General features: G+C 61.2%; 46 protein-coding genes and 1 riboswitch (1 of these 47 running past the window's edge). Of the genes, 34 read left to right on the top strand and 12 right to left on the bottom strand.

The genetic code is table 11. The features are described from left to right. The 4 genes from QRN61_RS27460 to aceE all read right to left on the bottom strand — a co-directional run. On the bottom strand, positions 1–1,747 hold the 5' portion of the coding sequence (locus QRN61_RS27460; protein ID WP_285376422.1) for a putative bifunctional diguanylate cyclase/phosphodiesterase. It extends 950 nt beyond the left edge of the window; the window shows 1,747 of its 2,697 coding nt (coding positions 1–1,747); it begins with the start codon at positions 1,745–1,747; its stop codon lies off the left edge, out of view. 252 nt (positions 1,748–1,999) lie between these two features. Further along, positions 2,000–3,397 carry an alkaline phosphatase D family protein gene (locus QRN61_RS27455; RefSeq protein ID WP_285376420.1) on the bottom strand — a complete coding sequence of 466 codons (1,398 nt, stop codon included), beginning with the start codon at positions 3,395–3,397 and terminating at the stop codon, positions 2,000–2,002. Positions 3,398–3,676: 279 nt separating this feature from the next. Then, positions 3,677–5,653: a dihydrolipoyllysine-residue acetyltransferase gene (aceF, locus tag QRN61_RS27450; RefSeq protein WP_027611362.1), complete on the bottom strand. Its 1,977-nt coding sequence runs from the start codon at positions 5,651–5,653 to the stop codon at positions 3,677–3,679. Positions 5,654–5,664: 11 nt separating this feature from the next. Beyond that, a complete protein-coding gene (gene aceE, locus QRN61_RS27445) occupies positions 5,665–8,310 on the bottom strand; it encodes a pyruvate dehydrogenase (acetyl-transferring), homodimeric type (protein ID WP_003220999.1) in 2,646 nt (881 codons plus the stop codon). Positions 8,311–8,572: 262 nt separating this feature from the next. Here aceE and QRN61_RS27440 point away from each other — a divergent pair, with 262 nt between their 5' ends. The 17 genes from QRN61_RS27440 to QRN61_RS27360 all read left to right on the top strand — a co-directional run bounded on the left by QRN61_RS27440 (position 8,573) and on the right by QRN61_RS27360 (position 27,799). After that, positions 8,573–8,698: a hypothetical protein gene (locus QRN61_RS27440; RefSeq protein ID WP_257012623.1), complete on the top strand. Its 126-nt coding sequence runs from the start codon at positions 8,573–8,575 to the stop codon at positions 8,696–8,698. Further along, positions 8,695–11,634 carry a bifunctional [glutamate--ammonia ligase]-adenylyl-L-tyrosine phosphorylase/[glutamate--ammonia-ligase] adenylyltransferase gene (gene glnE, locus QRN61_RS27435; protein WP_285376417.1) on the top strand — a complete coding sequence of 980 codons (2,940 nt, stop codon included), beginning with the start codon at positions 8,695–8,697 and terminating at the stop codon, positions 11,632–11,634. Before QRN61_RS27440 ends, glnE begins: the two co-directional genes overlap by 4 nt. A gap of 308 nt (positions 11,635–11,942) precedes the next feature. Beyond that, complete coding sequence (gene waaF, locus QRN61_RS27430; RefSeq protein ID WP_047290935.1) at positions 11,943–12,977, top strand: lipopolysaccharide heptosyltransferase II; 1,035 nt, start codon at positions 11,943–11,945, stop codon at positions 12,975–12,977. Position 12,978: 1 nt separating this feature from the next. Next, positions 12,979–14,040: a lipopolysaccharide heptosyltransferase I gene (gene waaC / locus QRN61_RS27425; RefSeq protein ID WP_027611365.1), complete on the top strand. Its 1,062-nt coding sequence runs from the start codon at positions 12,979–12,981 to the stop codon at positions 14,038–14,040. Next, positions 14,040–15,161, top strand: a complete 1,122-nt coding sequence (locus QRN61_RS27420) for a glycosyltransferase family 4 protein (protein WP_135294812.1) — start codon at positions 14,040–14,042, stop codon at positions 15,159–15,161. The genes waaC and QRN61_RS27420 overlap by 1 nt, the downstream gene beginning before the upstream one ends. Beyond that, positions 15,162–15,968 (top strand): lipopolysaccharide core heptose(I) kinase RfaP, encoded by an 807-nt coding sequence (gene rfaP / locus QRN61_RS27415; protein WP_285376413.1) that lies wholly within the window; start codon positions 15,162–15,164, stop codon positions 15,966–15,968. Next, positions 15,968–16,702, top strand: coding sequence for a lipopolysaccharide kinase InaA family protein (locus tag QRN61_RS27410; RefSeq protein WP_097087069.1), 735 nt, complete (start codon positions 15,968–15,970; stop codon positions 16,700–16,702). Before rfaP ends, QRN61_RS27410 begins: the two co-directional genes overlap by 1 nt. Then, complete coding sequence (locus QRN61_RS27405) at positions 16,699–17,451, top strand: lipopolysaccharide kinase InaA family protein (RefSeq protein ID WP_285376411.1); 753 nt, start codon at positions 16,699–16,701, stop codon at positions 17,449–17,451. Before QRN61_RS27410 ends, QRN61_RS27405 begins: the two co-directional genes overlap by 4 nt. Beyond that, entirely contained in the window at positions 17,451–18,902 is a 1,452-nt protein-coding gene (locus tag QRN61_RS27400; RefSeq protein ID WP_285376409.1) for a lipopolysaccharide kinase InaA family protein, read from the top strand. Before QRN61_RS27405 ends, QRN61_RS27400 begins: the two co-directional genes overlap by 1 nt. A gap of 213 nt (positions 18,903–19,115) precedes the next feature. Next, complete coding sequence (locus QRN61_RS27395; RefSeq protein ID WP_096794733.1) at positions 19,116–19,451, top strand: YceK/YidQ family lipoprotein; 336 nt, start codon at positions 19,116–19,118, stop codon at positions 19,449–19,451. A gap of 5 nt (positions 19,452–19,456) precedes the next feature. After that, a complete protein-coding gene (locus QRN61_RS27390; protein ID WP_096794734.1) occupies positions 19,457–20,311 on the top strand; it encodes a DUF3800 domain-containing protein in 855 nt (284 codons plus the stop codon). A 225-nt stretch (positions 20,312–20,536) separates the two neighbouring features. Further along, positions 20,537–22,294: a carbamoyltransferase family protein gene (locus QRN61_RS27385; protein WP_007967355.1), complete on the top strand. Its 1,758-nt coding sequence runs from the start codon at positions 20,537–20,539 to the stop codon at positions 22,292–22,294. Next, entirely contained in the window at positions 22,278–23,408 is a 1,131-nt protein-coding gene (locus tag QRN61_RS27380; protein WP_027611372.1) for a glycosyltransferase, read from the top strand. The genes QRN61_RS27385 and QRN61_RS27380 overlap by 17 nt, the downstream gene beginning before the upstream one ends. Beyond that, entirely contained in the window at positions 23,408–24,304 is an 897-nt protein-coding gene (locus tag QRN61_RS27375; protein ID WP_027611373.1) for an antimicrobial resistance protein Mig-14, read from the top strand. The genes QRN61_RS27380 and QRN61_RS27375 overlap by 1 nt, the downstream gene beginning before the upstream one ends. Before the next feature lie 8 nt (positions 24,305–24,312). Beyond that, the gene (locus tag QRN61_RS27370) at positions 24,313–25,749 is read left to right on the top strand and encodes a PIG-L deacetylase family protein (protein WP_285376405.1); all 1,437 of its coding nucleotides are present in this window, start codon (positions 24,313–24,315) and stop codon (positions 25,747–25,749) included. Continuing rightward, positions 25,746–26,900, top strand: coding sequence for a glycosyltransferase family 4 protein (locus tag QRN61_RS27365; protein ID WP_096794737.1), 1,155 nt, complete (start codon positions 25,746–25,748; stop codon positions 26,898–26,900). The genes QRN61_RS27370 and QRN61_RS27365 overlap by 4 nt, the downstream gene beginning before the upstream one ends. Positions 26,901–26,914: 14 nt before the next feature. Continuing rightward, on the top strand, positions 26,915–27,799 hold the full coding sequence (locus QRN61_RS27360; protein WP_027611376.1) for a glycosyltransferase: 885 nt from the start codon (positions 26,915–26,917) through the stop codon (positions 27,797–27,799). Positions 27,800–27,817: 18 nt separating this feature from the next. On the opposite strand, the gene QRN61_RS27355 is transcribed toward QRN61_RS27360, so the two are convergent. Both QRN61_RS27355 and QRN61_RS27350 read right to left on the bottom strand, forming a co-directional pair. Next, positions 27,818–29,035, bottom strand: coding sequence for an acyltransferase family protein (locus QRN61_RS27355; protein ID WP_096794738.1), 1,218 nt, complete (start codon positions 29,033–29,035; stop codon positions 27,818–27,820). Continuing rightward, on the bottom strand, positions 29,035–30,897 hold the full coding sequence (locus QRN61_RS27350) for a bifunctional O-antigen ligase/aminoglycoside phosphotransferase family protein (RefSeq protein ID WP_115988348.1): 1,863 nt from the start codon (positions 30,895–30,897) through the stop codon (positions 29,035–29,037). Before QRN61_RS27350 ends, QRN61_RS27355 begins: the two co-directional genes overlap by 1 nt. Before the next feature lie 153 nt (positions 30,898–31,050). Between QRN61_RS27350 and msbA the strand changes: the two genes are divergently transcribed. From msbA to hldE, 4 genes are all read left to right on the top strand, one after another. After that, the gene (msbA, locus tag QRN61_RS27345) at positions 31,051–32,853 is read left to right on the top strand and encodes a lipid A export permease/ATP-binding protein MsbA (RefSeq protein ID WP_285376401.1); all 1,803 of its coding nucleotides are present in this window, start codon (positions 31,051–31,053) and stop codon (positions 32,851–32,853) included. 171 nt (positions 32,854–33,024) lie between these two features. Then, positions 33,025–33,729 carry a sulfotransferase family 2 domain-containing protein gene (locus QRN61_RS27340; protein WP_285376400.1) on the top strand — a complete coding sequence of 235 codons (705 nt, stop codon included), beginning with the start codon at positions 33,025–33,027 and terminating at the stop codon, positions 33,727–33,729. After that, the gene (gene cysC / locus QRN61_RS27335) at positions 33,722–34,333 is read left to right on the top strand and encodes an adenylyl-sulfate kinase (RefSeq protein ID WP_096794741.1); all 612 of its coding nucleotides are present in this window, start codon (positions 33,722–33,724) and stop codon (positions 34,331–34,333) included. Before QRN61_RS27340 ends, cysC begins: the two co-directional genes overlap by 8 nt. Before the next feature lie 102 nt (positions 34,334–34,435). After that, positions 34,436–35,857 (top strand): bifunctional D-glycero-beta-D-manno-heptose-7-phosphate kinase/D-glycero-beta-D-manno-heptose 1-phosphate adenylyltransferase HldE, encoded by a 1,422-nt coding sequence (hldE, locus tag QRN61_RS27330; RefSeq protein WP_103368225.1) that lies wholly within the window; start codon positions 34,436–34,438, stop codon positions 35,855–35,857. Between the two features lie 90 nt (positions 35,858–35,947). Here the strand turns inward: hldE and QRN61_RS27325 are convergent, their stop codons facing one another. The 4 genes from QRN61_RS27325 to QRN61_RS27310 form a co-directional block, all read right to left on the bottom strand. Further along, entirely contained in the window at positions 35,948–36,916 is a 969-nt protein-coding gene (locus QRN61_RS27325; RefSeq protein WP_027611383.1) for a hypothetical protein, read from the bottom strand. 31 nt (positions 36,917–36,947) lie between these two features. Next, on the bottom strand, positions 36,948–37,760 hold the full coding sequence (locus tag QRN61_RS27320) for an aldo/keto reductase (RefSeq protein WP_247269722.1): 813 nt from the start codon (positions 37,758–37,760) through the stop codon (positions 36,948–36,950). Next, entirely contained in the window at positions 37,757–38,932 is a 1,176-nt protein-coding gene (locus QRN61_RS27315; protein ID WP_247269723.1) for an NAD(P)/FAD-dependent oxidoreductase, read from the bottom strand. Before QRN61_RS27315 ends, QRN61_RS27320 begins: the two co-directional genes overlap by 4 nt. A gap of 204 nt (positions 38,933–39,136) precedes the next feature. Then, complete coding sequence (locus QRN61_RS27310) at positions 39,137–39,469, bottom strand: DMT family transporter (protein ID WP_003221050.1); 333 nt, start codon at positions 39,467–39,469, stop codon at positions 39,137–39,139. A gap of 102 nt (positions 39,470–39,571) precedes the next feature. Here QRN61_RS27310 and QRN61_RS27305 point away from each other — a divergent pair, with 102 nt between their 5' ends. Beyond that, positions 39,572–40,474 (top strand): LysR family transcriptional regulator, encoded by a 903-nt coding sequence (locus tag QRN61_RS27305; RefSeq protein ID WP_202369967.1) that lies wholly within the window; start codon positions 39,572–39,574, stop codon positions 40,472–40,474. Positions 40,475–40,485: 11 nt separating this feature from the next. Then, positions 40,486–41,760 (top strand): lipid IV(A) 3-deoxy-D-manno-octulosonic acid transferase, encoded by a 1,275-nt coding sequence (waaA, locus tag QRN61_RS27300; protein ID WP_150369520.1) that lies wholly within the window; start codon positions 40,486–40,488, stop codon positions 41,758–41,760. A gap of 168 nt (positions 41,761–41,928) precedes the next feature. Here the strand turns inward: waaA and QRN61_RS27295 are convergent, their stop codons facing one another. Beyond that, entirely contained in the window at positions 41,929–43,362 is a 1,434-nt protein-coding gene (locus tag QRN61_RS27295) for a TolC family outer membrane protein (protein ID WP_097087093.1), read from the bottom strand. 205 nt (positions 43,363–43,567) lie between these two features. After that, positions 43,568–43,673: riboswitch (TPP riboswitch) on the top strand. A gap of 146 nt (positions 43,674–43,819) precedes the next feature. On the opposite strand from QRN61_RS27295, the gene thiC reads away from it, so the two are divergent. Both thiC and cytX read left to right on the top strand, forming a co-directional pair. Continuing rightward, entirely contained in the window at positions 43,820–45,709 is a 1,890-nt protein-coding gene (gene thiC / locus QRN61_RS27290) for a phosphomethylpyrimidine synthase ThiC (protein WP_096794747.1), read from the top strand. Positions 45,710–45,910: 201 nt separating this feature from the next. Continuing rightward, positions 45,911–47,203, top strand: a complete 1,293-nt coding sequence (gene cytX, locus QRN61_RS27285; protein ID WP_285376394.1) for a putative hydroxymethylpyrimidine transporter CytX — start codon at positions 45,911–45,913, stop codon at positions 47,201–47,203. Here the strand turns inward: cytX and QRN61_RS27280 are convergent. Then, entirely contained in the window at positions 47,172–47,918 is a 747-nt protein-coding gene (locus QRN61_RS27280) for an RsiV family protein (RefSeq protein WP_096794749.1), read from the bottom strand. The two genes, cytX and QRN61_RS27280, sit on opposite strands and share 32 nt — an antisense overlap. A 229-nt stretch (positions 47,919–48,147) precedes the next feature. Between QRN61_RS27280 and QRN61_RS27275 the strand changes: the two genes are divergently transcribed. From QRN61_RS27275 to QRN61_RS27235, 9 genes are all read left to right on the top strand, one after another. After that, positions 48,148–48,765: an NUDIX domain-containing protein gene (locus QRN61_RS27275; protein WP_027611392.1), complete on the top strand. Its 618-nt coding sequence runs from the start codon at positions 48,148–48,150 to the stop codon at positions 48,763–48,765. Continuing rightward, positions 48,756–49,208: a DUF1249 domain-containing protein gene (locus QRN61_RS27270; RefSeq protein ID WP_007967395.1), complete on the top strand. Its 453-nt coding sequence runs from the start codon at positions 48,756–48,758 to the stop codon at positions 49,206–49,208. The genes QRN61_RS27275 and QRN61_RS27270 overlap by 10 nt, the downstream gene beginning before the upstream one ends. Before the next feature lie 99 nt (positions 49,209–49,307). Further along, positions 49,308–50,123, top strand: a complete 816-nt coding sequence (gene cpdA, locus QRN61_RS27265; protein ID WP_096794750.1) for a 3',5'-cyclic-AMP phosphodiesterase — start codon at positions 49,308–49,310, stop codon at positions 50,121–50,123. Between the two features lie 169 nt (positions 50,124–50,292). After that, positions 50,293–50,901 carry a YqiA/YcfP family alpha/beta fold hydrolase gene (locus tag QRN61_RS27260; protein WP_096794752.1) on the top strand — a complete coding sequence of 203 codons (609 nt, stop codon included), beginning with the start codon at positions 50,293–50,295 and terminating at the stop codon, positions 50,899–50,901. Positions 50,902–50,943: 42 nt separating this feature from the next. Further along, a complete protein-coding gene (gene parE / locus QRN61_RS27255) occupies positions 50,944–52,851 on the top strand; it encodes a DNA topoisomerase IV subunit B (protein WP_095138100.1) in 1,908 nt (635 codons plus the stop codon). After that, a complete protein-coding gene (locus tag QRN61_RS27250) occupies positions 52,851–53,840 on the top strand; it encodes an esterase-like activity of phytase family protein (protein WP_285376385.1) in 990 nt (329 codons plus the stop codon). Before parE ends, QRN61_RS27250 begins: the two co-directional genes overlap by 1 nt. Beyond that, entirely contained in the window at positions 53,837–54,361 is a 525-nt protein-coding gene (locus QRN61_RS27245; RefSeq protein WP_027611396.1) for a retropepsin-like aspartic protease family protein, read from the top strand. Before QRN61_RS27250 ends, QRN61_RS27245 begins: the two co-directional genes overlap by 4 nt. Positions 54,362–54,368: 7 nt before the next feature. Next, on the top strand, positions 54,369–56,633 hold the full coding sequence (parC, locus tag QRN61_RS27240) for a DNA topoisomerase IV subunit A (protein WP_097087101.1): 2,265 nt from the start codon (positions 54,369–54,371) through the stop codon (positions 56,631–56,633). Positions 56,634–56,819: 186 nt separating this feature from the next. Continuing rightward, the gene (locus QRN61_RS27235) at positions 56,820–57,530 is read left to right on the top strand and encodes a PqiC family protein (RefSeq protein WP_095138104.1); all 711 of its coding nucleotides are present in this window, start codon (positions 56,820–56,822) and stop codon (positions 57,528–57,530) included. Positions 57,531–57,671: the final 141 nt, after the last annotated feature.

The raw sequence follows: 57,671 nt of genomic DNA, 5'->3' as shown, positions 1-57,671 counted from the left end.
ACTGGTTGTCGACGAACATCGGTTTGTCGAGGGTCGCCAGTAATTGGTTGGCGATCTGTTGGCCGGTGACGAGGTCGGTGTCGTCGAGCAGCACGGCGAATTCGTTACTGGCGAAGCGCGCGAGGCTGCCACTCGGGCTGAGGCTGTTGCGCAGGCGTCGGGCGAGGCTGATCAACAACTTGTCACCGGTCTGGTGCCCGAGGCTGTCGTTGATCCGTTTGAAGTTGTCGATGTCCACCAGCAGCAGGCTGATCGGCGTATCGCTGTCGCGGGCGAAGCGTTCGTCCAGATTGCGGATAAACGCCGGGCGGTTGCCGAGGTTGGTCAGGTTGTCGGTGTAGGCCAGACGCTCGATGCGCTGTTGCGCCAGTTTGGTCTGGGTGATGTCTTCGTAGATGCCGATGTAGTGCGTCAGCTCACGGTTGTCGCCATACACCTTGGAGATCGACAACTGGCCCCAGTACGGTTCGAGGTTTTTGCGCCGGCTCTTGAATTCGCCCTGCCAGCTGTTGCTCTTGGCCAGCGCCGAGGGCGCGTCGAACAGCAGCTCGCTGAGGTTCTCCAGCGCCGGCAGTTCCGACAGGCGCTGGCCGTGGACTTCCTCGGTGGAATACTGGGTGATCGCGGTGAAGCTCGGGTTGACGTACTCGACCACGCCGTCGCAATTGACCAGCAGAAAGGCGTTGGCACTTTGCTCGACCGCACGCTGGAACAGGTGCAGGGCGCTGGTGGCGGTGCGGCGGTTGTGGTTGTTGATGACCTGGGCGAACTGGTCGGCCAGCTCACCGGCAAAGGCGATTTCGTCGGACTGCCAGGCGCGGGTGACGCCGGTCTGCTCCAGACAGAGCACGCCGACCACCTGGCCGTCGACGCGGATGCTGGCGTCGAGCATGGCGTTGACGTCACGCGGGCGCAGGGCTTCGGCCATCTCACGGGTGCGCGGGTCGCGCATCGCATTATGCGCGTCGATGGCGCGGCTGCCGTGCAGCGCTTCCATGTAGTCGGGGAAGCCGCTGATGTCGATCACTTCCGGCAGGATGTATTCCTGCGTCGCGCGGTGATACGCGGAAATCGGCACCAGCAGATTGCCTTCGAGGTTCCACAGGCTGGCGCAGTCGATTTCATAGATATCGCAGGCGCAGCGGGTGATCAGTTCGGCGGCTTCCTGCAGCGAGTTGTGGCTGCTGTAGCGCTGGCGGGCGAGCAGCAGAATCAGATCCTGCTGGGCGCGTACGCGATCGAGGTGCTGCAGCTGTTCCTGCTGGGCACGCTGGTTGAGTTCGAGGGCGATCTGCAGGCGCGAGTTCTGGGTTTCGAGGTCAACGGACGGCAGCGTCGGCGCTTCGTCGAACACGTTATCGACTGCCAGCAGATAACCGCGCAGCAAGTGTCGATTGTGCTGTTTATAGGCTTCGCCGAGTTCGAGGATGCTAAGCACGCCCGCAGCGGTGTGCAGGGTGTAGCGCACCAGATAATGCGGGCTGTCGCGCAGTTGCTGCTGGATCGCGTCGTGCAACTGATAGCGCGCTTCAGGCTCCATCAGGCTGGCATACGGTGAACCGACCAGTGCACAGAGCTCAACGGCCGGCTGGCCGAACTGGCGTTCGCAGTTGGGATCGAGAAACAGCATCGCCCAACTGGCTTCATTCAAGCGCTCGAAACGCAGCATGCCGAGCCGCGAGGGCACAGGCAACTGCGTCACTACCTCGGCCGCCATACGGCTGGCGGCATCGGGTTGGCTCTTCATGAAGGAACTCGCTTGGAAATATGCTGAACGCGCCGGGCTCTCGCCCTCTTTACTGTTGCCTGCGGCAAGGTTGCATCATTGCGGCACCGACTGACAAGAGAGATGAAGGCCAAGTGCTATAAGAATGTGTCGGCCGCTCGGGGCATTTCTCCAGTGGGTGGTTGAAAAGAGCAAAAGATCGCAGCCTGCGGCAGCGCCTGCAGGGATATACGATGTCCTTCAGGAGCTGCCGAAGGCTGCGATCTTTTAGATTCAACGTAATTTCAGGCTGAGCGATTGCAGCTTCTTGCCATCTCGATCATGGTAATTGATCAAAATCTGATCAGCCTCGACCACTACATGGGCGAAGTTGTCTTCGCTGACCACAGTGCTGGTCAACTCATGTTGATAGTCACCCGCCGCCGTGCGCGCCAGCGGTTGATCGAGGATGAACGTCGACGCCTTGGCATAGGGCAACAGCTTGCTGTTGCACAGCGGCGAGGAAACGATGGTGTGGACTTCGAAATCCGGGTCTTCGCTGTGGGTCAGGCGCGAGGTCAGCGAGCCGTGCACGTCGCCCGAGACGAATACGACATTCCTGATCTGTCGGGTGCGAATGGTTTCCAGCAGACGCAGGCGCTGCTCCGGGAAGGCTTTCCAGGCATCGTCGCCGTGCAGTTTGCGATCCGGATAGAACATCACGCTGGTGACCACGAATTTGACCCGTGCCTTGCTGTTGCTCAGCCAGGCGACCAAGGCCTGTTCCTGCTCGCTGTCCAGGATGCGTCGATCATCAGCAGCCAGGTTGCGCCGAGTGCGGCTATCAGTGACAAACCATTCAATATCGCCATCGCTGAACTGATACCAGTAATGCGCCAGTTTCGAGTGATCGATCTCGCCATCAACTGTTAGTTCATGTGTTGGACTATGACTGGCTTGATACAACTCATACGCCGCCATTGCATTGCGATATAACTCATGATCGGACTTGCTGGCGTTCGCCGGCCAGTTGTCTTCAATTTCGTGATCGTCGAGGATCATGTAAGTCGAAGTGCCGGACATCAGCCGCTGAATATTCGGTTGCGAGAAGGCCGCGCGGTATTTATCGAGGATGTCCTTGTACTCGCGATCCGGGGCAATCAGGTTGAGGTCGTCGACATAGATCTGGTCTCCGGTCATCAGGGTGGCGCTGATCGGCGGCTCGGCGCCTTCGATCAACTGATTGATCGAGGCGAATATACGGTCGCCAAATTGGGGCAGGGAAGCAATGCCGGCGGTCATGCGCAGGTAGCGACAGGAGCCGATGATGTAAGCGCGTGGCTGCGCGGCGTCGCTGGCACGGGTGCGAAAGCGGTAGATCTCGCGCGGCCATTGCAAAGGCAATTCGGCGATGCTCTCGACGGTATGCACCGGGCTCATGGGGCTGAACCAGCCCACTTGGTATTCATACTCGCAATGGCTCTCCAGGTCATTCAATGAAAAGACCTGGCAAAAATCGCGCAATGCACTTAAACGGGAAAAAAGGCTATTTGACCATTGATTGCTGTCGCGCTTTCGATAACGCAGGCCGGCAAATGTGGTGGCGTTGTTTTGCGAGTCGCCGCGCATGAAGATGCGTGCGTGATTAGTTGTTGTATGGCCAATAATCGGGCCGACAGTTGCTTTTAACATGTTCGAATCCGTTCGAATTGATACTTGAATAACGGTCAGTGTTTAGCAAGTTATTCGTTTAACTTGTGCCGCCAAGGTTAGTTGTCGGCGGATAAAAAATATCGGCGCGAAGTGGACTGGACTCGTGGCTTAAGTAGACCGAAGTTGTAGGAATAAAAGCGTTGTAACTTTTCTTCGGGCAAAAAAAGCCCCGTCAAACTGACGGGGTTGAGGTACGAGCGTGTGGCGCTCGAAAACGTGGAACGCAATCGGCCCTCCGTTGCCGGAGGGCCGAACGCTTTACAGCAGGATGGTGCGGATGTCGCCCAGCAGGCTGCCCAGACGCTGGGTGAAGCGTGCAGCAGCAGCGCCGTTGATCACGCGGTGATCGTAGGACAGCGACAGTGGCAGCATCAGTTTCGGCTGGAAGGCTTTGCCGTCCCAGACTGGCTGAATGGTTGCCTTGGAAACACCGAGGATCGCCACTTCCGGCGCGTTGACGATCGGCGTGAAGCCGGTGCCGCCAATGTGGCCGAGGCTGGAAATGGTGAAGCAGGCGCCTTGCATCTCGTCCGAAGAGAGCTTCTTGGTACGGGCTTTTTCAGCCAGCGAAGCAGCTTCTGCGGCCAGTTGCAGCAGGCTCTTCTGGTCGACGTTCTTGATGACCGGTACCAGCAGGCCATCCGGGGTGTCGACCGCGAAACCGATGTTGACGTACTTCTTGCGAATGATCGCCTTGCCGCTTGGCGCCAGCGAACTGTTGAAGTCCGGCAGCTCCTTGAGCAGGTGCGCGCAGGTCTTGAGCAGCAGCGGCAGGATGGTCAGCTTGACGCCGGCCTTCTCCGCGACGGCTTTTTGCGCAACACGGAAGGCTTCCAGCTCGGTGATATCCGCCGAGTCGAATTGCGTCACGTGCGGCACGTTCAGCCAGCTGCGGTGCAGGTTGGCGGCGCCGACCTGCATCAGACGGGTCATCGGCACTTCTTCGATTTCACCGAAGCGGCTGAAATCCACGACCGGGATCGGCGGGATGCCCGCGCCACCGGTTGCGCCGCCAGCGGCCGGTGCTTCCTTGGCCTTCTGCATCATCGCCTTGACGTAAACCTGCACGTCTTCCTTGAGGATGCGACCGTGCGGACCGCTGGCGCCAACGGCGCTCAGCTCGACGCCGAACTCACGGGCCAGTTGACGTACGGCAGGGCCAGCGTGAACTTTGGCGCCAGGCTTGGCTGGAGCAGCAACCGGAGCGGCAGCAGCAGGTGCAGCGGCAGCCGGAGCAGCAGCGGCTGGCGCCGGAGCGCTAGGAGCAGCGGCGGCAGCTGGAGCCGGGGCAGCAGGGGCAGCAGGGGCCGCGCCTTTGACTTTCAGCTTGAGGATCAGGTCGCCGGTACCGACTTCGTCGTCCAGCTTGATGGAAATGCTTTCCACCACGCCAGCGGCAGGCGATGGGATTTCCATGCTTGCCTTGTCGGATTCCAGAGTGATCAGCGACTGGTCGGCTTCAACGCTGTCGCCAGCCTTGACCAGGACTTCGATGATCTTGGCCTTGCCGGCCGAACCGATGTCCGGAACGTGGATGTCCTGAACGCTGTCAGCCACTGGAGCAGCCGGGGCTGCCGCAGAAGCAGGCGCAGCGGCAGCGGCCGGCGCAGCAGCCTGAGCCGGAGCGGCCGCAGCAGGCGCCGCAGCCCCCGCCACTTCCAGATCCAGAATCAGGTCGCCAGTGCCGACTTCGTCGTTGAGCTTGACGCTGATGGCCTTGACCACGCCCGCGGCAGGCGACGGGATTTCCATGCTCGCCTTGTCGGATTCCAGGGTGATCAACGATTGATCAGCCTCGACGGTGTCGCCGACCTTGACCTGGATCTCGATGATCTGCGCCTTGCCCGACGAGCCGATGTCCGGCACGTGCACTTGCTGTACCGAAGCGGCAGCAGGGGCAGCAGGGGCAGCGGCTGGCGCGGCAGCAGCAGGAGCGGCAGCCGGTTTGGCTTCAGCTTTTGCAGCCGGTGCAGCAGCAGGTGCAGGGGCCGCTTGCGCGGCGCCCTCGACTTCCAGCTCAAGCAGTTCGTCGCCTTCTTTCAGGCGGTCGCCCAGCTTCACTTTCAGGCTCTTGATGACGCCGGCTTTCGGGGCCGGCACTTCCATGCTGGCCTTGTCCGATTCCAGAGTCAGGATGCTCTGGTCGGCTTCGATACGGTCGCCGACCTTCACAAACAGTTCAATTACTTCACCTTCACCGCTGCCGATGTCAGGTACGCGAATGAGTTCGCTCACAAAATGTCTCCTCAGCAGTCCAGTGGGTTGCGTTTTTCCGGGTCGATGCCGAACTTGACGATGGCCTCGGCCACGACTTTAGGTTCGATATCACCACGGTCAGCCAGTGCTTCCAGGGCTGCCAACACCACGAAATGACGGTCGACTTCGAAGAAATGACGCAGTTTCTTGCGGCTGTCGCTGCGGCCGAAACCGTCGGTGCCCAGGACTTTGAATTCCTTGGACGGTACCCACTGACGGATCTGCTCGGCGAACAGTTTCATGTAGTCGGTAGAGGCGATCACCGGACCCTTACGGCCGCTCAGGCACTCTTCAACGTAGCTCTGCTTAGGCTTCTGGCCAGGCTTCAGGCGGTTGCTGCGCTCTACGGCCAGGCCGTCGCGACGCAGTTCGTTGAAGCTGGTAACGCTCCATACGTCAGCGCCGATGTTGAACTCTTCACGCAGAATCTTCGCCGCTTCACGTACTTCACGCAGGATGGTGCCGGAGCCCATCAGTTGTACGTGATGCGCCGCATCGCGGGTGTCTTCTTCGAGCAGGTACATGCCTTTCTTGATGCCTTCTTCGGCACCGGCCGGCATGGCTGGCTGCTGGTACGACTCGTTCATCACGGTGATGTAGTAGAAGATGTCCTGTTGTTCTTCGGTCATCTTCTTCATGCCGTCCTGAATGATCACCGCCAGCTCGTAGCCGTAGGTCGGATCGTAGGTGCGGCAGTTCGGGATGGTCGCGGCCAGCAGGTGGCTGTGACCGTCTTCGTGCTGCAGGCCTTCACCGTTCAGGGTGGTACGGCCGGCGGTGCCGCCGATCAGGAAACCACGGGTACGGCTGTCGCCAGCGGCCCAGGCCAGGTCACCGATACGCTGGAAGCCGAACATCGAGTAGAAGATGTAGAACGGCAGCATCGGCTGGTTGTGGCTGGAGTACGAAGTACCGGCAGCGATGAAGGAGCTCATGGCGCCCGCTTCGTTGATGCCTTCTTCAAGGATCTGACCTTTCTGGTCTTCCTTGTAGAACATCACCTGGTCTTTATCGACTGGCTCGTAGAGCTGGCCGACGGAGGAGTAGATGCCCAACTGACGGAACATGCCTTCCATACCGAAGGTACGGGCTTCGTCCGGGATGATCGGCACGATGCGCGGGCCGATTTCCTTGTCCTTGACCAGTTGCGCGAGGATCCGCACGAAGGCCATGGTGGTGGAAATTTCACGGTCGCCCGAACCATCGAGGATGGCTTTCAGGGTGTCCAGGTCCGGCGTCGGTACGCTGAAGCTCTGCGCGCGGCGCTGCGGTACGAAACCGCCCAGCGCGGCACGGCGCTCGCTCAGGTAGCGGGCTTCGGCGCTGTTTGGCTCTGGCTTGAAGAACGGCAGGTTCTCCAGCTCTTCGTCCTTGACCGGGATGTCGAAACGATCACGGAACAACTTCAGGCTGTCGACGTCGACTTTCTTGGTGTTGTGCGCAGTGTTTTTCGCTTCGCCGGCACCGGTGCCATAACCCTTGATGGTCTTGGCGAGGATGACGGTTGGTTGTTCTTTGTGGTTGACCGCTTCGTGGTACGCCGCATAGACCTTGTACGGGTCGTGGCCGCCACGGTTGAGTTTCCAGATCTCGTCGTCGGACAGATCGGCAACCATCGCCTTGAGTTCAGGCGTGTTGAAGAAGTGCTCGCGAACGAACGCGCCGTCTTTGGCTTTGTAGTTCTGGTACTCGCCGTCGATGACTTCGTCCATGCGACGTTGCAGGATGCCGTCGACGTCTTTGGCCAGCAGTGGGTCCCAGAAACGGCCCCAGATGACTTTGGTCACGTTCCACTGTGCACCGCGGAACACGCCTTCGAGTTCCTGGATGATCTTGCCGTTGCCGCGAACCGGGCCGTCGAGGCGCTGCAGGTTGCAGTTGATGACGAAGATCAGGTTGTCCAGCTTCTCGCGGCCGGCCAGGGAGATCGCGCCCAGGGATTCCGGCTCGTCGCACTCGCCGTCGCCCAGGAAGCACCAGACTTTCTGTTTGCCCGGCTGGATGAAACCGCGGTGTTCCAGGTACTTCATGAAGCGTGCCTGGTAGATCGCCTGGATCGGACCCAGACCCATGGATACGGTCGGGAACTGCCAGAAGTCAGGCATCAGCCAAGGGTGCGGGTAGGACGACAGGCCCTGACCGTCGACTTCCTGGCGGAAGTTGTTCATCTGGTCTTCGGTGATGCGGCCTTCCATGAATGCACGGGCGTAAACGCCTGGCGAGGTGTGGCCCTGGAAGTAGATCAGGTCGCCGCCGTGTTCGTCGGTCGGGGCCTGGAAGAAGTAGTTGAAGCCGATGTCATACAGGGTCGCGCTGGAAGCGAAGCTGGAGATGTGACCACCCAGGTCAGAATCTTTCAGGTTCGTACGCATTACCATGGCCATCGCGTTCCAGCGTACCAGCGAGCGAATGCGGCGTTCCATGAACAGGTCGCCAGGCATGCGTGCTTCGTGGGTTACCGGGATGGTGTTGCGGTAAGGCGTGGTGATGGCGTAAGGGAGCTGCGAACCGCTGCGGGTCGCCAGTTCACCCATACGGGTCATCAGATAGTGAGCACGGTCTTCGCCTTCTTTGTCGAGAACCGATTCCAGGGCGTCCAGCCATTCCTGGGTTTCGACGGGATCGAGGTCTTGCATGGCTTGCTCCAGGGCGGAAAGGCTTCCAGAATCGGTTGCCTGAGTTTGCGACTGGCCTTGTGGGCAGACGATTTAAAATTCTTGGATTGCCGACAGGTTGTTCCGGCGGCGTGTAGTTTTACTACAAATCTTTGAGCATTTCAGCCTTTCGCCTGTATAGACGAGTAGTAAAACTACAGAGGAAAGGCTTGTGGCCTCCGACTGCGTTGTGAGAATAATCGTTAAGGTTGGTCGATTACCATCCGAAAAAGGTGAAAGTTTGATGCTGGATGCCAAAGAAGAAGAAATTTCAGCTATTTCTAACTTTTGTTCGACAGTCCTTCACGTAGCGGGTTTTCATCAAACACTACAAGCGGCCATTTACACGCCGATCAAGGATAGACCATGACCCTGCCCGTGCTTGCCGAACTCCCCGCCATTCTCCTGCCGTTGGTCACTCGATCCGAGCAGTCGTTCCGTACGGCCGTCGCCGCGCTGGAAGACGATCACGGCTTCTCCAACTGGACCCCGGAACGCTGGGCGCAATTCGCCCGCGTCAGTGCCGCCAGCGATTTCGTTATTGAACAGAGCGTTCGTGACCCTTTGATGTTGTTGTCACTGGTGCAGTCCGGCGAACTCGACCGGCCGTTCGCACCGGGTGAATTGTGCGCGCAGATTGCCGCCGCCGTGAACACCGCGCAAAGCGAAGACGAACTCGGGCGCGTCCTGCGCCGCCAGCGCGCTCGGCATCAAGTGCGGATCATCTGGCGTGACCTCAACCGCCAGGCCGATCTGGTGCAGACCTGTCGCGATCTGTCGGACATGGCCGACGCCACCATCGATCAGGCCTACCAATGGCTGTACAGCCGCCATTGCCAGCAGTTCGGTACGCCGACCGGTCGGCGCAGCGGTCTGCCGCAGCAGATGGTCATTCTTGGTATGGGCAAGCTCGGCGCGGTCGAGCTGAACCTGTCGTCGGACATCGACCTGATTTTCGCCTACCCCGAGGGCGGCGAAACCGTCGGCGTGAAACGCGCGCTGGATAATCAGGAATTCTTCATTCGTCTCGGTCAGCGCCTGATCAAGGCCCTCGACCCGATGACCGTCGACGGCTTCGTGTTCCGCGTCGACATGCGCCTGCGCCCGTACGGTTCGTCCGGCGCGCTGGTGCTGAGCTTCAATGCGCTGGAACAGTATTACCAGGATCAGGGCCGCGACTGGGAACGCTACGCGATGATCAAGGCGCGGGTGGTGGCTGGCGATCAAGCGGCTGGCGCGCAGTTGCTCGATATGCTGCGCCCGTTCGTTTACCGCCGTTACCTGGACTTCTCGGCGATCGAAGCGCTGCGCACCATGAAGCAGCTGATCCAGCAGGAAGTGCGGCGCAAAGGCATGGCCGACAACATCAAACTCGGCTCCGGCGGGATCCGCGAAGTCGAGTTCATTGCCCAGGCTTTTCAGTTGATTCACGGCGGGCGCGACCTCAGCCTGCAACAGCGTCCTCTATTAAAGGTGCTGAGCACGCTGGAAGGACAGGGCTACCTGCCGCCGGCGGTGATCAGCGAGCTGCGCGAAGGTTACGAATTCCTGCGTTACACCGAACACGCGATCCAGGCGATTGCCGACCGCCAGACCCAGATGTTGCCGGACGGCGCTCAGGATCAGGCGCGTATCGCGTTCATGCTCGGTTTTGCCGATTGGCAGGCCTTCCACGAAAAGCTGATGTTCTGGCGCGGTCGCGTGGCCTGGCACTTTGCGCAGGTGATCGCCGATCCCGATGAAGAAGAGGGCGCCGACTGCGAAGTGGTGGTGGGCGGTGAGTGGTTGCCGCTGTGGGAAGAGGCGCAGGATGAAGAGGCCGCTTGCCGGCAGCTCGAAGAGGGCGGCTTCGCCGATGCGACCAAGGCCCTGAAAGCGCTGGCGAGCCTGCGTGGCAGTCCGCAATTGCGCGCGATGCAGCGGCTGGGTCGCGAGCGTCTTGATGCGTTTATCCCGCGCCTGCTGGCCCAGGCGGTGGAGCATGACAACCCGGATCTGGTGCTGGAGCGGGTGCTACCGCTGGTCGAAGCGGTCGCCCGACGTTCGGCCTATCTGGTGTTGCTCACGGAAAACCCCGGTGCCCTGCGACGCTTGCTCACCCTGTGCGCGGCCAGTCCGTGGATCGCCGAGCAGATCACCCGTTTCCCGCTGCTACTCGATGAATTGCTCAACGAAGGCCGGCTGTTCAAGCCGCCCCTGGCGCCGGAACTGGCTGCCGAATTGCGCGAACGCCTGACGCGGATTCCCGAAGACGACCTCGAACAGCAGATGGAAGCCCTGCGTCACTTCAAACTGGCGCACCGCTTGCGCGTCGCTGCCTCGGAAATCGCCGGCAGCCTGCCGTTGATGAAAGTCAGCGATTACCTGACCTGGCTGGCCGAAGCGATTCTCGAGCAAGTGCTGGCGTTGGCCTGGCGTCAGACGGTGGCCAAGTACGGCACGCCGCTGCGCACTGATGGCACCCTGTGCGATCCCGGCTTCATCATTGTCGGTTATGGCAAAGTCGGCGGGCTGGAACTGGGGCATGGTTCGGATCTGGATCTGGTGTTCATCCATGACGGCGATCCGCAGGCGGAAACCGACGGGCCGAAGCCCATCGATGGCGCGCAGTTCTTCACCCGGCTGGGGCAGCGGATCATTCACTTGCTGACGGCGCAGACCAACTCCGGCCAGCTGTATGAAGTGGACATGCGTTTGCGCCCGTCCGGCGCGTCGGGGCTGTTGGTCAGCTCGCTCGGTGCTTTCGAGCGCTATCAGGAAAATGAAGCCTGGACCTGGGAACATCAGGCTCTGGTGCGGGCGCGGGTGCTGGTCGGCAGTCAGGATGTCGGTCAGGCGTTCGAGAAAGTCCGTGCGCAGGTTTTGGGCAAGGCGCGGGATCTGGCCAAGCTGCAGCAGGAAGTCAGCGAGATGCGTGCCAAGATGCGCGATAACCTCGGCAGCAAGAGCACGGCGGCCGGTACCGCGGCAAATGCCTTCGAGGCCACGGCGCCGTTCGACCTCAAGCAGGACGCCGGAGGTATCGTCGATATTGAATTTATGGTGCAATACGCGGCCCTGGCGTGGTCGCACAGCCACCCGCCATTGCTGCGCTGGACCGATAACATCCGCATTCTGGAAGAGCTGGAACACGAAGGGCTGATGCCTGCCGAAGATGCCAGCCTGTTGCGTGAGGCCTATAAAGCCTACCGCTCCGCCGCCCACCGACAGGCCTTGCAGAAGGACGCCGGGGTGATTGCAGGCGACCAGTTTGTCGAGGAGCGCCGGCAGGTATTGCGGATCTGGAAAGAGTTGGGGCTAAGCTGAAGCGCGCCAGTGAAGGCAATGAGATTCAAAAGGTGGGAGCGAGCCTGCTCGCGAAGGCGGTCGGTCGGCCAGCATGGATGTTGAATGTGCTGGCCCCTTCGCGAGCAGGCTCGCTCCCACAGTGATCTGCGGTGAGTCGCAGATGTGTGAACAGAGGCAAAACCATGTGGGAGCGAGCCTGCTCGCGATAGCGGAGTGACAGTCGACAGTCATGTTGAAGGTAATGACCCATCGCAAGCAGCGCCGCTCCCTCAGTGATTCTCGAGGCGGGGAGGCATTGGCCTCCCCGGTTCGTTTATGGAAACCACATGAATATTCTGATCGTTGGGCCCAGTTGGGTCGGTGACATGGTGATGGCGCAGACACTGTTTCAGTGTCTCAAGCAGCGCCACCCGCAATGCGAAATCGACGTGCTGGCCCCCGAGTGGAGCCGGCCGATCCTTGAGCGCATGCCTGAAGTGCGCAAGGCCTTGAGCTTCCCGCTCGGCCATGGCGCACTGGAATTGGCCACTCGACGGCGAATCGGCAAGTCCCTGGCCGGCCAGTACGATCAGGCGATCCTGCTGCCGAACTCGCTGAAATCGGCGCTGGTGCCGTTTTTCGCCGGCATCAAGCAGCGTACCGGCTGGCGTGGCGAATTCCGCTACGGCCTGCTCAATGACGTGCGCACGCTGGATAAAGAACGTTATCCGCTGATGATCGAGCGCTTCATGGCGCTGGCTTACGAGCCGAACGCCGAGCTGCCGAAGCCTTATCCGCGTCCGAGCCTGCAAATCGATCCGGTGACCCGCGAAGCGGCGCTGGCCAAGTTCGGCCTGACTCTGGACCGTCCGGTGTTGGCCCTGTGCCCCGGCGCCGAGTTCGGCGAATCCAAGCGCTGGCCGTCCGAGCACTACGCCAAGGTTGCCGAAGCGCGGATTCGCGAAGGCTGGCAGGTGTGGCTGTTCGGCTCGAAAAACGACCACGCGGTAGGCGAAGACATTCGCGCGCGGCTGATTCCCGGCCTGCGTGAGGAATCAGTCAACCTCAGCGGCGGTACCTCGCTGGCCGAGGCCATCGACCTGCTGTCCTGCGCAGACTCGGTGGTGTCCAACGACTCCGGCCTGATGCACGTTGCGGCGGCGCTGAACCGTCCGCTGGTGGCGGTCTACGGCTCTACGTCACCGGGGTTCACCCCGCCGCTGGCCGAGCACGTCGAAATCGTTCGTTTGGGACTCGATTGCAGCCCGTGCTTCGACCGTACCTGCCGGTTCGGCCATTACAACTGCCTGCGCCAGCTGATGCCGGACGCGGTCAACGATGCCTTGCAGAAACTGCAGGGCTCCGTGGTCGAGGTTCATTAAGTTGCGGGTATTGCTGATCAAGACTTCATCGCTGGGCGACGTGATTCACGCGTTGCCGGCGCTGACCGACGCGGCCCGGGCCATCCCCGGGATCAAGTTCGACTGGGTGGTGGAAGAAGGCTTCGCCGAGATCCCGACCTGGCACCCGGCCGTCGGCAAGGTGATTCCCGTGGCGATCCGTCGCTGGCGCAAGAACCTCTGGCAGACCATCAAGAGTGGCGAGTGGAAGCGCTTCAAGCAAAGCGTGCGCGCCAGCCAATACGATCTGGTGATCGACGCTCAGGGCCTGCTGAAAAGCGCCTGGCTGACGCGCTACGTCAAAGCCCCGGTAGCTGGTCTCGACAAAGGCTCGGCGCGTGAGCCGATTGCCGCACGTTTCTACGATCGCAAACTGGCGGTGGCCCGTGGGCAACACGCCGTCGAACGGGTGCGTCAGTTGTTCGCCATCGCCCTTGGTTATGACCTGCCCAAAGGGTTGGGCGACTACGGCCTCAACGTCGAGCGTCTGGTGGAATTGCCGCGCAAGAGCGCGTTCGTGGTGTTCCTGCACGGCACCACGTGGGACACCAAGCACTGGCCGGAAGCCTACTGGCGCGAGCTGACCGAACGCGTCGGCTATCTGGGCGTCGGGGTCAAACTGCCGTGGGGCAACCCGCTGGAGAAGGCCCGTGCCGAACGGATTGCCGCTGGCTTCAAGCACGCCGAAGTGTTGCCGAAGCTGAATCTGGCCGGGGTCGGCAAAGTGCTGGCCGGCGCCCAGGCTTGCGTCGCGGTGGACACCGGCCTCGGCCATCTGGCGGCCGCGCTGGACGTGCCGACGATTTCCCTGTTCGGCCCGACCAACCCGGGCCTGACTGGCGCCTACGGCAAGGTGCAGATTCACATGGCCAGTGATTTCCCCTGCGCCCCTTGCCTGCAAAAGAAATGCACTTACCAACCGACCGCGCAGGATGCCCGTCAGTTTGACCTGAAACGCGAGCAGCCGCTGTGCTTCACGCGTGTGAATCCCGAGCGTGTCGCCAGCCGACTGAGCACGTTGTTAATGGCTGAGGAGCTGCGCTGATGCAATTGGCTTTTGTTCTGTACAAATATTTCCCGTTCGGTGGCTTGCAGCGCGACTTCATGCGCATCGCCCTCGAATGCCAGAAGCGCGGCCATCAGATCCGTGTCTATACGCTGATCTGGGAAGGCGACGTGCCGCCCGGTTTCGAAGTGCTGGTGGCGCCGGTCAAGGCGTTCTTCAATCATCGGCGCAACGAGAAACTCACGGCGTGGATGGAAGCGGATCTGGCCAAGCGTCCGGTGGACCGCTTGATCGGTTTCAACAAGATGCCGGGGCTGGACGTCTACTACGCCGCCGACGGCTGCTTCGAAGACAAGGCGCAGAACCTGCGCCATTCGCTGTACCGCCGCTGGGGCCGCTACCGCCACTTCGCCGAGTACGAGCGCGCGGTGTTCGCCAAAGACGCGAAAACCGAAGTGCTGATGATTTCCGAAGTGCAGCAGCCGCTGTTCATCAAGCACTACGACACGCCATTGGAGCGCTTCCACCTGCTGCCGCCGGGTATCGCCCAGGATCGTCGCCGGCCGGCGGATGCCGACCAGATTCGCGCCGGTTTCCGCGCCGAATTCAGCCTCAAGGACGATGAATTGCTGCTGGTGCAGATCGGCTCCGGGTTCAAGACCAAGGGCGTCGATCGCAGCCTCAAGGCGCTGGCTGCACTGCCCGCCGAGCTGAAGAAGCGCACCCGGCTGTTTGTAATCGGCCAGGATGACCCCAAATTGTTCCAGATGCAGAGTACGACTTTGGGCCTGGGCGACAACGTGACCTTCCTCAAGGGTCGCAGCGATATCCCGCGCTTCCTGCTTGGCGCCGACCTGTTGATCCACCCGGCGTACAACGAAAACACCGGCACAGTATTGCTCGAAGCGCTGGTCGCCGGGTTGCCGGTGCTGGTCAGCGCGGTCTGCGGTTACGCCCATTACATTGCCGAGGCGGACGCCGGGCGAGTGCTGGACGAGCCGTTCGATCAGGCGCAACTGACGCAGTACCTGACTGACATGTTGAATGACGACGCTGCACGCGCGGCCTGGAGCCGCAATGGTCTGGCTTTCGCCGAGACGGCCGACCTCTACAGCATGCCGCAGCACGCGGCCGATGTGATTCTGGCGGAGCACGCTTAAATGAAGTTGATGCTGGCTGAACCGTTCAAGAGCCTTTGGGCCGGGCGCGACCCGTTCGCCGAAGTCGAAGGCTTGCAGGGCGAAGTCTACCGCGAGCTGGAAGCTCGACGGACTCTGCGCACGGAAGTCGACGGCAACGGATTTTTCGTCAAGATCCACCGGGGCATCGGCTGGGGCGAGATCTTCAAGAACCTGCTGACCGCCAAGCTGCCGGTGCTCGGCGCGGGTCAGGAGTGGAAGGCAATCCAGCGTTTGCAGGAAGTCGGGGTGCCGACCATGACCGCCGTGGCTTACGGCGAGAAGGGCAGCAACCCGGCGGATCAGCATTCGTTCATCGTCACCGAAGAGCTGGCGCCGACCATCAGCCTCGAAGACTTCAGCATCGATTGGGTCAAGAACCCGCCGCAGCCGAAACTCAAGCACGCGCTGATCGCTGAAGTGGCGCGCATGACCGGCATGATGCACCGCGCCGGGGTCAACCACCGCGACTGCTACATCTGCCACTTTCTGCTGCACACCGACAAGCCGATCACCCCGGACGATTTCAAGCTCTCGGTGATCGACCTGCACCGCGCCCAGACTCGCCCAAGAATTACTCAACGCTGGCGCAACAAGGACCTGGCCGCGCTGTATTTCTCGGCGCTGGACATCGGTCTGACCCGTCGCGACAAGCTGCGTTTCCTCAAGGGCTACTTCCAGCAACCGCTACGGCAGATCCTGGCGCAAGAAGCGCCGTTGCTGAGCTGGCTCGAAGGCAAGGCCAACAAGCTTTATGCGCGCAAACAGCGTTACGGGGATGCGCTCTGATGGCGGGTTGGACGCTTGAACCGCAATACAGCGAACTGGCCGAAGATTTCGGCAGCCTCGAAGCGGTGTTTGCCCTGCAGGGCGAGCGCCTGACCCGTGACCCTCTGTCCGAAGTCATCCGCGTGCAGCGCAACGGCGTGAATTACTACGTCAAACGCTACGTCGGCGCCGGTAAAGGCTTGCGCCGTTACCTGGGCAAGCCCCGGGTGAAGATGGAGTGGCAGAACCTCAAGCGCTTCGCCAAGTGGGGCATTCCCACCGCCGAAGTGGTGGCCTGGGGCCTGGAGCGACGTGGCGCGGCCTATGCCCGTGGCGCCATGATCACCCGCGAGCTGCCGCGCACCGAAGACCTCTCGGCGCTGGCCGAACGCAACGATCCGAAACTCAAGGATCGCCTGTGGGTTGATGGCATCAGCCGCCAACTGGCCGGCTACACCCGAACCATGCACGATCACCGCTTTACCCATAACGATCTGAAGTGGCGCAATTTGCTGATCGACGATCAGGCGCAGCTGTTTCTGATCGACTGCCCGAATGGCGACTTCTGGCGCGGCTTTTGGCTCAAGTACCGGATCACCAAGGATCTGGCCTGTCTCGACAAGGTGGCCAAGTATCACCTGTCGAACACCCAGCGCCTGCGCTTCTACCTGCAATACCGCGGACGTGATCGGCTGAATGCCGCCGACAAGAAACGGATTCGCCACGTGGTGAGATTTTTCGAGGGACGCGAATGACTGATTTCCTGGCCGCTGAAGACCGGGCGCTGCTTGAGCGTCATGGCCTCGGCACTTTCGACGCGCTCTGGGCCAAACAGCTCGAAGCCGTGGACGAACCGAACACCGATGGCGGTGGCTGGAGCAGCGTGTTTCGCCTGGAGCTGGAAGGGCAGGCCTACTACCTCAAGCGCCAGAGCAACTACCTGACCCGCACCCTGCATGCGCCGTTCGGCGAGCCGAGTTTCGCCCGCGAGTTTCGCAATATCAGCCGCTACAACAAGTTGGGGATCCCGGCGCTGCAAGCGGCGTTCTTCGGTGAGCGCAAGGTCAAGGGCGAAGTCCAGGCGATCCTGCTGACCCGTGCCCTCGACGGCTGGGATGATCTCGACTCGTTGCTGCAACGCTGGTCCGAGCTGAGCACCGCGCAGCAATCGGCCATTCTCCAGGCCTGTGGACAGCTGGCGCGCCGGCTGCACGGCGTGCGTCAGGTGCACGGCTGCTTTTATCCGAAACACATCTTTTTGCAGGCTGATGGCGACGCCTATCGGGCGCAACTGATCGACCTGGAAAAGACCCGGCCCTTGCTGTTCGGCATGCGCGACCGGGTCAAGGATCTGGAGCCGCTGCTGCGTCGCGCACCGGAATGGAGCGAGGCGCAATTGCGCGAGTTGCTCGCGGCCTATCTCGATCAGCCAGTCGACAGTTCATTGGTCGACAGCTGGGTGACGCGCCTGACTGCACGGCGTAGTCGCAAGGAGACCCGTTGATGCGCTTGTCCGAACTGAAAAACGCCGGACGTACGCCGAGTCTGCCGCTGACAATCAGCCTCGCTGATGCGGCCGGTCCTGCGGATCTGCAGTTGCTCAGTCTGCTGCGGGTGTTGCCGGGGCAGCGCTATGTCGGTGCAGGGGTGTGGCGCGGGCGGCCGGTGCTGGCCAAATTACTGGTGGGCAGCAAGGCTGCGCGGCATTTTCAGCGCGAACTGGCGGGCGTCAAGTTGCTCGCCGAACAAGGTCTCACCACGCCGCTGTTGTTGGCTGATGGCCTGAAGGATGGCGAGGGCGGCTGGCTGCTGTTCGAGTTCCTCGAAGGTGCTGAAAGCCTCGGTGAGGCCTGGCAGAAAGTCGAATCACTGCCGGTGCTGGCGGACGAGCAATCGGCGGTACTCGCCGAGGCGCTGGGCGCGATCGGCCAACTGCATGGCAAAGGCCTGTGGCAGGAAGATCTGCACCTCGACAACCTGCTGCGTCAGGGCGGTCAGCTGTACCTGATCGATGGCGCCGGGATCTGCGCCGAGACCGCTGGCCAGCCGCTGTCGCGGCAGAAAGTGCTGGAAAACCTCGGGGTGTTTTTCGCCCAGTTGCCCAAGTCGCTGGAGCCGTTCACCGAAGAATTGCTGGTGTATTACCTGCTGAGCAACAGCGAGCACGCGTTGCCGCTGGAAGCCTTGCAGAAGCAGATCGCCAAGGTCCGCGCCTGGCGCCTGAAGGATTATCTGATCAAGGTGGGCCGCGAGTGCACGTTGTTCAGTGTGCGGCGCGGTGCGTTCGGCTTGCGGGCGATCCGTCGCGAGGAAGAAGCGGCGATGCTGCCGGTGCTGGATCAGGCCGATGCACTGCTCGATCAGGGCCATCTGTACAAGACCGGCGGCGCGGCGAGCGTCGGCAAGGTCGAAGTGGCCGGGCGTACGCTGGTGATCAAGCGCTACAACATCAAAGGCTTTGCGCACTGGCTCAAGCGTTTCTGGCGTCCGAGCCGCGCGTGGCACTCGTGGCGTGAAGGCAATCGTCTGGCATTCCTTGGCATCGCCACGCCGAAACCGCTGGCAGTGCTGGAAAAGCGCTTTTTGTGGTTGCGCAGCCGTGCCTATCTGGTGACCGAGTTCCTGCCGGGGCCGGACATCATCGAGCGCTTTGCGCCGTATGTGGAAAGCGGTGCGGCGCCGGAATCCGAGTTGCAGGCGCTGGATCAACTGTTCGCACGATTGATTGCCGAGCGCATCAGCCATGGCGACTTCAAGGGGCATAACCTGTTCTGGCAGGAAGATCGCTGGGCACTGATCGATCTGGATTCGATGTGTCAGCACAGCTCTGTCGGAAGTTTCGCAGCGGCCTATGCGCGGGATCGGGCACGGTTCATGCGCAACTGGCCCGAGAGCAGCGCGCTGTATCAGGTGATCGATCAGCGGTTGCCCAAGGACATCTCCAGCGCGGCCTGAGCCGCCTTCGCCAGTAGGCTGGCTCCCACATGGGATAGCATTCCCCTGTAGGAGTGAGCCTGCTCGCAACAGGGCTTTAAAGCCCCAAAAAACTCCCGTTGAGCAATAGCGGACAAACTGCACTGACTTGTCCTACAGCTTCTCCAGAAGCCATGAACTGTGCCCGCTCCAGCCCCGATGCTAGCTTGCCCTGACCACTTCGGAGGGCAAGACTTGACCATCAAAAACGCTTTAACACTCAGCACCTGCGCATGGCTTTTATCCGGCTGCGGCACCGCCGCCTCGGTCCTGCAAATGGACGCTGACGTCGCCCGCGACATGCGCAAACAGAAAACCTACTGCCAATCGATTCCACGGATCTACAGCGGTCTGGCGTTCGACTTCTGTGTGCTCCACGCGCCCCCTGACCCCTCCGGCGTCCTGGTGCCATTCGTGTTGCTGGACCTGCCATTGTCCGGGGTGCTGGATACGGTGGTGTTGCCGTATACGATTTATCAACAGGTCGTGGATGGCAATATCGGCATCTATTGGCGAACAGATCGCGGGTAACTTTTTTGCAATTTTCTCTGTTTGAAAACCAGAGCGAGTCGCAAGCGATTGTTGAAGCGGCAGCGCTCTTGTATCCGTCCGGGAGATACAGCGACTACATCGTCTATGTTGATGAAAGCGGTGATCAAGGGATGCAGAAGCTGGATCCCTATTACCCTATATTCGTGCTTGCTTTTTGCGTCTTTCAAAAAAGGCATTACTGCGAAAAGGTCATTCCGGCTGTCCAGAAATTCAAGTTCAACCATATGGGGCACGATCTGATCGTGCTGCATGAGCTGGAGATTCGAAAAGAAAAAGGAGCGTTCTCCAGCCTGTTCACTTCGAGAGTGCACAAGCATGCCTTTCTCGACGAATTGACCTGCATTATCGAGGCCATCAATTTTGTCCTGATCAGTTGCGTTATCGACAAGGCCTTGCTGCGCGAAAAGCAGGCATCTGCGGACAACCCCTACCACTTGGCTCTCGGCTTCTGTCTGGAAACGCTGCATGAGTTTTTGCAGGAAAAGCATCAACATAAAGTGTTAACGCATGTGATTTTCGAGCGGCGAGGCAAGCGGGAGGATAACGAGCTTGAGCTGGAGTTTCGCAGGGTTTGTGGCGGGTCTAACCGATTGGGGGTTCAACTGCCGTTTGACATCGTCTTCGCCACAAAACAAGTCAATTCCACCGGATTGCAGCTGGCTGATCTTGTTGCAAGGCCGATCGGCATGAGTGTTTTGAGGGCGGGTCAGGAAAATCGCGCGTTTGATGTGCTCAGGCGCAAGTTCTATTGCAGCGGTGGGCGGAATAAAGTTGGGAAAGGTTTCGAGAATTGGGGGTTGAAGGTTTTCCCTCCCCCAGAAAGCGAAAAGCCCCGGTGATCTCACCGAGGCATTAGCGCCGACCGGGATCCCCCAGCCCATTTGCACGGAAGTCTATGTTGAGAGGCTCGGGAGTGTCAACGCAAAGGCCGGCCAGTTCCGCTAGAGGCTTGTCGGCGCTTTTACGCTATAATCCCGCCCTTTAGCTGTCTCTCGCCCGGTGCGAGGGCACATCAATTTTCGAGGCGCATCGCGCCTGAATGCAGACTAAAGAGGCTAGACCCTGTGGCATTGACGATTCTTGGCCTGTCCGGCGCCCTTAGCCATGACCCTTCAGCCGCCTTGTACATCGACGGCAAGCTGGTGGCGGCGGCTGAAGAAGAGCGCTTCGTCCGCGATAAGCATGCAAAGAACCGCATGCCCTACGAATCGGCGAAGTTCTGCCTGGAACAGGCCGGTATCAAGCCGTCCGACGTTGACGTGGTGGCGATTCCGTTCGCCCCGATCAGCCTGTTCGGCAAGGCCCGCTGGCACTATGCCAAGCGTTACTGGTACGCACCGGATCGCGCCCTCGATGCGATCCTGATGGGCAACCGTCGCTACAAGCGCTATCGCAACAAGATCGTCTGGTGCCTGGAGCAACTGGGTTTTGATCCGAAGAAGATCAAGATCGAGCCGGTCGAGCACCACCTCGCTCACGCCTCCAGCGCCTACCACTGCTCGGGTTTCAAAGAGAAAACCGCGATCCTCGGCATCGACGGCAAGGGCGAGTACGCCACGACCTTCTTCGGTTATGGCGAAAACGGCAAGATCCACAAGATCAAGGAATTCTTCGATCCGGACTCCCTCGGCGGCCTGTACGGCGCGATCACCGAGTTCCTCGGTTTCGAGATGCTCGACGGCGAGTTCAAGGTCATGGGCATGGCGCCGTACGGCGACGCCAGCAAATATGACTTCTCGCGTCTGGCCTCGTTCGAGAACGGCGAACTGGTGATCAACACCGACTACGCCAACGTGATCGGCCTGCGTCGCTATAAAGAGAAGGGCAAAGGCTTCTACTTCTCGCCGAAGCTGATCGAGTGGCTGGGTCCGAAGCGTGAAGGCGATATCGCCGACGAACCGTACATCCACTACGCCGCCAGCATGCAAGCGCTGTTCGAGAAACTGGCGTTGCAGATGATCGATTACTACCTGGGCGATGTGCTCAAGGAAACCGGCAAGCTGGCCTTCGCCGGTGGCTGCGCGCTGAACGTCAAGCTGAACCAGAAAATCATCGCCCGCGATGACATCAAGGAACTGTTCGTCCAGCCTGCGTCCGGCGATGCCGGCACCGCGGTCGGCGCAGCAGCCTATGTGTCCCACGCCCGTGGCGTGCCGGTCGAGAAGATGGAACACGTCTACCTCGGCCCGTCGTACAGCAACGAAGACGTGATCGCCGCGTGCGCCCGTCACGAGAACAAGCCGACCTGGCGCAAGCTCGACAACATGCCGGAGCAGATCGCCAAAATCATGGTCGATGGCAACCCGGTGGCCTGGTTCCAGGGCCGTATGGAGTTCGGTCCGCGTGCACTGGGCGGTCGTTCGATCATCGGTTGCCCGAGCGTGGCCGGTGTGGCTGACCGGATCAACCACCAGATCAAGTTCCGCGAGCGCTGGAGGCCTTTCTGCCCGTCGATGCTCGACACCGTTGCACCGCAGATGATCAAGATCGATCACCCGGCGCCGTTCATGACCTTCACGTTCGAAGTGGCGGAAGAGTGGAAGACCCGCGTGCCGGAAGTCGTCCACGAAGACGGTACTTCCCGTGCCCAGGTGCTGAAGCGCGAATACAACCCGCGCTACTACGACATGATGAAGGCGCTGGAAAACCTCACCGGCAACGGCGTGTCGCTGAACACCTCGCTGAACCGTCGTGGTGAGCCGATGATCTGCTCGCCGACCGACGCCCTGAACATGTTCTTCGGCTCCGATCTGCAGTACCTGATCATGGAAGACATTCTGGTGGTCAAAGAGGGCGCAAACGCTTATGACTCGCTCGGCTGAACGCCATGTGCTGCAGTTCTGTCACGGCTATGACGGGCCGTTCCTCGACTGCGCACGGCAGTACGCCAGCCTGTTCGCGGGCACCGGTTATCGGGTGACCACGGTCTTTCTGACCGGGGCCGCCGATAGCGAGGTGGCCGCAGCGTGTGCTTCCGATGAAGTGTTGTTCATGGAATACAGCTCCAAGGCCATTCGTGGCCTGAAGCTGGGCGCCATCGGTGATTTGCGCAAGATCGCCGCTTCACGCAATTTCAGTTTCTGCATCGCCCATCGCTTCAAGCCGATCTACATCGCCTTGCTCGGCACGTCGCTGCCGGTGATTGGCGTGCACCACGCGTTTGACGATTACAAACGCGGCACGCGCAAGCTGTTCGCGCACATTTTCCGCAAGCGTCTGAGTCTGCTCGGTGTGTCCGACGCAGTGCGCGACGACATGCGGCGCTGCCTGCCGAAATGGCCGTCGACCCGCATCCAGACCTTGTACAACCGCATCGATGTGCCGGCCTTGCAGGCCAGTCAGGTGTCGGCCCGCGAGGCCCGCGAGACCCTGGGGCTGGCGGCGGATGCGTTCATTGTCGGCAACGTCGGTCGGCTGCACCCGGACAAGGATCAGGCCACCTTGCTGCACGGTTTTGCCGCGGCATTGCCCGGTCTGCCGGGCAACAGTCAACTGGTGATTCTCGGCAAGGGCCGTCTGGAGCAGGATCTCAAGGAGCTGGCCCGGGAGCTGGGCATCGGCGATCGTGTGTTGTTTCTCGGTCAGGTGCCGGACGCGCGCAATTACTTCCGCGCCTTCGATGTGTTTGCCCTGAGCTCCGATCACGAACCGTTCGGCATGGTGCTGCTGGAGGCCATGGCGGCCGGCGTGCCTTTGCTCGCCACTGCCTGTGGCGGGGCCAAGGAAGTGGTCGAAGGTGTAGGGATTCTGTTCCCGCTGGGCGATGCCGAACATCTTGCACAAGGCCTGCAACATTTGGCCGGTATGGATGATCAGCAGCGCCGGCAGTGCGCCGAGCTGATGCTCGATCGCCTGCGTGAGCGTTTCTCCGACCGTGCGGTGCGCGACACCTTCTGGCGTCTGCCGCAAGTTACCGATCTGGCACCGAGGGGCTGATGCTCAACCGATTTCAAGGCTGGCGCGAACGTGGCTGGTCGCCCGTTGACGCCTCCACCTATGCCAGCGCCTGGCAGCGTTTTGGCGGCAGCGTCGCGACGCATCCTTTGGTAGTCGAGCGTCTGGCTGATCTGGCCGGCATCCCGGTGCGCTATCTGGCGTGGGAGCAGGACGGTGAAGTCAAAGCGGCAATCCCGACCTGGGGCCGCGACCTGGCCCTGTCCAAGGACGTGCTTAAGCGCAACGGCAAGAAAGGCCTGTTCGACCTCGGCAATGCCGAGCTGATCCTGCCGGCCGCCGTCGATGCCCAGGCACCGTTGCGCCATCGCGCACGCTATCTGTCGGCTCTCAACGAAAACCGCTTCAGCGGCCTCAAGTTGCAGACCGAACAACTGGCCATGGCCCGCACCCCCGAAGAACTGTCGAAGAAGTTCCGCTACAACCAGCGCCGCGAACTGCGCCTGCTGGAGGAGGCGGGTGGCGTGGTGCGTCCGGTTGCCGAGTTCTCCAGTGCCGAACTGGCGGCGATCTACTGTGATCTGTTCCAGCGCCGCTGGGGCTTCCCGGCCACCGGCGCGGCGCGCATGGCCGAAGTCATCGAGCTGCTGCGCGAACTGCTGATTGGCTCGGTGATCTACCTCAATGATGCGCCGATCGCCATTCAACTGGTGTACCGCGTCGAAGCGCCGGAGTGGATCAGCGTCGAGTACATCAACGGCGGCGTCGATCCCGAAACTCGCGAGTTCAGCCCCGGCAGCGTGTTGAGCTTCCTCAATACGCAAAGCGCCTGGGAACACGCGCGCGCCCTGAACAAGCCGCTGCGGTTTTCCTTCGGTCGCGCCGACCGTGAATACAAGGATCGCTGGTGCAATCCTGTGCCGGTGTTCACCGTATGAGTCAGCCCATGAGCCGCAAACAGCAACTGCTCAAGCGTCATCGTCGCAATAAACGCATTACCTTGCTGATCGCCCTGAGCGTGTTGATCGCGCTCGGTGTGCTGGTCGCGTGGTGGTTGCCGCTGGTGCTCGCGGTGGTTGGCTGGGTCGCCCATGAAGCGTGGTTTGCCGATCACCTGTTCTATTCGCCGAAAGACGATTACCAGTACAGCTTTCCGCCGTTTACACCGCAGCCGAAGGTGCATTTGAGCGGCGAGCAATTGCGCCTGGACGAGGGTGTGATGCTGGTCGACGAAGCGACGTTGATCCTCGCGGTAAAGGTTAAAAGCACCTGGCTGGGACGGTTCTTTGATCCGCGCGTCGAACTGCTCGGCGGGACGCATCCTGATGCACAAACCTTCGAGCGCGGGGTCAATGGCCTGCGTTACCTGAACCTCAGCGGTCAGGCGCAAGCCTTGGCGCAAGGTCAGTTGCGCTTGCGCGGGCGCTTTTGCCGGGTCTTTGGCGAGCCGGTGCTGTGGGCGCTGGAGCAACCAGACTACCGCCGTCAGCGGGTGATGGTGATCGCCCCGCACGCCGACGATGCCGAGCTGGCCGCCTATGGCTTGTACAGCCAGGCCGACGAAGCCTGGATCGTCACCCTGACCGCGGGTGAGATCGAAGCCGAATACTATCAACAGATGGGCATGAACAAGGTCGAGGCGGCACGGCTCAAGGGCCGGTTGCGTGCCTGGGACAGCCTCGCCGTGCCGCGTTGGGCCGGTGTGCCGCAGGAACACTGCGTGCAACTCGGTTACTTTTGCCTGCAACTGGCGGCGATGCAGGCCGCGCCGAATCAGGCGGTGGGCTCGCGTGAAGCCGACCTGAACGACACGCGCCTGTTTCGTCAGTTGAATCCGTTCACTCTGCCGGGCGATGCCGACGGCGCGCCGACTTGGAACAACCTGCTGGCCGACTTGCGTGAAGTGCTGTTGCGCGCGCGTCCTGACGTGATCGTGCTGCCGCATCCGACCCTCGATCCGCACCCTGACCATATCTGCGCCCAGCAAGCGGTTTTGCAGGCGCTCCAAGGCCTCGACTGGCAGCCGACGCTGCTCGGTTACGCCAACCACTTGCACGACAACGACCGCTGGCCGATGGGCAACACCGGGCAGGGCATTGCCTTGCCGCCGTCCTTCGATTCGGCGGTGCCGATGCAGCCGCTGTGCCTGCCGCTGTCCATCGAGTTGCAACGGGACAAGGCCATGGCGCTGGGCATGATGCATGACCTGCAGCCGCCGGCACCGTTCAAGCGTCGCCTGCGCCGGGTTATCCAGCGTGTGCTCGCCGGGCGGGCTGGGTCGGTGTACGGCGAAAACGAATTTTTTCGAAAAGCAGTCAGGCGCCAGGAGTTGTTCTGGCTACTGAAGCACGGTGAGACAGGCGTCCAGCGGGGAGAGTCATGAGTCAACGGTTCAAGGTGTTGCAGCTGCAACCCGACTACAACGTCAAAGCCCATGACTTTGCCGACCTCGCCGAGCAGATCGTCAAGGCGCTGCCGAGCGATCGCTATGAGATCACCGCGGCTTTCCTGCGCGGCAAACCGGGGCCGGGCGAGCCGGTGAGCCGGGCCGACCATTCGGTGTACTTCGAGTTTTCCGACAAGTCGCTCAAGGGCATGCGCCTGCGGGCGATGTGGCAGTTGTACAAGTTCTGCCGCCGGGAAAAGTTCGACGTGGTGATCTGCAACCGCTTCAAACCGGTGAACATGATGCTGGCGCTCAACCGCTGGTTGAAGGTGCCGCTGTGCATTGGCATCTCCCACGGTTTCGGCGAGTACGATCGCTTTTACCGGCGTCGTCAGACTCAGCGTCTGATCGATCGGCACTGGCGCTTCGTCGGCGTGTCGCCGGCGGTCAAACAGTACCTGCTCGATTGCGATTGCGGCTTTACCGACCAGAACACCTACGCCATTACCAATGCCATCGACATCGAGCAGGCCGAGGGCTTGCAGCACAGCCGCGAAAAAGCTCGCGAGTTGTTGGGTCTCGACCCGAATGTGCGTTTGATCGGTGCGTTGGGGCGGCTGGTGTCGGTCAAGGGCCACACCTATCTGCTGCAAGCCTTTGCCGCACTGAAGGACAAATACCCGAACACCCAGTTGGCGATCATCGGTGCCGGGCGCTTGCAGGCACCGCTGGCTGCCGAGATCGAGCAACTGGGCCTGAGCGGTCGCGCGCACCTGCTGGGCTTCAAGGAAAACGCTCTGCAATACGTGCGTGCGTTCGACATCTGGACCATGCCGTCGCTGGCCGAAGGCCTGGGCCTGGCCTTGCTCGAAGGCATGAGCGGCCATTTGCCGGTGATCGCTTCGAACGTGCCGGCAATGTTGCCGCTGATCGAAGGTGCCGGTGGTCTGGCGATCACGCCCAAGGACGTGCCGAGTCTGGTCGCCGCGCTGGATAACTATCTGGCGCTGTCGGACGACGAGCTCAAGGCCAAGGGCGAACAGGCCTACCGTTATCTGCAGGAACAACACGACATCGAGGTGTTCCGTCAGGAATATCTGGACCTGATCGATTCCGGCCTGGAGCAGGCCCGCAAGGAGCAGCCGTGAGCGAAGAACAAGTCATGAGCGAAGCCAACGCCCTCGTCACCGTGATCATCGCCTCGTACAACCACGGCCCGTACATTGAGGAAAGCATCCTCAGTGTCCTCAACCAGAGCTACAAGAACATCGAGTTGCTGGTGGTCGATGACGGTTCGAAGGACGACAGCGTCGAGCGCATCAGCGCGTTGCAGGCGCAGTACGGCTTCGATTTCCGTGTGCAGCAGAATCAGGGCCTGACCAATACCCTCAACGGCGCTATCGCCCGTTCGAAGGGCAGCCTGATTGTGCCGTTCGGCTCCGACGACATCATGTACCCCGAACGTATTGCCACCCAGGTGGCGTACATGGACGGCAAGCCTGAAGTCGGGATCTGTGCCGGCAATATCGAGCTGATGCACGCCGACGGCAGTCTTTACCCGGAGAAACGTCAGCGCCGCGACGTGCCGTTTCGCCGCCTCGATTTCGACGACATGTTTCTTGAACGCAAGCCGTATCCGCCAGCACCGACGTTGATGATCCGTCGTGAGGCGCTGGAGAAGGTGGGAGGGTTCGATCCGACGATTCGTCTTGAAGACCTGTACATCGAACTGAAGGTGACCCGTGCTGGCTACTTCATCGACGGTTTGAACGTGGTGATGGCGCGCTACCGCAAGCACGCCACCAACTCGTACAAGAATCATCGCTTCATGATCGAGAACATCCTGCGCACTTATGCGCTGTTCAGCGATCATCCGCTGTACGACGAAGTGCGCTTCAAGGCGCTGAACTCGATGTTCCTCAAGACCGCCAATCGCAATCGCAAGCTGGCAAGGGAGCTGCTGGCGCAGATCCCGTTCAAGGCCTGGAACAAGAAGACCTGGCGCGGACTGGGGCGTCTGCTCTTTTCCCCGCTGGAAAAGGACTGAGGCAGCGGTCGCTCGCGCTCAGCGGGCGACCTTCTCCGGCAAGCGCTTTTCGCCCTTCTGACGCTGGCGCAGCCAATGCACAACCTTCTTGCCGGCAGCCATGCCCGGCTGCTCGATATAGAGGAACGTCGCGCTGCTGATCAGAATCAGCAAGCAGGTGCAGACGGCCACCAGGGGCAGGTACACCGCCGTTTCCCGCGCATCGATATTCAGCAGCAGCGGCAGCCGTTGCACCATCAGCCACAGCACGAACCCGTGCAGCAGATAGGTGCTGTAGCTGATCTCGCCGAGCCAGCGAATGCTGCGTGGTTTCAGCGCGCCGAACAGATTATTGCCGGACGCGACGATCACGAAAAACAACCCCAGCAGAAACAGCGGTGCAGTCTTGAACGCCCGACTGAACGCGGTGAACGCAATCACCAGCGCGAGCACGGCGATGATGCTCGCCAGGCGTGACTGGCTCCATGCCACGAGCGCCGGTCGGCGAATCCAGTAGGCGGCGGCGATGCCACCGAGGAAGCTCGCCAGAAAGTGTTTCTTCAGCGAATGTTCCCAGCCGATGACCTGGTACAGCGTGTAGATGCCGATCAGGCACAGCACCACCTGCAACCAGCTGCCGCGGTAGATGAACACCAGCCCGGCCAATGGCAGCGCCATGTAGAAAAACACCTCATAGGCCAGCGTCCAGGTGACGTTGGATATCAGCATGCCGGAGTGGCGGTACTGGTTGATGTCCGGGCGGTCGAACGTCAGCCAGGCGAGGATCTGTTTGAACAGCTCCAGGCCAGGCTCCTTCATTTGCCAGTCCTGCAAGTGGAAGATCGAGACGAACACCAGCAGCATCAGCGGCAGATAAAGCGGATACAGGCGAAATACCCGTGACACGCCGAAGGCCAGCCAGTCATGGTTGCGTCCCTGCGCGAGCAGGCGGCTCCAGAACAGAAAACCGGTGATCATGAAGAACAGCGCGACGCTGCCCTGACCGAGCATCGAATAGAAGTTGCTCGGCGGAAAGTCGATCACCCCGGTGCGCAAGAAGATCCAGGTGATGATCGAGTGGTGCACGAACACACCAAACGCCAGATAGCCACGCAGGCCGTCGATGCTGGCATATCGACTTTCGCCGGAATGCTGCAGGTGCCGAGCGATTTTCGGCACCGCGCGCAACAGCAAGGCGGAAGTGACGATGGCCAGCAGATAGGCTGCCAGCGCAATAAGCGGATTGGTTTCGATCATCAATGAACCCGAGCCGGGGTGTTGCCGGCCAGCACTTGCCTGTGCAGATTTTCAACCGCGGATTTAGACGCCGTCATGGCGTACCCCTGGAGCAACGCATCGAGGTGATCCTCGAACAGCCAGCGTTTGTCGACAGTGTAACGTTGCATATGACGCAAATTGCGTTGGCGCAGGGAAAGACTGAGCGGGGTAGGGTAGATGCGCAGGTCGGCCAGATCGATCAAGCCGAACTCGCCGTCTTCCAGTACCAGTACGTTGCCCAGGTGCAGCGAGCGGAAATAAACGCCTTTCTCGTGCAGTTGCGCCATGAATTTGCCAAAGCGCTCCACCAGCGCCTGGCGCACCGCAGGAGCGGTAATGCTCTGCAACACCTGACGCAGCGTGTGCCCCGGCAACGGCGCGTAATGCACAGCGCTGCTGCCATCGTCGAGACGGTACAGATTCAATATTTGCGGGGTCGGGATGCCCATCTGACGCAGTTGTTCGCTGTTGACCGCGAAACGTTCGGAGTAGGGATTGAAGCTGCCGGAGGTGTACCAGCGGCGACGGCGGAACAGCTTGAGGAAACTGCCGTCGGTCAGGCGCAGGACTTTCGGGCCGAGGCCATCTTCTTCAATGATCTGGGCCGTGCTGCTCATGTGCTCCAGGTCAGCGGTCGCAAGCTTTTGCACCGGCTGGGTCAACAGGCGCCGCGCGCGTTGATTGATGCTCAGCGCCGCGATCAGTGCCAGCGGGATCCACAACAGGAACCAGTGTTCCTTGGGCCGCGAAATGATCCCGCCGCCTTCGGTCAGCCCGGCGCCAATACCGAATACCAGCCAGGTCGAGGCAATGATCAGCAGTGGCTGCACACGCTGGCGCCAACTGCTCAGCAGGCCCCACAGCAGGAAGAACAGCCAGGGCAGCAAGCCGATGATGCCGACGTAATACAGCACACCCAGGATAAAGCTGTGCGGCTCCTGAAAGCTGATGCCGTTACCGGGGTCTACGGCAAGGCTGGCGCTGTAGCCATGACCGATCCATGGATGATCGGCAATCATGTGCAGTACCTTCTGCCAGATTTCCAGACGATAGGAGTCGCCACGTTCGGTGATCATCTGCGAAAACTGCGTAATGACTGCTACGCCGCTCATGACCAGCGCGATCAGTAACCCCACCGAGCGCTTGTTCCAGCAGATGAAACACAGCCACAGCGCCGCCATGGTCAGTGCCACCAACGGCGTCCGGGAACCGGTGCCGATCACGGCCATGAACATGATTGCCATCGCCGGCAAGCTGAGCCACATCATCTGGCGACGTTTGCAGGTCATGGTCACGCTCAGCCAGTAGGCGCTGAAGAAGCCGAACAGGTGCGAGCTGAGCAACGGGTTATCGAAGGCACCACCGCCGATCAGGCGCATGCCCGGCTCATAAACCCGGGCGAACATGAACAGGAAAATGGTCGTGGCAATCAGCGCGACCAACGCGGCGCCGAACAGCAAGGGTTGCAGGATGTCGCTGCGGTAGCGCACCAGCAGGTAGCAGCCGGCAAACAGCAGCAAGGTATGCAGTGGCGGCTTGAACATTCCGCCGAGCGGCTCCCCGCCCGGCCCCCAGGCGAGGCTGAGCAACGCCCAGGCGGCGAACAGCAGGGCCGCGATGAAAATCGGCTCGCGCAGCAGCTCCTTGAGTTCGCGCGGGCGCAGGCACAGCGCGATCAGTGTCGGAATGCTGAACAGGCCATAGAACAACTTGTGATGCAGACTTCGACCCGGCAAGAAGAACAGCGCGCACAGGAGCAGGAAATAACCGGTGGGAAGAATCCACAGGCTAATGAAATCGAAAATCCGATTGGACGTACTGCTGAAGCCGCGAAGTTGCATGCTGTGAGATTCATTCCTGAGGTTGATCGACCATTCGAGTGATGGCTATTTGATGCAGAAGAGGTGCATAACAATAACAGCCTTTCGCCGATTGCCAGAACCCTGAAGAAGCTGTGCTAAAGTCAGCGTCCTTTTTATCGACTTTCGCGTGATATGACCGATTCCAGTCCCGCCGCAAGCCCATCGAGCTTGAAAATCTACTTCCGCCTGCTCGGCTATGTCCGGCCGTACATCAGTCTGTTCCTGATCAGCATCGTCGGCTTTCTGATTTTCGCCTCGACGCAACCGATGCTTGGCTACATCCTCAAGTACTTTGTCGATGGCCTGTCCAACCCTGAAGCGGTGCTGTTTCCTTCCGTGCCCTACCTGCGTGACCTGCAGCTGTTGCAGGCCGTGCCGTTGCTGATCATCCTGATCGCCGCGTGGCAGGGGCTGGGCTCCTATCTGGGCAACTATTTCCTGGCCAAGGTTTCTCTCGGGCTGGTGCATGACTTGCGTGTGCAGTTGTTCAACAACCTGTTGGTGCTGCCTAACCGCTATTTCGACAAGCATAACTCCGGTCATCTGATTTCGCGTATCACCTTCAACGTGACGATGGTCACGGGGGCGGCAACAGATGCGATCAAGGTCGTAATCCGTGAAGGCATGACGGTGATCTTCCTGTTTGCCTCGCTGTTGTTCATGAACTGGAAGCTGACCCTGGTGATGGTGGCGATCCTGCCGCTGATCGCCGTAATGGTGCGCACCGCCAGCAAAAAATTCCGCAAGCAGAGCAAGAAGATCCAGCTGGCGATGGGCGATGTCACGCATGTGGCCTCGGAAACCATCCAGGGTTATCGCGTGGTTCGCAGCTTCGGCGGCGAGGCCTATGAAGAAAAGCGCTTCCTCGATGCCAGCCAGGGCAACACCGACAAGCAACTGCGCATGACTCGCACGGGTGCGATCTACACGCCGATGCTGCAACTGGTGATCTACACCGCCATGGCCGTGCTGATGTTCCTGGTGCTGTACCTGCGCGGTGACGCCTCGGCCGGTGACATGGTCGCCTACATCACGCTGGCGGGCCTGTTGCCCAAGCCGATCCGTCAATTGTCCGAAGTCAGCTCGACCATTCAGAAAGGCGTGGCCGGTGCCGAGAGCATTTTCGAGCAACTGGACGTCGAGCCGGAAGTCGATACCGGCACCGTCGAGCGCGATGCGGTGAGTGGCCGTCTGGACGTGCGCAACCTCAGCTTCACCTACCCTGGCACCGAACGCCAGGTGCTGGACGACATCAGTTTCTCGGTCCTGCCAGGGCAGATGGTCGCACTGGTCGGGCGTTCGGGCAGCGGCAAGTCGACGCTGGCCAACCTGATTCCGCGTTTCTATCACCACGACAAGGGCGAAATCCTCATCGACGATGTGGAAGTCGAACAGTACAAACTGCTCAACCTGCGTCGTCACATCGCTCAGGTGACTCAGCACGTCACTCTGTTCAGCGACACCGTGGCCAACAACATCGCTTATGGCGATCTGGCCGGTGCGCCGCGTGAAGACATTGAAAAAGCCGCGCGTGATGCCTACGCGATGGACTTCATTTCGCAGTTGCCGCAAGGCCTGGACACTCAGGTCGGCGAGAACGGCGTCTTGCTTTCCGGTGGCCAGCGCCAGCGTCTGGCGATTGCCCGTGCGTTGCTGAAGAACGCGCCGCTGCTGATTCTCGACGAGGCCACCTCGGCACTCGACACCGAGTCCGAACGGCACATTCAGGCGGCACTGGATCAGGTGATGAAGGGGCGTACCACGCTGGTGATCGCTCACCGTCTGTCGACCATCGAGAAGGCCGACCTGATTCTGGTCATGGATCAGGGGCGCATCGTCGAGCGCGGCACCCACGACCAGTTGTTGGCGCAAAATGGTTACTACGCGCGCCTCAACGCCATGGGCCTCGATGCCCCGGCCGAAGATATCGCCTGATTCCAGGCCCTGTCCTGTGGGAGCGAGCCTGCTCGCTCCCACCGTCGTTTGTATCCAGACCTTTACCCTTCTTGACCAAACCGGAATAAATCCGGGCACCGCGCTTGTTAAGGTTCCTCAACGAACTCTGACTTCCATCGAGGGGGCCATCCCCGTCGCGCGGGTGCTTTCATGCTGCAACGCTATCTCTGGAAACTGCTGCCCAAGCCACAGCGGGCTTTTCTGCTCGGGCGCCTGTCGGTGGTCGATCGGCAGGTGGTGAACAAGTCGATGTCGGCCAACCTGACGTTTCCTCAGGCCTTCCAGCAGCGCTCCTGCCTGTTTATCCATGTTCCGAAATGCGCCGGCAGCAGCGTTTGCACGGCGCTGTTCGACGGCTGGCGACCCGGGCACTTGCCGCTGTATTGGTATGAAGAGCAGTTTCCCGAGCAGTTCGCCAACGCCTTCAAGTTCGCTTTTGTTCGCGACCCGCTGGAACGCGCCTATTCGGCCTACGCCTTTTTGCGTGGCAACGAGTTGAGCGCGCGTGACCATATGGCGCAACGGTTGGTGCGGCAGTACCGGGATTTCGACGCTTTTGTCGCGCGCTGGCTGCATCCGGAAACGATTGCCCGGCAATTGCACTTTGCCGCGCAGACCGACTTTCTGACGGACTCGCTGGGGCATCTGGCGCTGGACTTCATCGGTTATCAGGAACACCTGACGCGGGATTTTCGTCTGGTTTGCGAACAGTTGGGGCTGACTGGCAAGTTGCCTCACGTCAACGGCTCGCGGGAACGGCAATCATTGCCGGCGCGGGAGTTCTGTACGGTGCGCACCCGGCGTCTGGTGCGTCGGGTTTATCAGCGTGATTACGAGTTGCTCGGGTATGAATGAGTCCCTGTCACTGCCGCTACAGACGCTCGCCATTCGGCCTTACGGTCTGGCGCTCTCGCACCAGGCCCGGGCAGCGCTCAAGGCACAACACCCACGCTGCGTGTGGTTGACCGGATTTTCCGGCGCCGGCAAGTCAACCCTGGCCAATGCCCTCGAACTGCACCTGCATGCGTCGGGTCTGCACACGTTTTTGCTCGATGGCGACAATGTGCGCAATGGCCTGTGCCGCGACCTGGGCATGAGCGACCTCTGCCGCCGGGAAAACATCCGGCGTATGGCCGAGGTGGCGCGGTTGATGGTCGACGCCGGGCTGATTGTGATCGTTGCGGCCATTTCGCCGTTCCGCGCCGAACGCGACGCCGCGCGCAGGCTGTTTGCCCAGGATGAGTTCATTGAAGTCCACGTCAGCACTTCGCTCGAAGTCTGCGCCCGTCGCGATCCGAAAGGTTTGTATCAGGCCGTACGGGAAGGGCGGATCACGCACTTTACGGGCGTGGACAGTCCTTACGAAGCGCCATTGGCAGCCGAGTGGCAAATCGACACCGAGGCGCTGGAATTGTCCGAAGCCTGTGGACAACTGGCGGCACTGGTGCTCAAAAAATGAGCAAAGTAACGGACTGTTTCATCCTGTTGCAGGCTGCACGCAAGCCTGCGCCAACCCTGTGTTAATATCGCGCCCCTGTTCATTTTGTATGTGGGTTGCTCCATGAAGTTGTCCATGCCGCGATTCGATCAAGCCCCAGTCTTGGTGGTCGGCGATGTCATGCTCGACCGTTACTGGCATGGTGGAACCTCACGGATTTCCCCTGAGGCACCGGTACCGGTCGTAAAAGTCGAGCAAATCGAAGACCGCCCGGGCGGTGCTGCCAACGTTGCCTTGAACATTGCCGCGCTGGGCGCGCCGGCGTCACTGGTCGGTGTGACCGGCGACGACGAAGCCGCCGACAGCCTGAGCAACAGTCTCAAGGGCGCGGGCGTGCGTGCCCTGTTCCAGCGCATTGCGCATCAGCCGACCATCGTCAAACTGCGGGTCATGAGCCGGCACCAGCAGTTGCTGCGTATCGACTTTGAAGAACCGTTTGCCACCGATGCGCTGGCCCTGGCCTCGCAGGTCGATGATCTGCTCGAAGGCATCAAGGTGCTGGTGCTGTCGGACTACGGCAAAGGCGCGCTGAAAAACCATCAGGCCCTGATTCAGGCGGCCCGTGCCAAAGGCATTCCGGTGCTGGCCGATCCCAAAGGCAAGGATTTTTCGATCTACCGTGGTGCGAGCCTGATCACGCCGAACCTCAGTGAATTCGAAGCCATCGTCGGCGGTTGCGCCGATGAGCACGAACTGGTGAGCAAGGGCGCGGCCCTGATGCACGATCTCGAACTCGGCGCGCTGCTGGTCACCCGTGGTGAACACGGCATGACCCTGCTGCGTCCGGAGCATCCGGCGCTGCATTTGCCGGCCCGTGCCCGTGAAGTGTTCGACGTGACCGGTGCTGGCGACACGGTGATTTCCACCCTGGCGGCGGCGATCGCTGCCGGTGAAGAACTGCCGCACGCGGTGGCGCTGGCCAATCTGGCGGCGGGCATCGTGGTCGGCAAACTCGGTACTGCGGCGATCAGCGCCCCGGAACTGCGCCGCGCGATTCAGCGTGAAGAAGGTTCGGAGCGTGGTGTGCTAGGTCTGGAACAGCTGGTGCTGGCAGTGGCCGATGCCCGTGCGCATAACGAGCGCATCGTCTTCACCAACGGCTGCTTCGACATTCTGCATGCCGGGCACGTGACCTACCTCGAGCAGGCGCGCGCCCAGGGCGACCGTCTGATCGTGGCGATCAATGATGACGCCTCCGTCAGCCGCCTGAAGGGGCCGGGACGTCCGATCAACAGTGTCGACCGACGCATGGCGGTACTCGCCGGCCTCGGTGCGGTGGACTGGGTGATCAGTTTCCCGGAAGGCACCCCGGAAAACCTGCTGCGCGAGGTCAAGCCGGATGTGCTGGTCAAGGGCGGTGATTACGGTATCGATCAGGTCGTCGGCGCCGATATCGTCAAGGCTTATGGCGGCACGGTGAAAGTGCTGGGTCTGGTGGAAAACAGCTCGACCACGGCGATCGTAGAGAAAATCCGCGGTAACTGATTCAAGCTAAAAAGATCGCCGCCTGCGACAGCTCCTACATTGGAATGCGTTTCCCTGTAGGAGCTGCCGCAGGCGGCGATCTTTTGCTTTTCAGGAACTGACTTTCTTGCGTGGCACGATCTTCTTCAGCAATTGCCTGGCCTTGCCGCGCAACCGCGCCAGTCCCGTGGGTTTCTCCGGCGGGGTCAGGCCTTGTTGGCGTAACCAGTCCTTCCAGCGAATCCGCTCGTCACGCACCAGCCAGCCATCCTGTCTGGCAAAGCTTTCGGCCAGATACAGACCGCGCGTGCCCGCCGGAGACAGCTGACCTTTCTTCAAGGTATACAGCTCGGCCAGCGGTTCGCCGTCCTGCAACGGCATCAGATACAAATCCGGGCGCTTGCGGTCCAGTCGCGCCACCAGTTGATCACCTTCCAGGCGTTCATCGACGTGAAACAGACTCAGGGATTTGGCTTCCTTTGGCACGTCCAGGCGCAAGTCATAGATAAGTTGCAGCGATGCTGTCGGCAGATGCACGTAGGCCCGTGGTCGTTCGAGCAATTGCAGATTGGCGCAGCGCACCGGCCGCGCCGAGCCGGACTGCGGCGTCAGGCGAAACGGCAGGGCCTCGCGATAATGCAGGGCGGAGGCGTAGGGCGCCGGTAGCCAGGTGTCGTTGAAGCGTCCGCCGAGCCAGCCTTCCGGGGTTTCCAGCAGGCACTCTTCGGCAATTTCCTGAATCGCCGTGTGCAGCGGGATGTTCAGTTCTTGAGCAGGCACGTAACCGGAAATCAGCTTGAGCACGACGTCCCCGCGATCCTGCCGACGCTGGCGCACCAGCACCCAGTAATCGCGATTCTGCCAGTGGAGGGTCAGGCGCACCGAGACCCCGAGGTTGGCCAGTTCCACCGCAAAGCGCTCGGCATCCGCCACGCTCACCGGTTTGCGCCGCTGCAGGGTCTGGGCGAAATTCAGCGGCATGCCGACGCTCTGATACGTCAGGCCTTCGGGCGTGGCCTCGACGAACAGCGGCAGCGTCTTGAAGTTGCTCGGGTTCTTTCTGATGAGCGTGCGCGGCATGTCGGCTCCTGCTTAAGGCCGCGGGGCGGCGTCAGTGACCACGAAGGACCTGGGCAACGGTCGCAACGTTATGGGCGAGGTGCAGCGGATTGATCGTCCCGACAATAGCACTGGCCACGCCGGGCTGCTGGAACAACAACTCGAAGCTGGCGCGCACCGGATCCACGCCCGGACTCAGGCATACGTGGCCGCTGGCCAGGGCTTTTTTCACCAGAATGGCTTTGCCGTGGGCAGCAGCATAGTCAATGACTGCCTTCTCGTTCTGTTCGTTCAGATTGTAGGTGACCATCGCGCAGTCCCCTTGCTCCAGCGCCTTGAGTCCACCTTCGACGGTTTTGCCGGAGAAGCCGAAACCGCGAATCTTGCCCTCGGCCTTGAGTGCAGCGAGGGTGGCGTAGACCTCCTCGTGTTCGAGGATCGCCAAGTCGTTGCCGTCGGAGTGCACCAGCACCAGGTCAATAAAATCGGTTTCAAGACGTTGCAGGCTGCGCTCCACCGACATCCGCGTGTGCGCCGCACTGAAGTCATGGCGCGACAGGCCGTCGGCAAACTCTTCACCGACCTTGCTGACGATTACCCAGTCCTGCCGCTGGCCGCGCAACAACGGGCCGAGGCGTTCTTCGCTGCGACCGTAGGCCGGGGCGGTGTCGATCAGGTTGATGCCCAATTCGCGTGCCTGCCTGAGCAGCATGCGCGCGGCATCGTCATCGGGAATCTGAAAACCGTTGGGGTATTTCACCCCTTGGTCGCGACCCAGTTTGACCGTGCCCAGGCCCAGCGGCGAGACCGTCAGGCCGGTGCTGCCCAGTGGGCGATGCAGTTCGTGCAGGGTCGCTACGCTCATGGCAACAGTTGCTCCCAGGCCGGTACGCCCATCGGTGGTTTTGGCAGTGTCGGCAATGGCTCGGCAGCTTGCGGCTGGATGCCGTCGCGCTCCAGCGCAGCGATGACCCGGTCAGCGAAGTCCGGTGCCAGTGCGAGTTTCGTCGGCCAGCCGACCAGCAGGCGACCCTCCTCGGCGAGGAAGGCGTTGTCCGGACGGCTCAGGCCGGTTTGCAGCGGCTCGGCGCGGTCGACGCGCAAGGTCGCCCATTGCGTGGTGCTGAGGTCGATCCACGGCAACAGCTGTGCGATCTCCTTTTGCGCCGTGGCGATCTGTTCGGCAGGTTCGCGGGCCACGCCTTCGCTTTCGGCGATGTCACCGCCCATGTACCAGACCCACTGACCGTCGGCGGCCGGGTGCGTGGTCACGGTGATGCGCGGTTTGGTGCCGCCGCCCAGGCAATGGGCGTACAACGGTTTGAGGCCCGGGCCTTTGGCGATGATCATGTGCAGCGGTCGGCGTTGCATCTGCGGATGGGTCAGGCCCAGGTCTTCCAGCAATCGGGCAGTGCCGGCGCCGGCACTGAGGACGATGCGTTGGGCGTGGATTTCGCGACCGTCGACCTTCAGGCCGACCAGCACACCGGCTTCCAGCAGCGGCTCGATGGTTTGCCCGGCGAGCAGGCCGTCACCGGCCAGATCGGCCAGGCGCTGGATCAGGCTCGGCACGTCAACCACCAGTTCGGCGAGGCGATAGACCTTGCCCTTGAAGCGCTTGTCTTGCAGGGCCGGCGGCAGTTGATCGCCCTTGACCTGATCGACCCGGCCACGCACGGCTTTGCTGGCGAAGAAACTGGTGAGGTTGCCGGCGAGGGTGCCGGGCGACCACAGGTAATGCGCTTCGGACAACAGGCGCACGCCGGACAGGTCCAGCTCGCCGTTGCCGGCCAGCGCTTCACGCCAGCGGCGCGGCATGTCGGCGATGGCTTCCGAGGCGCCGGTCAGCGCACCGTGCAACGCATATTTGGCGCCGCCGTGAATGATGCCCTGGGACTTCACACTCTGCCCGCCACCGAGGCTGGCACTTTCCACCAGCACGGTCGAAAAACCCTGACGGCGCAGACGCGCGTTCAGCCAGAGGCCGGCGACACCAGCGCCGACAATCAGAACGTCGGTGGAAATAACGGATGGCATGCAACGACCTCAGTGTTCAAGACGAGGGCGCAGTATACAGACTCGGGAAAGAGCGGGATTTGTCGATGATCAACAGGGCAGATGCAAAACCAAATGTGGGAGCGGGCTTGCTCGCGAATGCGGTGTGTCAGTTAACAGAAATATTGTTGCCACACCGCCTTCGCGAGCAAGCCCGCTCCCACAGGGGATTTGCGTTACTGTAAATCAGTGCCCGGCAGTCTTGGAGAACAGCTGGATGACCACCACGCCGAGCACGATCAGCGCCATCCCGAGCATCGCCGGCACGTCCAGCTTCTGCCCATAAATGAACAGCGCTGCGACGCTGACCATGACGATGCCCATGCCCGCCCACACGGCGTAGGCGACTCCCACCGGCACGGTGCGCACCACCAGCGTCAGCATCCAGAAAGCAATCCCGTAGCCGACGATCACCAGAATCAGCGGCAGCGGGGTGCTCAAGCCTTTGACCGCTTTCATCGAAACGGTGGCGATCACTTCGGCGCAGATGGCGATGGCCAGAAAGGCGTAGGCGTTCATGTGTAGATCCTCATGTAAAACGTTGCTTGCTGAGGCGGCATTCTAGTCGCTCGCCAGATGGGGTAAAGTCATTACCTATCTGTTTTGAAGATGGATTGCAGCATGAATACCCTGTGGAATCTGGAACAACTGCGCGCCTTCGTCAGCGTCGCCGAACAGCGCTCGTTTTCTGCCGTGGCGCGCCAGCAGCGCAAGGCGCAGTCGGCGATCAGCAGTGCGATTGCCATGCTGGAGGACGATTTGGGCGTCAGCCTGTTCGAGCGTAGCAGTGGTCGCCAGCCGCGGCTCACCGAAGCGGGGGAAGCACTGCTCGAAGAGGCGCGGGAGGTGTTGCGCCAATGCGAGCGCCTCAATGGTCGGGCAATGGCGATGATGCGCGGCCAGGAAGCGCAGCTTCGAGTTGCTCAGGATGAGGCGATGCCCTATCAGGCACTGGTGGAAAGCTTCGACGCGCTGGCCGAGCAATTTCCCAGCCTCGAAGTGCAGCTGACCAGCGCCGCCCAAGGTGAAGTCGCACGCAAACTGGTGGAGCGTCGCGCCGATCTCGGCCTGCTGTTCTATCACGATGAAATTCCCGAGGCACTGGAGCGCCGGGTATTGGGCCGGGTGGAAATGGTCACGGTCTGCGGGATCAACCATCCGCTGGCAACGCAGTCCTATGTCACCTGCCAGCAACTGGCACAGCATCGGCAATTGCTGATGTCGACGCAAACCAGCGTCTACCCCGGCAACGAACCGGCCAGTCCGCAGGTGTGGCGCGCTGACAGTTTCTATGTGATGGCCGAATGGCTGGTGCGGGATCTGGGCTGGGCCTGGCTGCCCCGGCATGTGGTGCAGTATTCGGCCTATCAGGGGTTGATGGTCGAACTGGACAGCGAATGGACCCCGCCGGCGTTGGTGGTGGAGCTGGTCTGGCGCCGGGATGAACCCCTCGGCCCGGCTGCGCGCTGGCTGGCCGAACGTTTTGCCGTGCACTTGCGGGCGATTGGCGATAAAAGTCGATAAACTCCGCCGCCATGAATAGAACTCTCTACACCGCGCTGTTTTACCTGGGGCTGCCATTGGTGGCGATTCGGCTGTGGCTGCGCTCGCGCAAGGCCCCGGCGTATGCCAAGCGGATTGGCGAGCGCTTCTCCTACGGGATGCCGCGACTGCAACCCGGCGGGATCTGGGTGCACGCGGTGTCTGTGGGCGAAAGCATTGCCGCCGCGCCGATGATTCGCGCCTTGCTGCAGCGTTATCCACAGCTGCCGATCACCGTGACCTGCATGACGCCGACCGGATCGGAACGGATTCAGGCGTTGTTCGCCGGCGAACCGCGCATCCAGCATTGTTATCTGCCCTACGACTTGCCGTGCGCAGCGGCGCGTTTTCTTGATCACGCCAAACCGAAACTGGCGGTGATCATGGAAACCGAACTCTGGCCCAACCACATCCATCAGTGCGCCAAGCGCGGGATTCCGGTGGCGCTGGCCAACGGCCGGTTGTCCGAACGATCGGCCCGGGGATATGGCCGTTTCACTAAGCTGACCGCGCCGATGCTCGCTGAAATGAGTTTTTTCGCGGTGCAGACCGAGGCTGAAGCCCAGCGCTTCCGCGATCTCGGCGCGCGTCCGCAGGCGGTCGAGGTCACTGGCTCGATCAAGTTCGACCTGACCATCGACCCGCAACTGCTGCAGCGCGCCCATGAGTTGCGCGGCCAATGGCAGGCGCTGGAGCGCCCGGTGTGGATCGCTGCGAGTACCCACGAAGGCGAAGACGAAGTGGTGCTCGACGCCCATCGCCGGCTGTTGGCGAACTACCCGAATGCATTGCTGATCCTGGTGCCGCGCCATCCCGAGCGCTTCAACTCGGTGTTCGAGTTGTGCCAGCGTGAAGGCTTTGCCACGGTGCGCCGTTCCACCGGTGCCAACGTCGAAGCGGACACTTCAGTGCTGCTCGGCGACACCATGGGCGAGCTGCTGTTTCTCTATGCGCTGGCTGACAGTGCTTTCGTCGGCGGCAGCCTGGTGCCCAACGGCGGGCACAATCTGCTGGAGCCGGCGGCCTTGGCCAAACCGGTGCTCAGCGGCCCGCACCTGTTCAACTTCCTCGACATCGCCGCGCAGTTGCGTGAAGCCGGCGCGCTGGCCGAAGTGGATGATGCCGAAGGGCTGGCGGTGGAAGTGCAGCGTCTATTCGAATTGCCGCGCGATGCCCAGCGCATGGCCGAGGCGGGACTGGCGGTGATGCGGCGTAATCAGGGGGCGTTGCAGCGGTTGCTGGATGGGCTGGGCCGATTGATCAAGTAGTCGCCTGGAACATTTATTGTGGTGAGGGGATTCATCCCCGATCGGCTGCGCAGCAGTCGTTAACCCTGCTTGCCATATCTGACTGAATCACCGCGGTGAATGGTTTTGGGGCTGCTACGCACCCCATCGGGGATAAATCCCCTCGCCACAGGGGATTTTCCAGATTGTTTAGGGGCGCGCCTTGAGCTGTGCTTCCGCTGCCTTGGCCAGATCCGGTGGCAAGAAGTCCTTGTCCGGGTTGTAGTCGGCCTTCAGATAGCGCGCCAGGTCCTGCAAGTCACCCGGATTCAACGTTCCTGCCGCCTGCTTCAAGCGCAGGTTGTCGAGGATGTAGTCGTAGCGGGTGTTGTTGTAGTTGCGCACCGAGGTGTACAGCTGACGCTGCGCGTCGAGCACGTCGACGATGTTGCGCGTACCCACCTGATAACCGATTTCCGTGGCTTCCACAGCGCTCTGGTTGGAGATGATCGACTGGCGACGCGCCTGCACCTGCTCGACATCGGTGTTCACCGCGCGGTGCAGGTTGCGGGTGTTTTCCACCACTTGCCGGCGCAGGGATTCGCGCTGTTGCTCGCTCTGATCCAGTTGCGCATAGGACTGGCGCACTTGCGAACTGGTCAGCCCGCCGCTGTAGATTGGAATGTTCAGTTGCAGGCCCAGGGTGCTTTGCTCGACGTTGCCACTGTACGGCGTACCAAAAGCGTTCGGGTTGGCGAAGCCGAGGGCGTCGTTGTCACCCTTTTCGTATTTGGCCACGGCATCGAGGGTCGGCAGGTGACCGGCCTTGCGCTGTTTGAGGGTCTGTTCGGCGGAGCTGACCGCAAAGTTGCTCGCCAGCAGGTTGAGGTTCTGTTTACCCGCGGTGTCGACCCAGGCCTTGGCGTCGTTTGGCGCCGGCGGCAGGATCGGCAGCGTGTGGACGATGCCCTGAATCGAGTTGTACTGACGGTTGGTCAGGGTGATCAGCGCTTCGAACGCATCGTCGACCTGACGCTGCGCAACGATGCGGTTGGCGCGCGCGGTGTCGTAGCTGGCTTGCGATTGCAGGACGTCAGTCTTGTCCGACAGGCCGACATCGAAGCGCTCGTTGGACTGGTCGAGCTGACGCTTGAACGCGGCTTCTTCAGCCTTGGTCGAGGCCAGGTTGTCCTGACTGCGCAGCACGTTGAAGTAGCTTTCAGCCGATTGCAGGATCAGGTTCTGCTCGGTGGCCGACAGCTGCAGCGCGGCTTGTTCGTTGACGTCCTTGGCGGCCTGGTACTGGAACCAGCGGTCGGCGCGGAACAACGGCTGGGCGAGGGTCGCCTGATAGGAATGCGCGCTGCGATTGGCAATGGCTGAAGGCTGGTCGATCGAGGTGCGCACGTCCGCCACTTCGGCGCCGCCGGACAGGTTAGGCAGCAACCCCGCGCGGGCCTGCGGCACCACTTCTTTCTGGGCCCCGTACTGGGCGCGGGCGGCGGCCAGATCGGCGTTGTTGTCGACGGCTTCCTGATAGACGCTGACCAGATCGGTCTTGGTCGACAAGGGCGCTTCTGCTGCCCAGGCCATTGCGTTGGACGCACAAGACACGGCAAGAGCCAGTGAAAGTTTGCGCAGCATGAGGCGATCCCTAGCAAAAATATTACGGAAATAATGTGCGCGCCAAGGCTACGGCGCGGCCCCGGCAGCGTCAAGGCGCGCAGGGCACAGCGAGTGTAGTTGCGCAATCGTGCGGCAACAATCCTGCAAGTCCCGGTAATTGCGCCATTCATCATGGTGTTTGCCGCGGTGTTGGCGTTCTTTGCCGGTTGTGTCTAGACTGGCCGGGTTCTTGTCGGGGTGCCTTGCTATGAGGCTGAGATCGAATAATTTCGGATCCCGTTGAACCTGATCAGGTTAGCGCCTGCGTAGGGAACAAGATTTCTCGTCACCCGGCGAGTCCTCTTGTGCTTCGTCCGGGAAATTGTTCGACAATCGAACGCTCGACGACGATGCACAGCACCAGTCCTGGTGCGTCCGTGCCTTTCAGGTTCTGCTCCGACAATCCATTGCCTGGATGCTGTCTGGAGAGCCCGTGATGACTACAAAAGCAAAAAACGCGATCAACCTGAGTGACTCGGCCAAGGTCGATGAGCAGTCGGTTCAGCCGTTCACCCGTTCGCAAAAAGTCTACGTTCAGGGCTCGCGCCCGGACATCCGCGTGCCGATGCGCGAAATCACCCTCGATGTGACGCCGACCGATTTCGGCGGCGAAATCAACGCGCCGGTCACCGTCTACGACACCTCGGGCCCTTACACCGATCCGAACGTGGTGATAGACGTGCGCAAAGGTCTGGGCGACGTGCGTTCGGCGTGGATCGACGACCGTGGCGACACCGAGCGTCTGCCAGGCCTGAGCTCGAACTTCGGCCAGGAGCGCCTCGCCGACCCTGAACTGACCAAACTGCGTTTTGCTCACGTCAACAACCCGCGCCGGGCCAAGGCCGGGGCCAACGTCAGCCAGATGCACTACGCGCGCAAAGGCATCATCACCGCCGAGATGGAATACGTCGCCATCCGCGAAAACATGAAGCTGCAAGAGGCCCGCGCCGCCGGCCTGTTGACCCAGCAACACGCCGGCCACAGCTTCGGCGCGAGCATCCCGAAAGAAATCACCGCTGAATTCGTCCGCGAAGAAATCGCCCGTGGTCGCGCGATCATCCCGGCCAACATCAACCACGTCGAACTGGAACCGATGATCATCGGCCGTAACTTCCTGGTGAAGATCAACGGCAACATCGGCAACAGCGCCCTGGGTTCGTCCATCGAAGAAGAAGTGGCGAAACTGACCTGGGGCATTCGCTGGGGCTCGGACACTGTAATGGACCTGTCCACCGGCAAACACATTCACGAAACCCGCGAGTGGATCATCCGCAACTCGCCGGTGCCGATCGGTACCGTGCCGATCTATCAGGCGCTGGAGAAGGTCAACGGCGTTGCTGAAGACCTGACCTGGGAGCTGTTCCGCGACACGCTGATCGAACAGGCCGAGCAGGGGGTCGACTACTTCACCATCCACGCCGGCGTGCTGCTGCGCTACGTGCCGCTGACCGCCAAGCGCGTGACCGGCATCGTTTCCCGTGGCGGTTCGATCATGGCCAAGTGGTGCCTGGCGCACCACAAAGAGAACTTCCTCTACACCCACTTCGACGAAATCTGCGAAATCATGAAGGCCTACGACGTCAGCTTCTCGCTGGGCGACGGCCTGCGTCCGGGCTCGATTGCCGACGCCAACGACGAAGCGCAATTCGGCGAACTGGAAACCCTCGGCGAGCTGACCAAGATCGCCTGGAAACACGACGTGCAGTGCATGATCGAAGGCCCGGGCCACGTGCCGATGCAGTTGATCAAAGAGAACATGGACAAGCAGCTGGAGTGCTGTGACGAGGCGCCGTTCTACACCCTCGGCCCGCTGACCACCGACATCGCGCCGGGTTACGACCACATCACCTCGGGTATCGGTGCGGCGATGATCGGCTGGTTCGGTTGCGCCATGCTCTGCTACGTGACGCCGAAGGAACACCTCGGCTTGCCGAACAAGGATGACGTGAAGACCGGGATCATCACCTACAAGATCGCGGCGCATGCGGCGGACTTGGCCAAAGGGCATCCGGGCGCGCAGATTCGTGACAACGCCCTGAGCAAGGCGCGTTTCGAGTTCCGCTGGGAAGACCAGTTCAACCTCGGTCTGGACCCGGACACCGCGCGTTCGTATCACGACGAAACCCTGCCGAAAGACTCGGCCAAGGTCGCGCACTTCTGTTCGATGTGCGGGCCGAAATTCTGCTCGATGAAGATCACTCAGGAAGTCCGTGAATACGCGGCCAACCAGCGGATCGACGCGGTCGACGTGGACGTCGCCCAAGGCCTTGCGGAGCAGGCCGAGCGGTTCAAGAAGGAAGGCAGTCAGCTCTATAAAAAAGTCTGATCCCTGACTGATCTGTTGTGGTGAGGGGATTTATCCCCGATCGACTGCGCAGCAGTCGCAATTTTGAGAACCGGGTCCTTCAGATGTACCGCATTCTCAGGTTTTGGGGCTGCTTCGCAGCCCATCGGGGATGAATCCCCTCGCCACAAGTGGGCCAGCTTGATCACACACAACTACAAATGTCCCTCTGAGATAACACCCTTGAGCATTCAACCCGGCACTTATTCCCCCGACCTCGCCGTACCCGCCGACAAGCGTGTGTTCGGCGGTCGCGATCTGTTTTCCCTGTGGTTCTCCCTAGGCATCGGCCTGATGGTGTTGCAGACCGGTGCCTTGCTCGCGCCCGGTCTGGGCCTTTCCGGTTCGCTGCTGGCGATTTTCCTCGGCACGCTGGTTGGCGTGCTGCTGCTGGCAGCGGTCGGCGTGATCGGCAGCGATACCGGTCTGTCGTCGATGGCCGCACTGAAACTGAGCCTCGGCAGCAAAGGCGCGAGCCTGCCGGCGCTGCTCAACCTGCTGCAACTGATCGGTTGGGGTTCGTTCGAAATCATCGTCATGCGCGACGCCGCCAGTCTGCTCGGCAGCCGTGCGTTCAGCGAAGGTTCGCTGTGGGCCAGCCCGATGCTCTGGACCTTGTGCTTCGGCGCACTGGCGACTTTGCTCGCGGTCAGCGGGCCGCTGACGTTCGTGCGCAAGATCCTGCGTAAATGGGGTATCTGGCTGATCCTCGCCGCGTGCATCTGGCTGACCTGGAATCTGTTCGCCAAGGCTGATCTGGCGGCACTCTGGGCGCGTACCGGAGACGGCTCAATGCCGTTTGCCGTGGGCTTCGACATTGCCATCGCGATGCCGTTGTCGTGGCTGCCGCTGATCGCTGATTACTCGCGCTTCGGTAAGCGTGCGAAGAACGTCTTCGGCGGCACCGCCATCGGTTTCTTCATCGGCAATTTCTGGCTGATGAGCCTAGGCGTGGCCTACACCCTGGCGTTTGCGCCGAGTGGTGAAGTCAATGCGTTACTGCTGGCACTGGCCGGGGCCGGTCTGGGCATTCCGCTGTTGCTGATTCTGCTGGATGAGTCGGAAAACGCTTTCGCCGACATTCATTCGGCAGCGGTGTCGAGCGGGATTCTGTTGCGCTTGAAAGTCGAGCATCTGGCCTTGGCCATCGGCGTGATCTGCACCCTGATTGCACTGCTGGCGCCATTGGCGCAGTACCAGAACTTCCTGCTGTTGATCGGTTCGGTGTTCGCGCCGCTGTTCGGCGTGGTGCTGGTGGATCACTTCATCCTGCGCAAGCGCAGTGCTCAGGTGGCGTCAGCCGCATTGCGCTGGCCGGCGCTGCTGGCGTGGCTGGGCGGGATCAGCACCTACCACTTGCTGGCGAATCTGTATCCGGATGTCGGCGCGACCCTGCCGGCACTGGTGCTGGCAGGGCTGTTGCAACTGGTGCTCGGTCGGGCGTTCAGTTACGGCCCGGAAACAGCTCGGGTTTGAGAATGCCGTTCAGACGCGGGTAAGGGATCTTCAGTTCGACGTGGCCCAGCGCGTAAGGCGCGATGGTGCTCACGTCGTACTTGAGGATCACGCCACCGTAGGTCAGCGCCACGTTCGGGGTTTTGACGAACGGCCAGCTCTTCACGAAATCCGCTTCCTGATCGAGCTTGGTGCTGATCAGCCAGCTGTTGTGCGCCACTTGCGCCGCTTTCCAGAACGCCTCTTCCTGACCCGGCAGCAACATGTCCGACAGGTTCAGCACTTTATGCTGCTGACGCGAATAGTTGATGAAACCGCGGCCCGGCGTGCCATGGGCGCCGCCGGTGTCGAGGTAGCTCGACAGTTCGATGATCACCAAGCCGTCATGCTGCTCGCGTACCTTGGCCTGCAAATAGCTGCTGTTGCGCGGGCCGGCGTTGCGCAGGAATTGATCACGATAGGCAGCCAGGGTTGGCGCCACCGCTGTGTTCTGCTCGGTGCGGGTCATTTGCAGCAGGCGTTTTTCGATAATGCCGTCCAGCGCAGGCTCGGCCGCGAAGTGCACGGTATCGATATTCACCAGCGGGCAGTCCGGGTTGGAACAGCCGGGTTTCAGGGTTTCCGACGCATCGCGGGTGGTTTCCAGCGGCGTGCGGTAGTTGGGCTGGAACAGGTTGGCGCAGGCGCCCAGGGTCAGGGCGATGGCGGCCACGGAGGCAATTTTGAAAAGCGACATGGGCGTCCTTTCTGAAACAGGGGAAGGCAAAAAGTTATCCGCTTCGACTCTCGCCGAAGCAGTCAGTTCGCCACTAAGCTAATTAGAGTGGGTTTCGCCTCCACCGTCCATCCCGCTGACGGTAAAGGGGCTGCATCAATCATCGCGGGCGCGTTAGGATGGCGCGAAGTCGAGGTCGCCAGTAACCAAAAGCAGCCTCGTATTGGATTTGCAGCAAGAGAGGATGCTCATGACAGATTTTGCCAACGCCACTCCGGCCACCGTCGATGTTGTAAAGCGCGAGCGCTGCTACGAGGGCTTCTACAAGCTCGACCGTTTGCACCTGCGCCATGAGCTGTTCGCCGGGGGCATGAGCCGCGAGATCAACCGCGAAGTCTTCGTGCGTCACGATGCCGTGTGCCTGCTGCCTTACGATCCAAAGCGCGATGAAGTGGTGCTGCTCGAGCAGTTTCGCGTCGGTGCCATGGGCAAGACCGACAACCCGTGGCTGGTTGAGCTGGTCGCCGGTCTGATCGACAAGGCCGAAGTGCCGGAAGAAGTTGCTCACCGCGAGGCGCAGGAGGAAGCTGGGCTGGACATCAAGGCCCTGTGGCCGATGACCAAATATTTTCCGTCGCCGGGCGGCAGCAACGAATTCGTGCATTTGTACCTGGGGCACTGCAGCACCGAAGGCGTAGGCGGCCTGCATGGGCTGGAGGAAGAAGCAGAAGACATCCGCGTCACGGTCTGGGCCTTTGAAGATGCCTTGCAGGCCGTCCGTGACGGACGCATTGCCAACGCGGCGAGCATCATCGCCTTGCAATGGCTGGCGCTGAACCGCGCCGAAGTGAGGGGGTTATGGTCGTAAACAAGCTGCGCGATCGCTATCGAGTCGACCTCGCCGGGCTGCAGGCCGCCTGCGAGGCCAACTACGCGCGCCTGATGCGACTGGTGCCGGACATGCGCAACGACCCCGAGGCGCGGCGGATCGCCGTGACCCAGGGCGAGCAGATGCTCGGCGTGCTGGCCCTCGAAGTGCTGCAGACCTGCCCCTACACCACCACTTTGCAGGTGCGTCAGGAACACAGTTTGCCGTGGCTGCCGGTGCCGCAACTGGAAGTGCAGGTCTATCACGACGCGCGCATGGCCGAGGTGATCAGCGCCGAACATGCACGACGCTTTCGCGGCATCTATCCTTACCCGAACGCCGCGATGCATCAGCCGGATGAAAAGGCCCAGCTCAATCTGTTCCTCGGGGAATGGCTGAGCCATTGTCTGGCCCTGGGGCACGAGTACGAAGTCGTACGCTAGTTGTGAACTGCGTCCGGTTCGCCGGTTTCCCCTTTGCGTCATCCCCCAGCATAATTGCGGCACTCAACCGATTCCGTGCTTTTGCCCTGGGAGAACGCCTTGCCGAGCGTATCCACATTGACCACCGCCGATCCGGCGCTGCTGGTGCAGTTATCCGACAGTCATCTGTTCGCCGAGGCGGACGGCACACTGCTGGGCATGAACACCCGCGAGAGCCTGCAAAAGGTCATCGAACTGGTGCTCAGGCAGCAACCTCGGATCGACTTGATTCTGGCCACGGGGGACCTTTCCCAGGATGGCACTCTGGAGTCGTATCAACAGTTTCGTGAGATGACGGCGCAGATCGATGCGCCGGCGCGCTGGATTCCCGGCAATCACGATGAACCGCAAATCATGGCTCAGGCCGCGGTGCAAAGTGCATTGCTGGAGTCAGTGGTCGATGTCGGCAACTGGCGCGTGACCTTGCTCGACTCGGCGGTGCCGGGCTCTGTGCCGGGGTATCTGCAGGATGATCAGTTGCAACTGCTGGCGCGCTCGCTGAGCGAAGCGCCGGAGCGCCATCATCTGGTGTGTTTCCACCATCATCCAGTGCCGGTGGGTTGTGCCTGGGCGGAGCCGATAGGTTTGCGCAATCCCGAAGCATTCTTCGACGTGCTCGATCGTTTTCCTCAGGCTCGCGCGGTGCTGTGGGGGCATGTGCATCAGGAGATCGACCGCGAACGCAACGGCGTACGGCTGATGGCCTCGCCATCGACCTGCATTCAGTTCGAGCCCGGCAGTCACGACTTCAAGGTCGGCGAACAGGCGCCGGGCTATCGCTGGTTGCGGCTGTTGCCGGACGGGCGGCTGGAAACCGGTGTCGAGCGCGTTACCGACTTCGAATTCACCGTCGATTACGGCTCCAACGGTTACTGAAAACCGAGTCGCGCCCTTCGCGAGCAAGCCCGCTCCCACAAAGGATCTGTGCCGTTCGCAAATCCCTTGTGGGAGCGGGCTTGCTCGCGAAGGCGTCCCTACAAACACCCACGATCCCCCTGACTCCCTGTAAACTCCGCTATCTTTTGCCGACACCCAGGGAGCTCAAATGTCCGGTTCGATCCTCTATATCCACGGTTTCAACAGCGCGCCGGCCTCGAAAAAGGCCTGTCAGCTGGTCGAGGTGATGGAACGGCTGGGTTTGAGCGACCAATTGCGTGTCCCGGCGCTGCATCACCACCCGCGTGAAGCCATCGGTCAGTTGCAGCAGGCGATTGCCGAGCTGGGCCGGCCGTTGCTGGTGGGAAGCTCACTCGGCGGCTACTATGCGACTCACCTGGCTGAGCGCCACGGCTTGAAAGCCCTGCTGGTCAACCCGGCGGTCAGCCCGCACCGGATGTTCGACGGCTACCTGGGCACACAGAAAAACCTGTATACCGATGAGACCTGGGAATTGACCCACGACCATGTGACGGCCCTGGCCGAGCTGGAAGTGCCGGCACCCGTGGATGCACAGCGTTATCAGGTGTGGTTGCAGACCGGCGATGAAACACTGGATTATCGCCTCGCCCAGCAGTATTACCGGGCCTGCGCCTTGCGCATTCAGGCCGGCGGCGACCATGGTTACCAGGGTTTTGCCGAACAATTACCGGCGTTGTTGAGTTTTGCCGGCATTGGCGCCGATTTGTATCAGGCAATCGATTTCACCGCACTGTGAAGTCTTGCCCCTTTTTCATTGAATCACTGACGACGAGACCCTATGGCCACTCCCAGCGCTAGCTCTTATAACGCCGACGCCATCGAAGTCCTCTCGGGCCTCGACCCGGTGCGCAAACGCCCCGGCATGTACACCGACACCAGTCGGCCGAACCACCTCGCCCAGGAAGTCATCGACAACAGTGTCGACGAAGCCCTGGCCGGCCACGCCAAATCGGTGCAGGTCATTCTGCACGCCGATCACTCGCTGGAAGTCAGCGACGACGGTCGCGGCATGCCGGTCGACATTCACCCGGAAGAGGGTGTGTCGGGTGTCGAGCTGATCCTCACCAAGCTGCATGCGGGCGGCAAGTTTTCCAACAAGAACTACCAGTTCTCCGGCGGTCTGCACGGGGTGGGTATTTCCGTGGTCAACGCCTTGTCGACCGAAGTCCGGGTGCGCGTGAAGCGTGACGGCAACGAATACCAGATGACCTTCAAGGATGGCTTCAAGGCCACCGAGCTGGAAATCGTCGGCACCGTCGGCAAGCGCAACACCGGCACCAGCGTGTACTTCGCGCCGGATCCGAAATACTTCGACTCACCGAAATTCTCCATCAGCCGCCTCAAGCACGTGCTCAAGGCCAAGGCTGTGCTTTGTCCGGGGCTGCTGGTCAGTTTCGAAGACAAAGGCACCGGCGAGAAAGTCGAATGGCATTACGAAGACGGCCTGCGCTCCTATCTGGTGGACGCGGTCAGCGAATTCGAACGCCTGCCGGACGAGCCATTCTGCGGCAGCCTCGCCGGTAATAAAGAAGCGGTGGATTGGGCGCTGTTGTGGCTGCCGGAAGGTGGCGACGCGGTGCAGGAAAGCTACGTCAACCTGATCCCGACGGCGCAGGGCGGTACCCACGTCAACGGTCTGCGTCAGGGCCTGCTCGATGCGATGCGCGAGTTCTGCGAATTCCGCAGCCTGCTGCCGCGCGGCGTGAAGCTGGCGCCGGAAGATGTCTGGGAGCGCATCGCTTTCGTGCTGTCGATGAAGATGCAGGAGCCGCAATTCTCTGGCCAGACCAAAGAGCGTCTGTCGTCCCGTGAAGCGGCGGCATTCGTTTCCGGCGTCGTGAAAGATGCGTTCAGCCTGTGGCTCAACGCCAACCCGGAAACCGGTCTGGCGCTGGCCGAACTGGCGATCAACAACGCCGGTCGCCGCCTCAAGGCAAGCAAAAAGGTCGAGCGCAAGCGCGTCACCCAAGGCCCTGCGTTGCCGGGCAAACTGGCTGACTGCGCCGGACAGGATCCGATGCGTTCCGAGCTGTTCCTGGTCGAAGGTGATTCCGCCGGCGGTTCCGCCAAGCAAGCGCGGGACAAGGAATTCCAGGCGATCCTGCCGTTGCGCGGCAAGATCCTCAACACCTGGGAAGTCGATGGCAGCGAAGTGCTGGCCAGCCAGGAAGTGCACAACATCGCCGTGGCCATCGGGGTCGATCCGGGTGCGGCAGACATGAGTCAGCTGCGCTACGGCAAGATCTGCATCCTCGCCGACGCCGACTCCGACGGTCTGCACATCGCCACGCTGCTGTGCGCGTTGTTCGTCCAGCATTTCCGCCCGCTGGTGGATGCCGGTCACGTCTACGTAGCGATGCCGCCGCTGTACCGCATCGACCTCGGCAAAGAGATCTACTACGCCCTCGACGAAGCCGAGCGCGACGGGATTCTCGATCGTCTGGTGGCCGAGAAGAAACGCGGTAAACCGCAGGTCACCCGATTCAAAGGTCTGGGTGAAATGAACCCGCCGCAACTGCGTGAAACCACCATGGACCCGAACACCCGGCGCCTGGTGCAACTGACGCTGGGCGAGGATTTCGCCGAAACCTCGGAAATGATGGACATGTTGCTGGCGAAGAAACGCGCCGGTGACCGCAAGACCTGGCTCGAATCCAAGGGCAACCTGGCCGAGGTGCTGGCCTGATGCGGTTTGGCTGGGCCTTGGCGGGTGCGTTGCTGCTGAGTCCGATGAGCGTGTCGGCGGAGCCGCTGCAGGAGTTGCGCGTGCTCTCCGAACACCCGGTCGAAGGCATGCGTGGCGGCAACCTGTCGGGACTGGCCATGTGTGGCAGCGAGTTGTGGACGGTGTCGGACCGCGATGACGATCAGATCTATCGGCTCAATACCGCCGATCAGGTCTGGCAGGCCGAGGCCTTGCACATCGACGTGCCGCTGGTGCCGGAGACCGGTTTGCCGTGGGGATTGCGCTCGCGCAATTGGGCCGCGTCGTTCGTGCGCGGTGGCGACCTCGATTTCGAAGGCATCAGCTGCGACAGCGACGGCAATCGCTACATTGTCAGCGAGGGCCACGCGGCGGTCTTGCAGGTGCCCGTCAGCGGCCCGGTCAACTGGCTGAAGATTTCGCCGATGATGGTTCGCGAAGCGCGGGCCAGTGGCATGCTCCTGCATTTCAATGCGATCTTCGAAGGTCTGGCGATCAACCCGGCGGGCGATCAGATGTGGCTGGCCGGCGAACGGCAAAACCGCGGCTTGCTGCTGATCAAGCGTCAGCAGACGGTGTGGGATTGCGACGGTCGTTGCGTGCTGCTCAGCGAGGGCGGCAAGGAGATGCAGCCGCCGCAGTTCCCGCACGCCAAAGCGGTCGACCGCGACTTTTCCGACCTTTCGTTGTTCAACGGCAAATTGTTTACCCTTGAGCGCAACGCCTTCCAGATTTGTCGGCGCGATGCGCAGACCGCCAAGGTCGAGCGTTGCTGGTCGTACGCCGCTGAATTGTTGCAGGCCAACCGCCGTTACGCGCAGAACTTCGGCTTGGAAGAAGCATTGATCGTTGACGCTGAGGGTGCGTGGGTCGGCGTCGACAATAATTTCGGCCCCCGCGCCGACGGAGAGGTTCGACCGATCGTCTGGCGCTTCGCCGCGCCTGAAGGTGGCTGGAGCGCCAAGCCGTGAGTCAGCAACCGCCGGGCAAACGCGCCGGCCGGGTGTTGATGATTCTGGCCTGGTGCGCGGGGTTGTTTCTGGCCACGCGGTTTTTCGGCCAGTGGGAAGAACGTCAGCAGAATCCGAACGTGGTGGTCACGTCCGAGCAGCATGGCGGCGTAATCGAAGTGAAGCTGGCCGGCAACGCCCAAGGGCATTTTGTCGCCAGCGGTCAGATCAACGGTGAGCCGGTGGAGTTCATGCTCGACACCGGCGCGACCGATGTGGCGATCCCGGCGGATCTGGCCAAGCGCTTGAAACTGGAAGAGGGTTTCGGTGTGACCCTGAGCACGGCCAACGGCCTGAGCCAGGGCTACCGGACAAAGATCGACCGTCTGCAACTGGGCGACATTGTGCTGCGGGATGTCCGCGCGCTGGTGGCGCCGGGGCTGCATGGCGATCAGGTGCTGCTCGGCATGAGCGCCCTGAACAAACTTGAATTTACCCAGCGCGGTGGCACCATGCTGCTGCGCCAGACAACGAACCGATGAGGCCCGCATGAGCGACTCCCTTGATCTCAGCCTGGACGGTGTAGAACGCCGCTCGCTGGCTGACTTCACCGAAAATGCCTACCTCAACTACTCCATGTACGTGATCATGGACCGTGCCCTGCCGCATATCGGCGACGGCCTGAAACCGGTACAGCGGCGCATCATTTATGCGATGAGCGAGTTGGGGCTGGACGCCGATTCCAAGCACAAGAAATCGGCGCGTACCGTCGGTGACGTGCTCGGCAAGTTCCATCCGCACGGCGATTCGGCGTGTTACGAAGCGATGGTGTTGATGGCCCAGCCGTTCAGCTATCGCTACACGCTGGTCGACGGCCAGGGCAACTGGGGTGCGCCGGACGATCCGAAGTCCTTCGCCGCCATGCGTTACACGGAAGCACGCCTGTCGCGCTATTCCGAAGTGCTGCTCAGCGAACTGGGCCAGGGCACCGCTGACTGGGGCCCGAACTTCGACGGCACCCTGCAGGAACCTTTGGTTCTGCCAGCGCGTTTGCCGAATATCCTGCTCAACGGCACCACCGGCATCGCTGTCGGTATGGCTACCGACGTGCCGCCGCACAATCTGCGCGAAGTCGCCACTGCCTGCGTGCGCTTGCTCGATGAGCCGAAAGCCACGGTCGAACAGCTCTGCGAACACATTCAAGGCCCGGACTATCCGACCGAAGCGGAAATCATCACGCCGCGTGCCGACCTGCTGAAAATGTACGAAACCGGCAAGGGCTCGGTACGCATGCGCGCCGTGTACCACGTCGAGGACGGCGACATCATCGTCACCGCGCTGCCGCACCAGGTCTCCGGGGCCAAAGTGCTGGAGCAGATCGCCGCGCTGATGCAGGCCAAGCCGTCGAAAGCACCGCAGATCGCTGACCTGCGTGATGAATCCGACCACGAAAACCCGTGCCGCATCGTGATCATTCCGGTCAACAGCCGCGTCGATCACGAAGCGCTGATGCAGCACCTGTTCGCCAGTACCGAGCTGGAGTCGACCTACCGGGTCAACGTCAACATCATCGGTCTGGATGGCAAGCCGCAACTGAAGAACCTGCGTGCATTGCTGGTCGAATGGCTGGAGTTCCGCGTGCTGACCGTGCGGCGCCGTCTGCAATTCCGCCTCGACAAGGTCGAGCGTCGCCTGCACCTGTTGGACGGTTTGCTGATCGCCTACCTCAACCTGGATGAAGTGATCCACATCATCCGCACCGAGGAACACCCGAAAACCAAGCTGATCGAGCGTTTCGCCCTCAGCGAGATCCAGGCCGACTACATCCTCGACACCCGCCTGCGGCAGTTGGCGCGTCTGGAAGAGATGAAGCTGCGCGACGAGCAGGACGAACTGCTCAAGGAACAAGCCAAGCTGCAAGCCCTGCTGGGCAGCGAAGCCAAGCTGAAGAAGCTGGTGCGCACCGAGCTGCTCAAAGACGCTGAAACCTATGGCGATGACCGTCGTTCGCCGATCGTCGAACGTGCTGAAGCGAAAGCGCTGACCGAACACGATCTGCTGCCGAACGAGAAAGTTACCGTCGTGCTGTCGGAAAAAGGCTGGATCCGTTCGGCCAAAGGCCATGACATTGATGCCACCGGCCTGTCGTACAAGGCGGGTGACGGCTTCAAGACCTCGGCGGCGGGACGTTCCAACCAGTCTGCCGTGGTAATTGACTCCACTGGCCGCAGCTATTCGGTCGCCGCGCATACGTTGCCGTCAGCGCGTGGCCAGGGCGAACCGTTGACCGGGCGTCTGACCCCGCCACCCGGCGCGACCTTCGAATGCGTGCTGATGCCGGAAGACGATGCGCTGTATGTGATCGCCTCCGACGCCGGTTACGGTTTCGTGGTCAAGGGCGAAGACCTGCAAGCCAAGAACAAGGCCGGTAAAGCCCTGTTGAGCTTGCCGAACAACGCCAAGGTGATCGCGCCGCGTCCGGTGACTGATCGCGAGAATGACTTGCTTGCGGCCGTGACCAGCGAGGGGCGGATGCTGGTCTTCAATATCAGCGATTTGCCGCAGTTGGCGAAGGGCAAGGGCAACAAGATCATCGGTGTACCGGGTGACCGTGTCGCCAGCCGTGAAGAGTTTGTCACGGACATTGCTGTGATTCCCGCGGGTGCAACCTTGATCCTGCAAGCAGGCAAACGTCCGTATAAACTGAAAGCTGAAGACCTCGAACACTACAAAGGTGAGCGTGGACGGCGTGGCAACAAGCTTCCACGTGGCTTCCAGCGGGTCGATGCACTGCTCGTCGAAAACCTCAATTAGGCGAAAACGCCCATCTAGAGGCGTCGATCTACGATTTAACGCGTAGATCGACGCTTTGGCGCTGGAGTCGGAACGCATATTCACGGATGATATGGCCTTTCCAAGCGCCGGCGTGGCCGAGCGTTCTTCATATTTATTGAGTATTTTCACTGTGGTCAGCCTTGTGGCGGCCACCTGGACGGGATGATGACTGCTCTGCGCCCCCTTATTTTCCTGCTCGCCGGCGTTTTGGGCCTGGCGGGTTGCAGCGTTCACCAGCCGGTGTCGCTGTATCAGCTGGACAGCGGAAGTCCGGCTCAGCCTGCGCAAAGCACAGGCATGGCGGTTTTGTTGGGTCCGGTAGTCATTGCTGATTACCTGCAACGTGAAACTTTGCTGCAACGTCAACCGGACGGCAGCCTGCAAGCCTCGACCGACGGTCGCTGGGCGGGCAGCCTTTCGTCGGATATCGATCAATTGCTGATGCGTCAGGTGGCCGGTCATCTGGACAGCCAGCGTGTGGTATTGGCACCCGCCACTCTGGGATTTGCCCCGGATGTGCAGGTATTGCTGACCATCACGCGTCTGGACTCCGGTGAGAAGCAACCGGCGATCCTCGATGCACAATGGCGTCTGATCGACCGTCGTGGTCAGGTGCGCGATAACCGCATCGTTCATCTGCAGGAGCTGCATGCCGGTACCACGGCTTCGCAGGTGCAGGCGCAGGGGATTCTGCTGCAGCGTCTGGCCGAGCAGTTGTCGGTGGCGCTCAAGCCATTGGCCAACCAGCCTCCGGTGGCCGAAGCACCGCGTAAGGCAGCGCCTAAACCGGCAGCGCCGGCGGCGGATGCAGAGAAGCAGCCGAAGATTCCGATGGCTTCGCCGATTCGCACGGATATGGAAGTGTTCCGCTTCTGAGTGTGGTTTGAGTCAAAACAAAGCCCTCCTTGTGCGGGCTTTGTTGTGTCTGGGGGCTGGAGGACAGTTGTCGTCAGTGCTGACGCCTTCGCGAGCAAGCCCGCTTGTGTCTGAGTAAGGGAATAAACTCTGAGGTGAGAG

This window comes from Pseudomonas sp. lyk4-TYG-107 (assembly GCF_030209055.1).
Lineage (GTDB): Bacteria > Pseudomonadota > Gammaproteobacteria > Pseudomonadales > Pseudomonadaceae > Aquipseudomonas > Aquipseudomonas putida_A.
Note: the sequence above shows the minus strand (reverse complement) of the source record. Positions and strands in the feature narration are given on the sequence as shown.

Excerpts from the sequence above, each read along its gene's own strand:
- QRN61_RS27325 (WP_027611383.1), bottom strand. The coding sequence starts at position 36,916 with ATGCCGCGCACGCTCATCAGAAAGAACCCGAGCAACTTCAAGACGCTG.
- QRN61_RS27250 (WP_285376385.1), top strand. The coding sequence starts at position 52,851 with ATGCGGTTTGGCTGGGCCTTGGCGGGTGCGTTGCTGCTGAGTCCGATG.
- glnE (WP_285376417.1), top strand. The coding sequence starts at position 8,695 with ATGACCCTGCCCGTGCTTGCCGAACTCCCCGCCATTCTCCTGCCGTTG.
- cysC (WP_096794741.1), top strand. The coding sequence starts at position 33,722 with ATGAATGAGTCCCTGTCACTGCCGCTACAGACGCTCGCCATTCGGCCT.
- QRN61_RS27235 (WP_095138104.1), top strand. The coding sequence starts at position 56,820 with ATGACTGCTCTGCGCCCCCTTATTTTCCTGCTCGCCGGCGTTTTGGGC.
- rfaP (WP_285376413.1), top strand. The coding sequence starts at position 15,162 with ATGAAGTTGATGCTGGCTGAACCGTTCAAGAGCCTTTGGGCCGGGCGC.
- parC (WP_097087101.1), top strand. The coding sequence starts at position 54,369 with ATGAGCGACTCCCTTGATCTCAGCCTGGACGGTGTAGAACGCCGCTCG.
- QRN61_RS27275 (WP_027611392.1), top strand. The coding sequence starts at position 48,148 with ATGACAGATTTTGCCAACGCCACTCCGGCCACCGTCGATGTTGTAAAG.
- QRN61_RS27410 (WP_097087069.1), top strand. The coding sequence starts at position 15,968 with ATGGCGGGTTGGACGCTTGAACCGCAATACAGCGAACTGGCCGAAGAT.
- QRN61_RS27365 (WP_096794737.1), top strand. The coding sequence starts at position 25,746 with ATGAGTCAACGGTTCAAGGTGTTGCAGCTGCAACCCGACTACAACGTC.
- QRN61_RS27320 (WP_247269722.1), bottom strand. The coding sequence starts at position 37,760 with ATGAGCGTAGCGACCCTGCACGAACTGCATCGCCCACTGGGCAGCACC.
- QRN61_RS27295 (WP_097087093.1), bottom strand. The coding sequence starts at position 43,362 with ATGCTGCGCAAACTTTCACTGGCTCTTGCCGTGTCTTGTGCGTCCAAC.
- QRN61_RS27455 (WP_285376420.1), bottom strand. The coding sequence starts at position 3,397 with ATGTTAAAAGCAACTGTCGGCCCGATTATTGGCCATACAACAACTAAT.
- QRN61_RS27350 (WP_115988348.1), bottom strand. The coding sequence starts at position 30,897 with ATGCAACTTCGCGGCTTCAGCAGTACGTCCAATCGGATTTTCGATTTC.
- QRN61_RS27260 (WP_096794752.1), top strand. The coding sequence starts at position 50,293 with ATGTCCGGTTCGATCCTCTATATCCACGGTTTCAACAGCGCGCCGGCC.
- QRN61_RS27400 (WP_285376409.1), top strand. The coding sequence starts at position 17,451 with ATGCGCTTGTCCGAACTGAAAAACGCCGGACGTACGCCGAGTCTGCCG.
- QRN61_RS27440 (WP_257012623.1), top strand. The coding sequence starts at position 8,573 with ATGCTGGATGCCAAAGAAGAAGAAATTTCAGCTATTTCTAACTTTTGT.
- QRN61_RS27380 (WP_027611372.1), top strand. The coding sequence starts at position 22,278 with ATGACTCGCTCGGCTGAACGCCATGTGCTGCAGTTCTGTCACGGCTAT.
- hldE (WP_103368225.1), top strand. The coding sequence starts at position 34,436 with ATGAAGTTGTCCATGCCGCGATTCGATCAAGCCCCAGTCTTGGTGGTC.
- QRN61_RS27340 (WP_285376400.1), top strand. The coding sequence starts at position 33,025 with ATGCTGCAACGCTATCTCTGGAAACTGCTGCCCAAGCCACAGCGGGCT.
- QRN61_RS27315 (WP_247269723.1), bottom strand. The coding sequence starts at position 38,932 with ATGCCATCCGTTATTTCCACCGACGTTCTGATTGTCGGCGCTGGTGTC.
- QRN61_RS27360 (WP_027611376.1), top strand. The coding sequence starts at position 26,915 with ATGAGCGAAGCCAACGCCCTCGTCACCGTGATCATCGCCTCGTACAAC.
- waaA (WP_150369520.1), top strand. The coding sequence starts at position 40,486 with ATGAATAGAACTCTCTACACCGCGCTGTTTTACCTGGGGCTGCCATTG.
- QRN61_RS27270 (WP_007967395.1), top strand. The coding sequence starts at position 48,756 with ATGGTCGTAAACAAGCTGCGCGATCGCTATCGAGTCGACCTCGCCGGG.
- QRN61_RS27375 (WP_027611373.1), top strand. The coding sequence starts at position 23,408 with ATGCTCAACCGATTTCAAGGCTGGCGCGAACGTGGCTGGTCGCCCGTT.
- parE (WP_095138100.1), top strand. The coding sequence starts at position 50,944 with ATGGCCACTCCCAGCGCTAGCTCTTATAACGCCGACGCCATCGAAGTC.
- QRN61_RS27355 (WP_096794738.1), bottom strand. The coding sequence starts at position 29,035 with ATGATCGAAACCAATCCGCTTATTGCGCTGGCAGCCTATCTGCTGGCC.
- thiC (WP_096794747.1), top strand. The coding sequence starts at position 43,820 with ATGACTACAAAAGCAAAAAACGCGATCAACCTGAGTGACTCGGCCAAG.
- waaF (WP_047290935.1), top strand. The coding sequence starts at position 11,943 with ATGAATATTCTGATCGTTGGGCCCAGTTGGGTCGGTGACATGGTGATG.
- QRN61_RS27305 (WP_202369967.1), top strand. The coding sequence starts at position 39,572 with ATGAATACCCTGTGGAATCTGGAACAACTGCGCGCCTTCGTCAGCGTC.
- QRN61_RS27405 (WP_285376411.1), top strand. The coding sequence starts at position 16,699 with ATGACTGATTTCCTGGCCGCTGAAGACCGGGCGCTGCTTGAGCGTCAT.
- QRN61_RS27280 (WP_096794749.1), bottom strand. The coding sequence starts at position 47,918 with ATGTCGCTTTTCAAAATTGCCTCCGTGGCCGCCATCGCCCTGACCCTG.
- aceE (WP_003220999.1), bottom strand. The coding sequence starts at position 8,310 with ATGCAAGACCTCGATCCCGTCGAAACCCAGGAATGGCTGGACGCCCTG.
- msbA (WP_285376401.1), top strand. The coding sequence starts at position 31,051 with ATGACCGATTCCAGTCCCGCCGCAAGCCCATCGAGCTTGAAAATCTAC.
- QRN61_RS27420 (WP_135294812.1), top strand. The coding sequence starts at position 14,040 with ATGCAATTGGCTTTTGTTCTGTACAAATATTTCCCGTTCGGTGGCTTG.
- QRN61_RS27370 (WP_285376405.1), top strand. The coding sequence starts at position 24,313 with ATGAGCCGCAAACAGCAACTGCTCAAGCGTCATCGTCGCAATAAACGC.
- QRN61_RS27310 (WP_003221050.1), bottom strand. The coding sequence starts at position 39,469 with ATGAACGCCTACGCCTTTCTGGCCATCGCCATCTGCGCCGAAGTGATC.